At 69.2% G+C, this 40,816-nt stretch carries 36 protein-coding genes and 1 pseudogene; 22 read left to right on the forward strand and 15 right to left on the reverse strand.

Features of this window, described 5'->3' with window-relative positions:
* Window positions 1–190 (reverse strand): hypothetical protein (locus G5C51_RS13330; protein WP_206313781.1); only part of this gene is annotated, 190 nt, incomplete at its 3' end.
* Window positions 187–1,170 carry an aldo/keto reductase gene (locus G5C51_RS13335; RefSeq protein ID WP_165236784.1) on the reverse strand — a complete coding sequence of 328 codons (984 nt, stop codon included), beginning with the start codon at window positions 1,168–1,170 and terminating at the stop codon, window positions 187–189. The genes G5C51_RS13330 and G5C51_RS13335, both read right to left, overlap by 4 nt.
* Window positions 1,171–1,324: 154 nt before the next feature.
* Between G5C51_RS13335 and G5C51_RS13340 the strand changes: the two genes are divergently transcribed.
* Together G5C51_RS13340 and G5C51_RS13345 are read left to right on the forward strand one after the other, a co-directional pair.
* Entirely contained in the window at window positions 1,325–2,383 is a 1,059-nt protein-coding gene (locus tag G5C51_RS13340; protein WP_165236786.1) for an LLM class F420-dependent oxidoreductase, read from the forward strand.
* Window positions 2,384–2,600: 217 nt separating this feature from the next.
* Complete coding sequence (locus tag G5C51_RS13345; protein ID WP_165236788.1) at window positions 2,601–3,392, forward strand: ferritin-like domain-containing protein; 792 nt, start codon at window positions 2,601–2,603, stop codon at window positions 3,390–3,392.
* Window positions 3,393–3,424: 32 nt separating this feature from the next.
* Here G5C51_RS13345 and corA read toward each other — a convergent pair whose 3' ends face one another.
* Window positions 3,425–4,441, reverse strand: a complete 1,017-nt coding sequence (gene corA / locus G5C51_RS13350) for a magnesium/cobalt transporter CorA (protein WP_165236790.1) — start codon at window positions 4,439–4,441, stop codon at window positions 3,425–3,427.
* Between the two features lie 47 nt (window positions 4,442–4,488).
* On the opposite strand from corA, the gene G5C51_RS13355 reads away from it, so the two are divergent.
* The 4 genes from G5C51_RS13355 (at window position 4,489) to mshC (ending at window position 7,957) form a co-directional block, all read left to right on the forward strand.
* The gene (locus G5C51_RS13355) at window positions 4,489–5,187 is read left to right on the forward strand and encodes a histidine phosphatase family protein (protein WP_165236792.1); all 699 of its coding nucleotides are present in this window, start codon (window positions 4,489–4,491) and stop codon (window positions 5,185–5,187) included.
* An 84-nt stretch (window positions 5,188–5,271) separates the two neighbouring features.
* Window positions 5,272–5,862 carry a DUF3090 family protein gene (locus G5C51_RS13360; RefSeq protein ID WP_165236794.1) on the forward strand — a complete coding sequence of 197 codons (591 nt, stop codon included), beginning with the start codon at window positions 5,272–5,274 and terminating at the stop codon, window positions 5,860–5,862.
* Window positions 5,826–6,674: an SCO1664 family protein gene (locus G5C51_RS13365; RefSeq protein ID WP_165236796.1), complete on the forward strand. Its 849-nt coding sequence runs from the start codon at window positions 5,826–5,828 to the stop codon at window positions 6,672–6,674. The genes G5C51_RS13360 and G5C51_RS13365 overlap by 37 nt, the downstream gene beginning before the upstream one ends.
* A 50-nt stretch (window positions 6,675–6,724) precedes the next feature.
* Window positions 6,725–7,957 (forward strand): cysteine--1-D-myo-inosityl 2-amino-2-deoxy-alpha-D-glucopyranoside ligase, encoded by a 1,233-nt coding sequence (gene mshC / locus G5C51_RS13370; protein ID WP_165236798.1) that lies wholly within the window; start codon window positions 6,725–6,727, stop codon window positions 7,955–7,957.
* A gap of 78 nt (window positions 7,958–8,035) precedes the next feature.
* On the opposite strand, the gene G5C51_RS13375 is transcribed toward mshC, so the two are convergent.
* Window positions 8,036–8,977, reverse strand: a complete 942-nt coding sequence (locus tag G5C51_RS13375; protein WP_165236800.1) for a PAC2 family protein — start codon at window positions 8,975–8,977, stop codon at window positions 8,036–8,038.
* A 208-nt stretch (window positions 8,978–9,185) separates the two neighbouring features.
* Between G5C51_RS13375 and G5C51_RS13380 the strand changes: the two genes are divergently transcribed.
* From G5C51_RS13380 to G5C51_RS13390, 3 genes are read left to right on the forward strand one after another with little or no spacing between them, the layout of a single operon-like run.
* Window positions 9,186–10,229: a sugar ABC transporter substrate-binding protein gene (locus G5C51_RS13380; protein WP_165236802.1), complete on the forward strand. Its 1,044-nt coding sequence runs from the start codon at window positions 9,186–9,188 to the stop codon at window positions 10,227–10,229.
* Window positions 10,230–10,243: 14 nt separating this feature from the next.
* Complete coding sequence (locus G5C51_RS13385; RefSeq protein ID WP_165236804.1) at window positions 10,244–11,788, forward strand: sugar ABC transporter ATP-binding protein; 1,545 nt, start codon at window positions 10,244–10,246, stop codon at window positions 11,786–11,788.
* Window positions 11,785–12,828: an ABC transporter permease gene (locus G5C51_RS13390; protein WP_206313782.1), complete on the forward strand. Its 1,044-nt coding sequence runs from the start codon at window positions 11,785–11,787 to the stop codon at window positions 12,826–12,828. Before G5C51_RS13385 ends, G5C51_RS13390 begins: the two co-directional genes overlap by 4 nt.
* A 366-nt stretch (window positions 12,829–13,194) precedes the next feature.
* Here the strand turns inward: G5C51_RS13390 and G5C51_RS13395 are convergent, their stop codons facing one another.
* The 8 genes from G5C51_RS13395 to G5C51_RS13430 all read right to left on the reverse strand — a co-directional run bounded on the left by G5C51_RS13395 (window position 13,195) and on the right by G5C51_RS13430 (window position 21,219).
* Entirely contained in the window at window positions 13,195–14,013 is an 819-nt protein-coding gene (locus G5C51_RS13395; protein ID WP_165236806.1) for a transporter substrate-binding domain-containing protein, read from the reverse strand.
* 72 nt (window positions 14,014–14,085) lie between these two features.
* Complete coding sequence (locus G5C51_RS13400; protein ID WP_165236808.1) at window positions 14,086–14,655, reverse strand: hypothetical protein; 570 nt, start codon at window positions 14,653–14,655, stop codon at window positions 14,086–14,088.
* 245 nt (window positions 14,656–14,900) lie between these two features.
* Window positions 14,901–15,356 carry a hypothetical protein gene (locus tag G5C51_RS13405; RefSeq protein WP_165236810.1) on the reverse strand — a complete coding sequence of 152 codons (456 nt, stop codon included), beginning with the start codon at window positions 15,354–15,356 and terminating at the stop codon, window positions 14,901–14,903.
* Between the two features lie 121 nt (window positions 15,357–15,477).
* Entirely contained in the window at window positions 15,478–16,149 is a 672-nt protein-coding gene (locus G5C51_RS13410; RefSeq protein ID WP_165236812.1) for a FadR/GntR family transcriptional regulator, read from the reverse strand.
* A gap of 132 nt (window positions 16,150–16,281) precedes the next feature.
* Window positions 16,282–17,895: a glycerol-3-phosphate dehydrogenase/oxidase gene (locus tag G5C51_RS13415; protein ID WP_165236814.1), complete on the reverse strand. Its 1,614-nt coding sequence runs from the start codon at window positions 17,893–17,895 to the stop codon at window positions 16,282–16,284.
* Between the two features lie 6 nt (window positions 17,896–17,901).
* On the reverse strand, window positions 17,902–19,434 hold the full coding sequence (gene glpK, locus G5C51_RS13420) for a glycerol kinase GlpK (protein WP_165236816.1): 1,533 nt from the start codon (window positions 19,432–19,434) through the stop codon (window positions 17,902–17,904).
* A gap of 50 nt (window positions 19,435–19,484) precedes the next feature.
* Window positions 19,485–20,273, reverse strand: a complete 789-nt coding sequence (locus G5C51_RS13425) for an MIP family channel protein (RefSeq protein ID WP_165236818.1) — start codon at window positions 20,271–20,273, stop codon at window positions 19,485–19,487.
* Between the two features lie 172 nt (window positions 20,274–20,445).
* The gene (locus G5C51_RS13430; RefSeq protein ID WP_165236820.1) at window positions 20,446–21,219 is read right to left on the reverse strand and encodes an IclR family transcriptional regulator; all 774 of its coding nucleotides are present in this window, start codon (window positions 21,217–21,219) and stop codon (window positions 20,446–20,448) included.
* A gap of 220 nt (window positions 21,220–21,439) precedes the next feature.
* On the opposite strand from G5C51_RS13430, the gene metH reads away from it, so the two are divergent.
* The 4 genes from metH (at window position 21,440) to G5C51_RS13450 (ending at window position 29,433) form a co-directional block, all read left to right on the forward strand.
* Window positions 21,440–24,979: a methionine synthase gene (metH, locus tag G5C51_RS13435; RefSeq protein ID WP_165236822.1), complete on the forward strand. Its 3,540-nt coding sequence runs from the start codon at window positions 21,440–21,442 to the stop codon at window positions 24,977–24,979.
* Between the two features lie 128 nt (window positions 24,980–25,107).
* On the forward strand, window positions 25,108–25,815 hold the full coding sequence (locus G5C51_RS13440; protein WP_165236824.1) for an HAD family hydrolase: 708 nt from the start codon (window positions 25,108–25,110) through the stop codon (window positions 25,813–25,815).
* A gap of 338 nt (window positions 25,816–26,153) precedes the next feature.
* Window positions 26,154–27,764, forward strand: coding sequence for an ABC transporter substrate-binding protein (locus tag G5C51_RS13445; protein ID WP_206313783.1), 1,611 nt, complete (start codon window positions 26,154–26,156; stop codon window positions 27,762–27,764).
* A 55-nt stretch (window positions 27,765–27,819) separates the two neighbouring features.
* Complete coding sequence (locus G5C51_RS13450) at window positions 27,820–29,433, forward strand: ABC transporter substrate-binding protein (RefSeq protein ID WP_165236826.1); 1,614 nt, start codon at window positions 27,820–27,822, stop codon at window positions 29,431–29,433.
* An 18-nt stretch (window positions 29,434–29,451) separates the two neighbouring features.
* Here the strand turns inward: G5C51_RS13450 and G5C51_RS13455 are convergent, their stop codons facing one another.
* Entirely contained in the window at window positions 29,452–30,123 is a 672-nt protein-coding gene (locus G5C51_RS13455) for a response regulator (RefSeq protein ID WP_165236828.1), read from the reverse strand.
* Window positions 30,124–30,141: 18 nt separating this feature from the next.
* A complete protein-coding gene (locus G5C51_RS13460; protein WP_165236830.1) occupies window positions 30,142–31,053 on the reverse strand; it encodes a RecB family exonuclease in 912 nt (303 codons plus the stop codon).
* A gap of 170 nt (window positions 31,054–31,223) precedes the next feature.
* Here G5C51_RS13460 and G5C51_RS13465 point away from each other — a divergent pair, with 170 nt between their 5' ends.
* The 9 genes and pseudogenes from G5C51_RS13465 to prcA all read left to right on the forward strand — a co-directional run bounded on the left by G5C51_RS13465 (window position 31,224) and on the right by prcA (window position 40,028).
* The gene (locus G5C51_RS13465) at window positions 31,224–32,345 is read left to right on the forward strand and encodes a site-2 protease family protein (protein ID WP_206313784.1); all 1,122 of its coding nucleotides are present in this window, start codon (window positions 31,224–31,226) and stop codon (window positions 32,343–32,345) included.
* Window positions 32,346–32,387: 42 nt separating this feature from the next.
* Window positions 32,388–33,281: a tRNA (adenine-N1)-methyltransferase gene (locus G5C51_RS13470; RefSeq protein WP_165236834.1), complete on the forward strand. Its 894-nt coding sequence runs from the start codon at window positions 32,388–32,390 to the stop codon at window positions 33,279–33,281.
* Window positions 33,282–33,424: 143 nt separating this feature from the next.
* Window positions 33,425–34,003, forward strand: a complete 579-nt coding sequence (locus G5C51_RS13475; RefSeq protein WP_165236836.1) for a hypothetical protein — start codon at window positions 33,425–33,427, stop codon at window positions 34,001–34,003.
* 271 nt (window positions 34,004–34,274) lie between these two features.
* A complete protein-coding gene (gene arc, locus G5C51_RS13480; protein WP_165236838.1) occupies window positions 34,275–36,038 on the forward strand; it encodes a proteasome ATPase in 1,764 nt (587 codons plus the stop codon).
* Window positions 36,039–36,296: 258 nt separating this feature from the next.
* Window positions 36,297–37,808 (forward strand): depupylase/deamidase Dop, encoded by a 1,512-nt coding sequence (dop, locus tag G5C51_RS13485; RefSeq protein WP_338118125.1) that lies wholly within the window; start codon window positions 36,297–36,299, stop codon window positions 37,806–37,808.
* Between the two features lie 147 nt (window positions 37,809–37,955).
* On the forward strand, window positions 37,956–38,171 hold the full coding sequence (locus tag G5C51_RS13490; protein ID WP_165236840.1) for a ubiquitin-like protein Pup: 216 nt from the start codon (window positions 37,956–37,958) through the stop codon (window positions 38,169–38,171).
* Between the two features lie 59 nt (window positions 38,172–38,230).
* A pseudogene (locus G5C51_RS43005) lies at window positions 38,231–38,373 on the forward strand (endonuclease VII domain-containing protein); the annotation flags it as partial.
* Entirely contained in the window at window positions 38,325–39,170 is an 846-nt protein-coding gene (gene prcB / locus G5C51_RS13495) for a proteasome subunit beta (RefSeq protein WP_165236842.1), read from the forward strand. The pseudogene G5C51_RS43005 and the gene prcB, both read left to right, overlap by 49 nt.
* Before the next feature lie 66 nt (window positions 39,171–39,236).
* Window positions 39,237–40,028, forward strand: a complete 792-nt coding sequence (prcA, locus tag G5C51_RS13500) for a proteasome subunit alpha (protein WP_165236844.1) — start codon at window positions 39,237–39,239, stop codon at window positions 40,026–40,028.
* A gap of 79 nt (window positions 40,029–40,107) precedes the next feature.
* On the opposite strand, the gene G5C51_RS13505 is transcribed toward prcA, so the two are convergent.
* Window positions 40,108–40,816 (reverse strand): LacI family DNA-binding transcriptional regulator (locus G5C51_RS13505; RefSeq protein WP_165236846.1); only part of this gene is annotated, 709 nt, incomplete at its 5' end.

Here is a 40,816-nt window from a genome sequence, read left to right on the forward strand (position 1 = left end):
CCCCGTGGGACGCCCGCCCACCGCCTAGCGGCTCCTCGCCGTCGACCGGCGCAGCCTCGCCCTGCGCCTCCTCCTCCGCCACGACCCCACCCCGCGCCCCCGCGTCAGCGCTCTCCGCGCCCGGCTCCCGCGTGTCGTCCGGGGTGGCAGCCGGGGCCGCTTCCTCGGGCGGCTCGGTCGGTTCGGTCACAGCGTGCTCCAGTCCTGGTCCGGATAGCGGTGCAGCGGCGCTGATACGTCGTCCAGCGCCTGGCAGATCTCGACTGGAAGCGTAAGGCCCTCCACTGACAACGCCGCGGAGAGCTGCTCGGCGTTGCGCGCGCCGATTACCGGGGCGGTGACACCGGGGCGGTCGCGGATCCAGGCCAGCGCCACCTCCAGCGGGGAGACCGCGAGGCCGTCCGCCGCCGTGGCCACCGCGTCCACGATGCGGCTCGCGTCCTCGTCGAGATACGGGGCGACGAACGGCGCCATGTGCTCGGAGGCGCCGCGGGAGTCGGGCGGGAGCTCGTCGTGGCGGTACTTGCCGGTGAGGACGCCGCGGCCCAGCGGGGACGACGGCAGCAGGCCGACGCCCAGGTCGAGGGCCGCCGGCAGCACCTCGCGCTCGATGCCGCGCTGCAGCAGCGAATACTCCATCTGCGTCGACGCCAGCTTCGTCCGGCCCGCGGCCGCCTGCTGCCAGGTGGCCGCCTTCGCCAGCTGCCAGCCGCAGAAGTTGCTCACCCCTACATACCGCGCGCGCCCGCTCGCCACCGCGATGTCCAGCGCCTGCAGCGTCTCGTCCAGCGGCGTGGCGGAGTCGAAGGCGTGGACCTGCCACAGATCCACGTGGTCCGTGCCCAGCCGCTCCAGCGACGCGTCCAGCGCCGCCAGCAGATGGCCGCGCGAGCCGTCGAAGCGCCGGTGCGGGTCGGGCACGCTGCCCGCCTTCGTGGCGATGACGAGGTCGCGGCGCGGGACCAGATCGCCGATCAGCCGGCCGAGCAGATACTCCGCGCCGCCGTCGGAATACACGTCCGCCGTGTCGACGAGCGTGCCGCCCGCCTGCCAGAACGTCTTCAGCTGTGCCGCCGCGTCGCCCTCGCCCGTGTCCCGCCCCCACGTGAGGGTGCCGAGTCCTATCCGGGACACGCGAAGGCCCGTACGGCCGAGATGCCTGAGCTCCATGTCCGCTGAGATTACTGGCCCGGGGCCCCGCCCCGCGCCGCCCTGTGGACAACTCCCTCTCCGATGACCCCTGACGCGGCCCCGCCGGGCGCGCTAGAGTCCGCCGGAGGAAACGTTACTCACTGGTAAGCAATGGCAAGGAACAGGGGTGCGCATGCGGCTCGGCATCAATCTCGGCTACTGGGGCGCCGGCATGGACGCGGACAATCTCGCGGTCGCCAAGGAGGCCGACCGCCTCGGCTACGACGTCTGCTGGGCCGCCGAGGCCTACGGCTCCGACGCCGCCACCGTGCTCTCCTGGGTGGCCGCCCAGACCGAGCGCATCGACGTCGGCTCCGCCATCTTCCAGATCCCGGCCCGCACCCCGGCGATGACCGCGATGACCGCGGCCACCCTCGACAGCCTCTCCGGCGGCCGCTTCCGCCTCGGCCTCGGCGTGTCCGGGCCGCAGGTCTCCGAGGGCTGGTACGGGCAGAAGTTCGACAAGCCGCTCGCCCGCACCCGCGAGTACGTGGAGATCGTCCGTAAGGCCATGAGCCGCGAGCGCCTCACCCACGAGGGCGAGCACTGGACGCTGCCGCTGCCCGGCGGCCCGGGCAAGCCGATCAAGCTCATCGTGCACCCGGTGCGCGAGCAGATCCCGCTCTACATCGCCGCCATCGGCCCGAAGAACCTCGAGCAGACCGCCGAGATCGCCGACGGCGTGCTGCTGATCTTCTACGCCCCCGAGCACGCGGAGGAGACCACCCTCACCCACCTGCGGGCGGGCCGCGCCAAGGCCGGCAAGGACAGCGAGGGTCTTCAAGGCTTCGACGTCGTGCCCACCGTCCCGCTCGCCGTCGGCGACGACCCGCGCGCGCTCGGCGACCAGTTCCGCCCGTACACGGCGCTCTACGTCGGCGGCATGGGCAGCAAGAAGCAGAACTTCTACAACCAGCTGGCGCAGCGCATGGGTTACGAGAAGGAGGCCGCCGAGATCCAGGAGAAGTACCTGGCCGGCGACAAGGAGGGCGCGGCGGCCGCAGTGCCGCACCAGCTGATCGACTCCACCACCCTGCTCGGCCCGGTCGAGCGCATCGCCGAGCGGATGCAGGCCTACGCGGCCGCCGGCGTCACCACGCTGTCGCTGGCCCCGGCCGGATTCTCGCTGGAGGAGCGGCTCGCCGGGCTGCGCGCGGGGGTGGAGGCGCTGGAGCGCGCCGGAGTGGCGTAAAGCCGGCGAAGGAGCCTGGGGGAGGAAGTCTGCGGCCGTGGTGGGGGCTCGGGGGGTCTTCCCCGCCACGGCCGTCACCCAGCTCAACGCGCCATCGCCGGATCGGTTACGGCTTCGTCCTTTTGGCGGAGTACGCTTCCCGGCCTGTTGCGCCTTGCGGCACACCGTATTTGACTCGACATTCGGGTAGATGTTGTGCACCGCAAGGAGGCAGCGCATGCTCTCGGCCAAGGCGATCTACCAGGAGATCCTCGACGACGACGAAGCCTTCCGGCTCTTCTGCTCGATCGCCGCCGCAGGCGAGGCGCAGGGGGGCTGGGAGAACGCCCGCATCGCCACCCTGGTCCCGGACTCGTACCGCGAGCTGGCCCCCAAGGTGGTCCGCCACGGGGCCGACGAGGACAAGCACGGCCGCATCTTCAACGCCCTGATGAAGAAGCGCGGCCTGGAGCCCGTCACGGTCCCCGGCGAGACCGACTACACGATGCTCCTGGAAGGCATCGGCATCGGCCTGGCCCACGACCAGCTGCGCCGCGACGACCAGCTGAGCGAGCGCGACATCATCGTCTACCTGGCGCACAGCCGGGTCACCGAGCAGCGCGCCAGCGAGCAGATGCAGCTGCTGCTGAAGCTCTTCGGCGACCACCCGGACGTCGGCCGCGCGGTGCGCATGATCTCCCACGACGAGGACAACCACCTCGCGTACTGCAACGAGGAGCTGCTGAACCTCTCCAAGGCCGGGCACGCCCGCCTCATCCAGCGCACGCTGCGCGAGTCCGCGCTCGCCGAGATCCGCATCTACCGCGACGTCAGCCATGCGGTGATGCAGCACATGGCGGGCATCCTGAAGTGGCCGGGCGCGAAGCGCGCCGCCGTCAGCGCGGGCATCGCCGGCGTCTACGGCTACGAGCGGTCCGGCGGCTGGCGGCGGATGGTGAAGCTGAAGATGCCCGAGCACCGCAACGCCCTCGGCGGACCGCCCCCGGCGGCCGAGCAGGTGCCCGCATAAGGCCCGCTGCAGCCGGTCCCGCTTAAGGCCCGCTACAGCCAGCCCCGCTTCTTGAAGAAGCGGTACAGCAGCCCGACCACCACGACCATCAGCGTCAGCACCGCCGGATAGCCCCACACCCACTTCAGCTCCGGCATGTGCACGAAGTTCATGCCGTACACGGATCCGATCACCGTGGGCGCGGCGGCCATCGCGGCGTATGCCGAGATGCGCCGCATGTCGTCGTTCTGGCGCACCCCGGTCTGCGCCAGATGCGCCTGCAGGACGTCCGTGACCAGCCGGTCGATGGACTCCACATGGTCGGTGACGCGGGTCAGATGGTCGCCGACATCGCGGAAGAACGGCCGCGCGCCCTCGGGCACATGCGGCACGCCCGCGCCCGCGAGCCGCTGCATCGGTTCGGCCAGGCCGGCGGTGACGCGGCGGAACTCCAGGGCCTGGCGCTTGAAGTTGTAGATCAGGGCGGCGGTGTTCTGGCTGTGGTTACGGCCGTTGTTGCCGGTCCCGCCGCCAGGCTCGAAGACCTGCTCTTCCACGTGCTCCAGGTCGTTGTGCAGGTCGTCCGCCACGTCCAGGTAGTTGTCGACGACGGCGTCGCTGACCGCGTACATCACCGCCGTCGGGCCGTGCACGAGCACGTGCGGATCCTGCTCGAGGCGGGCGCGCACCGTGCCCAGCGGGTTGGCCGTGCCGTGCCGGACGGTGATCACGAAGGAGTCGCCGATGAAGACGCTGATCTCGCAGACCTCCACCGTGTCGGTCCGCTCGTGGTACAGCACCGGCTTCAGCACCAGGTAGAGCGTGTCGTCGTAGACCTCGAGCTTGGGCCGCTGGTGGGCGGAGAGGGCGTCCTCGACGGCGAGCGGGTGCAGCCGCACCTGCCGCGTCACCGTGTCGAACTCCTCGCCGGTCGGCTCGTACAGCCCGAGCCACACGAACGCGTCCGGGTCCGTGAGCGCCGCGGCGTAAGCGGTGGCGAAGTCGGCCTTGCCGCCGCCTGTGCGGCGGCCCTCCCGGTACAGCGCGCAGTCAACGATCACACTGCTCATCTTTCCGCTTTCCCGGCCGCCACGCCCGCCGTCGTACGCTGGCTGCCATGCCCACCCTGCTCCTTCTCCGGCACGGCCGGTCCACCGCCAATACCCGGGGCGTGCTCGCCGGGCGCACCCCCGGGGTGCCCCTGGACGAGCGCGGCACCGAGCAGGCCGCCGCGCTGCCCGTACGGCTCGGCGGCATTCCGCTCTCCGCGATCGTCTCCAGCCCGCTCGAGCGCTGCCAGGAGACGCTGCGGCCGCTGCGCGCCGCGCTCCCCGGCACCCCCGTGCACACCGACGAGCGGATCAGCGAATGCGACTACGGCGAATGGTCGGGCCGCAAGCTCGCCGAGCTCGCCGAGGAGCCGCTGATGCGCACCGTCCAGGTGCACCCCTCGGCCGCGGCATTCCCGGGCGGCGAGTCGATGCGCGCGATGCAGGCGCGGGCGGTCGAGGCGGTACGGGACTGGAACGAGCGGATCGAGGCGGAGCACGGCGCCGACGCCGTCTACCTGATGTGCTCGCACGGCGACATCATCAAGTCCGTGCTCGCCGACGCCCTCGGCCTGCACCTGGACCTCTTCCAGCGGATCTCCGTCGAGCCCTGCTCGGTCTCCGCCGTGCGCTACACGCCGATACGTCCGTTCGTGGTCCGCGTCGGCGATACGGGCGAACTGGCGGGCCTGGCACCCGCGGACGAGGGCCCCAAGGAGGGCGGCGAGTCGGATGCGGCCGTCGGCGGCGGGGCCGGCACATCGTGATCGACGGGCGCAGTAGGGTGGCTGAGCCAGTAAGCCGAGTGACAACGACACGTAGACGAGTACGACGAGCAATCGGAGCAGGACGTGCCTCGTGAGGTGTACCTCTTTGACCCGCCGGACCGCTTCGTCGCGGGCACGGTAGGTCTCCCCGGTCGCCGCACCTTCTATCTGCAGGCGTCGAGCGGCACCCGGGTGACCAGCGTCGCGCTGGAGAAGGCCCAGGTGCAGGCGCTCGCCGAGCGCATCGATGAGCTGCTGGACGAGGTGGTACGGCGCACCGGCGGCTCCACCGCCGTCCCCGCCGTGGCGCCCTCGGAGCTGAGTGACAGCGCGCCGCTGGACAATCCCGTGGAGGAGGAGTTCCGGGTCGGCACCATGGCGCTGGCCTGGGACGGCGACGCGGAGCGGATGATCGTCGAAGCGCAGGCTCTGGTCGAGCTGGACGCCGACTCCGACGAGGACCTGGCGGCCGCCGAGGAGGCGCTGCTGCAGGACGACGAGAACGGCCCGCCGATGCTGCGGGTGCACCTCACCGGCCAGATGGCCCGGGCCTTCGCCAAGCGCGCCCACGAGGTGGTCAACGCCGGCCGCCCGCCCTGCCCGCTGTGCAGCCTGCCGCTCGACCCGGAGGGACACGTATGTCCGCGCCAGAACGGATACCGCCGGGGGGAGTGAGCCCCGACCCGGCGGCACCCGAGACGACCGAGCTGCTGCGGCGCGGCGAGCTCACCGTCGTCGGCCGCATCCGCGAGTCGTCGAACTCGGCGCTGCTGTGCACGGTCGCGGACGGCGAGACCAAGGCCGAGTGCGTCTACAAGCCGGTGGCGGGCGAGCGCCCGCTCTGGGATTTCCCCGACGGCACGCTCGCGCAGCGCGAGGTGGCGGCGTACGAGATGTCGCGGGCGACCGGCTGGAACCTGGTCCCGCCGACGCTGCTGCGGGACGGGCCGTACGGCGAGGGCATGTGCCAGCTGTGGATCGACACCGCCGAGGAGGGCCCGGGCAGTGAGCTGCTCGCCCTGGTCGAGGGCGAGGAGCCGGGCGAGGGCTGGAAGGCGGTCGGCTTCGCCGAAGTGGGGCCCGGTCGTACGGCGCTGCTGGTGCACGCCGACGACATGCGGCTGCGGCGGCTGGCCGTACTGGACGCGGTGATCAACAACGCCGACCGCAAGGGCGGCCATCTGCTGCCGACCGCGGACGGCCGGCTGTACGCGATCGACCACGGGGTGACCTTCAACGCCGAGGACAAGCTGCGCACGCTGCTGTGGGGCTGGGCGGGGGAGCCGCTGCCGGAGGAGATCACGGTGGTGCTGCGCGCTTTGGCGGGCGAGCTGGACGACGGCGCCGCGCTCGCCACCCGGCTGGCCGAGCTGATCACGGCGGCCGAGCTGGTGGCCGTACGGGAGCGGCTGGCGGCGCTGCTCGCGACGGGGCGGCACCCGGAGCCGAGCGGAAACTGGCCGGCCATCCCCTGGCCGCCGATCTAGGCCGAGGTCCGACGTGTAAGCCCCACTACCTGGCGGTTAGGCTCATAAGCATGTATGCCTGGCCCGCTTCCGAGGTCCCCGCGCTCCCTGGCGCCGGCAAGGACCTGAGGATCCACGACACCGCGACCGGCGAGCTCACGACGCTTGAGCCCGGCCCCGTCGCCCGCCTGTACGTCTGCGGCATCACGCCGTACGACGCGACCCACATCGGGCACGCGGCGACGTACAACGCCTTCGACCTCGTCCAGCGGGTCTGGCTGGACAACAAGCGGCACCAGGTCGATTACGTGCAGAACGTCACCGACGTCGACGACCCGCTGCTGGAGCGGGCGATCCGCGACGGCGAGGACTGGACCGAGCTGGCGGAGCGGGAGACCGCGCTCTTCCGCGAGGACATGACGGCGCTGCGGATGCTGCCGCCGAAGCACTACGTGGGCGCCGTCGAGGCCATACCGCGGATCGTGCCGCTGGTGGAGCGGCTGCGGGCGGCCGGTGCCGCGTACGACCTCGAAGGGGATGTCTACTTCTCGGTCGAGGCGGACCCGCACTTCGGTGCGGTGTCGGGCCTTGATGCGGCCGCGATGCGGATGCTGTCGGCGGAGCGGGGCGGCGACCCGGACCGGGCCGGGAAGAAGAACCCGCTGGACCCGCTGCTGTGGCAGGCCGCGCGCGAGAACGAGCCCTCGTGGGACGGCGCCTCGCTGGGGGAGGGCCGGCCGGGGTGGCACATCGAGTGTGTGGCCATCGCGCTCGAGCACCTCGGGATGGGCTTCGACGTCCAGGGCGGCGGGTCCGATCTCGCCTTCCCGCACCACGAGATGGGGGCGTCGCACGCGCAGGCGCTGACGGGGGAGTTCCCGTACGCGAAGTCGTATGTGCACGCCGGGATGGTCGCCCTTGACGGCGAGAAGATGTCGAAGTCCAAGGGGAACCTGGTCTTCGTATCCCAACTGCGGCGGGACGGCGTGGACTCGGCGGCGGTCCGGCTGGCGCTGCTGGCGCATCACTACCGGGCGGACTGGGAGTGGACGGCGTCTGTGCTGTCGGACGCCGAGAAGCGACTCGCACACTGGCGCGCGGCGGTGTCCCGGCCGGACGGGGCCGCTGCGGAGGGCTGCGTGGAGGAGATGCGGGCGGCCCTGGCCGACGATCTGAACGCGCCGGCGGCGCTGGCGGCGGTGGATCGCTGGGCGGCGCTGCAGATCGAGTCGGGCGGCACGGATGCGGGAGCGCCCGGTCTGGTGTCGCGTGCGGTGGACGCGCTGCTGGGGGTCGCGCTGTAGCGGTTCTTACCCACCCGCCCGCCCACTGCTGTGTGCAGCGGGCGGGCGGTGGCGTTCTGTGTGAGAGACGGGCGGGGGCTACTCGTCCTCGTCCGACTCCCGGCCCTCGTCCTTCTCCGACGTGCTCGGCCCCGGATCCCGGAAGTACGGGCCCGCCTGCCCAGGCCCGCCGTCCCGCCGGCGCAGATACCGCTCGAATTCGCGGGCGATCGCCTCGCCCGACGCCTCCGGCAGCTCCGCCGTGTCCCGCGCCTCCTCCAGCGACTGCACGTACTCCTGGACCTCGCTGTCCTCCGCCGCCAGCTGGTCCACCCCCAGCTGCCACGCCCGCGCGTCCTCCGGGAGTTCGCCCAGCGGGATGCGGACGTCGATCAGGTCCTCGAGGCGGTTCAGCAGCGCCAGCGTGGCCTTCGGATTCGGAGGCTGCGATACGTAATGGGGGACCGCCGCCCACAGCGACACCGTCGGCACCCCGGCATGTGTGCACGCCTCCTGCAGGACGCCGACGATGCCCGTCGGGCCTTCGTAGCGGGTCTCCTCCAGGTCCATCGTCTCCGCGAGATCCGCGTCCGATGTCACGCCGCTCACCGGCACCGGCCGGGTGTGCGGCGTATCGCCGAGCAGCGCGCCCAGCAGCACCACCATCTCGACGCCCAACTCGTGGGCGAAGCCCAGGAGCTCATTGCAGTACGAGCGCCACCGCATGCTCGGCTCGATGCCGCGGACGAGCACCAAGTCGCGGGCCTTGCCCTTGCCGTTCGAGTCCTGGATGCGCGCGTACGACAGTCGCGTGGTCGGCCAAGTGATCTTCCGGACGCCGTCCTCGAGGAACACCGTCGGACGATTCACCTGGAAGTCGTAGTAGTCCTCCGCGTCGAGCGCGGCGAACACCTCTCCCTTGAACTCCCGGTCGAGGTGGCCAACGGCCGCCGACGCGGAGTCGCCCGCGTCGTTCCAGCCTTCGAAGGCGCAGATCATGACCGGGTCGACCAGCTCGGGAACCCCCTCCAGCTCGATCACCCAGTGCCTCCCTTTCCGTGCCGTCGCGTGCGGCCCCAGCCTAGAGCCTTCCCCACCCGGGGCCGCATCCCCCGTGCACGCCTCTGGACGTTGACCCGGGACCGCGGATATACATCGGATGAATGTCAGGCCTCCGATGAATCCCCGGCCGTCGCAATCCGGCCGGTCCGGCGGAACACCCGACCACCAAGGGGAAGTGAGCCACCCGATGAGAACCCTCCGAAGCACCGCCGCGGCGGGCTGCGCCGTGCTGCTGGCAGTGACGGCGCTGGCGGGCTGCAACCGCGGCAGCGACGACGGCAAGGGCGGCGGCGCGTCCGGCAAGGTCGGCATCGACATGCCGCGTACGGACAGCGACTTCTGGAACTCCTACCGGCAGTACATCGACAAGGGCGTCAAGGACGGCGTCGTCTCCGCGCTGCCCGTGACCAACTCCCAGAACGACATCGGCAAGCTGGTCGCCAACGTCCAGACCTTCACGGATCAGGGCGCGAAAGCTGTTGTCATGGCCCCGCAGGACACCGGCGCCATCGCCTCCACCCTCGACCGGCTCGCGGACAAGGACATCCCGGTCGTCAGCGTCGACACCCGCCCCGACAAGGGCGACGTCTACATGGTCGTACGCGCCGACAACAAGGCGTACGGCACCAAGGCCTGCGAATACCTCGGCAAGCAGCTGAAGGGGAAGGGCAAGGTGGTCGAGTTCCAGGGCGACCTCGCTTCCATCAACGGGCGTGAGCGGTCGCAGGCGTTCAAGAGCTGCATGGACGACAAGTTCCCTGACATCAAGGTCTTCGAGCTGGCCACCGAGTGGAAGGGCGATGTCGCCTCCGCCAAGCTGCAGAGCGTCCTCGCCAAGGAAAAGACCATCGACGGCATCTACATGCAGGCCGGTGGCGTCTATCTGCAGCCGACCCTCTCGCTGCTGAAGCAGAAGAAGCTGCTGAAGCCGGCGGGCGAGGACGGCCACATCACGATCGTGTCGAACGACGGCATCCCGCAGGAGTTCGACGCCATCAAGAAGGGCCAGATCGACGCCACGGTCTCGCAGCCGGCCGACCTCTACGCCAAGTACGCGCTCTTCTACGCCCAGCAGGCCCTCAAGGGCAAGAAGTTCAAGCCCGGCAAGACCGACCACGGCTCGACGATCGTGAAGATCCCGAACGGCCTCGAGGACCAGCTGCCCGCGCCGCTCGTCACCAAGGACAACGTCGACGACCCGAAGCTCTGGGCCAATCAGCTCGAGAAGTGACAGTTAGGCGGACCATGCACGCAGCAGTACGGGCCGAAGGCGTCGTCAAACGCTTCGGCCCGACCACCGCACTCGACGGCGTGGACCTGACCGTGCGCCCCGGCGAGGCCCACGCCCTCGTCGGCCGCAACGGCGCGGGAAAGTCCACGCTCGTGTCCGTACTGACGGGAATGGCGCGACCTGATGCCGGGTCCGTCACCTTCGGCGGGGAGCCGGCACCTCCGTACGGGGACACTTCCGCCTGGCGCGCCAAGGCCGCCTGCGTCTACCAGAAGTCGATGATCGTGCCGGATCTGACCGTGGCCGAGAATCTGTATCTGGGGCGCTTCCCCGGTACGGGGCCCATCCGCTGGCGCGAGCTGCGCGCACGGGCGCGGGAGCTGCTCGCCGAGTACGGCGTGGACGTCGAGCCGGGGGAGCGGGCGAAGGATCTCGGCGTCGAGCAGCGGCAGTTCGTGGAGATCGCGCGGGCGCTGTCCTTCGGGGCGCGGCTGATCATCCTCGACGAGCCGACGGCGCGGCTGGACGCGGGCGGCATCGAGCGGCTCTTCGCGAAGCTGCGCGAACTGCAGGAGCAGGGGGTGGCGTTCCTGTTCATCTCGCATCACCTGCAGGAGGTCTACGAGCTCTGCGACACCGTCACCGTCTACCGCGACGCCCGGCACATCGTCACCGCGCCGGTCGCCGAGCTGCCGAAGGCGGAGCTGGTGGCGGCGATGACGGGGGAGGGGGCGGTGGCCGACGGTGCCTCGGCGGCGCTCGTATCGCAGGCGGGCGAGCCGGTGGAGGAGCGGGAGCCGGTGCTGCGGACGGAGGGGCTCGCGCTGGCGGGCGCGTACGAGCCGGTGGACCTGGCGGTCAGGCCGGGCGAGGTGCTCGGCCTCGCGGGCGCGGCGGCGAGCGGCAACACGGCCATCGGCGAGACCCTCGTCGGCATGCGCGCGCCGGACGGCGGCCGGATCAGCGTGGGCGGGCGCGCGGTGCGCACCGGGAGCGTCCCGGACGCGCTGGAGGCCGGCATCGGTTACGTACCGGAGGACCGGCACCGGCAGGGGCTCGTGCTCACCCGGAGCGTGGCCGAGAACGCGACCCTGACGGTGGCCGACCAGCTCGGCCCGTACGGGACCGTACTCCCGTCCCGTACCCGGGAATTCGCGCAGGGAATGATCGACTCGCTGGACATCAAGACGTCGGGCCCGGGACAGGAGGTCACCGGTCTGTCGGGCGGCAATCAGCAGAAGGTCGTGATCGCGCGGGCGCTGGCGCGGGATCCGGGCGTGCTGGTGGCGATCCGGCCGACGGCGGGGGTGGACGTGAAGTCCAAGGACGCGCTGCTGGGGGTCGTACGGCGAGTGGCGGACGGAGGTGCCGCGGCCGTCATCGTCTCCGACGAACTGGACGACCTGCGGGTGTGCGACCGGGTGCTGGTGCTGTTCCACGGGCGGACGGTGGCGGAGTTCGGGAGCGGTTGGAGCGACCGGGAGCTGGTCGCGGCGATGGAAGGCTTTGTGCCCGGCGCCGGAGACGGCGTTGCGGCCGGAAAGACGGAGGAGTCATGACCGATACGGCGGATCGCGTGGAGAAGGAGACGCCGCCGACCGGGCCGCAACTGCGCGTCGCGGGAATGGAATTCGACCTGGACTTCGCGCGGTGGCGGGATTTCTCGCTGGTGCCGGTCATCTTCGTGCTCGGCGTCATCGGCTTCATCGTGTCACCGGCCTTTCTCACGTCCGACAACTTGATCGGTGTCGTGCAGCAGTCCACCGAGCTGGGCCTGCTGGTGCTCGGCGAGGCACTGATCCTGATCAGCGGCCGGATGGACCTGTCACTGGAGTCGACGATCGGCGTGGCGCCGGTCATCGCGCTGTGGCTGGTACTGCCGGCGAGCGGCCGCTTCACGGGACTCGAACTGCTGCCGTCGTGGATGTCGGTGCCGGTGTGCCTGGCGGTGGGCGGCTTGATCGGCCTGCTCAACGGCTTCCTGATATTGAAGCTACGGGTGAACGGCTTCATCGCGACGCTGGGCATGCTGACGATGCTGCGCGGCTTGCATGTCGGCATCTCGGAGGGCCAGTCGATCGTGACGGTCCCGGACTCGTTCGCGTATCTGGGACGGGCGGATTGGGTGGGGGTGCCGGCGGCTGTATGGCTGTGCCTGGGGCTCTTCGCGATCGGTGGTGTGGTGCTGGGGTACTTCCGGCACGGGCGGGCGCTGTACGCGATCGGCGGCAATCCGGAGGCAGCACGGGCCGCGGGAATCCGGGTGGACCGGATCACGTGGGTGGTGCTGTGCGTGGGCGGCATGCTGGCCGCCTTTGCGGGTGTCCTGTACACGGGGCATTACGGGTCGGTCTCCGCGAATCAGGGAAATGGGTGGATCTTCCAGGTCTTCGCGGCTGCGGTGATCGGCGGGATCAGCTTGCGGGGTGGTCGGGGGACGTTGTTCGGGGCGCTTACCGGCGTGCTGACGCTGCAGTTGGTCATCAACGTGATGACGCTGGGTGGGGTGCCTGCGCTGTGGACGCAGTTCATCAATGGGGCGATCATCATCGTCGCGCTGGTCATCTCGCGATTCGCGAGCGGGGAGAAGCAGGACTGAGGGCGGTGGACGGCGGGCGGCGGGCGGCTTGGCATCGGATGGTGACGGCCGCGCTGCCGTCCCACCATTGGGCCCGGCGCCAGAAACGGATGGCCTCCTACGGGAGGAGTGGGGGAGGGGGTTGGCTTAGGCGGCCGGGTGGCGTTCGCCCTGCCTGCCTGCCTGCCTGCCTGCCTGCCTGCCTGCCGTCCTCCGCAGCTCCGTCACCCGGCAGCGCTACGTGCCCAGCCGCCCCCACTCCTCCCGTAGGAGGCCCCCCGTTTCCTGCACCGGGACTAGTCGCACGACGGCAGCGCAGCCGTCACCATCCGATGCCAAGCCCCCGCCACCAGGCCAGCGGGTTGAGACCACAACGCGGTAGCGCAGCTAGGGATTGGGCGCATCCCTGCATGACCTGGCGTCGATCGCTGCGTTAGTCGGCTTGAGGTGGTTCTGCCAGTCCGGCAATGTCTGAACAACCTTGGGGAGGTTCGCTTGGATGTCCGTGATCCATTCGGTGCCGTTCACGTACCGCTTCAGGTAATCACGTATCAGTTTGCAGCGCGCGCGGTCCTTCTTCGGCAATCCGATCCCATAATGCTGTGGAGCGCCGACCGTCAGTTTCGGCACGACTTTCAGCCCTTTCGAGGCGTACCGATCGGCGAACCCGTAAAGGAGTAGCTGGTCGGTGGAGAATGCGTCGACTTCATTCTTGGTAACTGCCGTTATGCAATCCGTCGCATCCTCCTTCTGTACCACTTCGACGTCAAGGCCCCTAAGCGGGGTGAGATTGGTGGTGTCGGCCCAAGCGCATATCCGTCGACCCTTGAGGTCATGGGCGGATCTAATGTTGGGGCTCTGTTTGCCAGTGAGGAATCCCTGGTATGTGGTTATGTACGGTCCGGCGAAGTCTATCTTTTTCATTCGGTCAGCAGTGATCGAGAAGGCCGCGATCGCCAGATCGGCATCACTTTCTGTGAGCACCGTTACCCGATCGCCTATGGGGATGTCGAGCGGATTCACTTTGGCGCCTAACTCTTCTCCGATGCGCTGCGATAACTGATGATCAAATCCGGACCGCTTGTAGCTGTTCGGCGGAACCCAGGCGATCCCAGGCAGGTTCTTTTGGGTTGCAACCGTCAGGCGCTCCTTTGTCTCGTCGGCCTCGTCTCCGCCGCAACTTACGATGATCAGGGCAATGGTCAAAGCCAGGATCATCGCTGTCGCCGCGAGCGAAAAGGGGCCGGGCCGATGTCTCATCACAATCCCTTTCGCCTCTCAGTCATGCAGTACGGCTTTCAGCACGGACACTTCCATGTGACACCCGAGGTCCGTATGCACGGTGATCTGCGCGCGGACCTTGGTTGAACCGCCGAGGCGCAGGTCTACATGTTCACCGGAATCGACTCGCTCCGCTTGAGCCTTGCCATTTCCTCCCAGAAGTGCAACGCCCAATTGGGTTTCAGGTACGCAGAATTGCGACCCTGACCAGTCGCCTGGCGCATCCGCGGCCCGTAGGGTCAGCCGGAGTCGGTGGCGATTAGGTTGGCCTTCCAGGGTTACCGTCAGCGTGTCGCCGTTCTGCACGACCTTCGGGGAAATGTGGGTCCGGCCCGTGACATCCACTTCGCCTGTGTCCCGCACGAGCTCAGTCCAGATCACTCCGGCGATGAGTAGTGGGAAGGGGAGAGCGAAGGCGAAACTGCGAAATGTCTTGAATGCTTTGCCTGCTCGTAACCCAGTGGCCGGGGCGTCATTCTCGCTGCTCTGCCGAACCCAGATAAGTTGCCAGGTGGCGGCGGCAAATGAGACCACCAGTAAGGTGATTGCGCCGGCCAGGTCAAGCATGGGGACATCGGGTTTATTCACTCCGACGTAAACGGCTGCTGCGGCAGCCAGGATTACCGGTATGGAGCTGCCGACCCTTGCCCACTGCTCCGCTGTGGGCAAGGGTAATTCGACGTGCCACCAGCTATTTGTGACCCGTACGGAAGGCGTCTCCCCGACTGCGACTGCTCCGGCGCCCAACGCGTGGACACGTGCCAGAAGCCGTCGACCACGGCTCGACCCATCAGGCCTCGGGGCTGCATCGTTCACTGCTCATCGTCCGAATGCGAGGTGCCGTGGCGCTCACTTTTCGACGGCCAGTTGTAGACATTTGCTTGCCCGGCAACGCCGATGGCCACTGCGCCGGGCCCCTCCGCACTGACCTCACCGCCCGACATGCTGGGACCATGGCCCCTGCGGTCACCGCTGTCCGTGCGCTCGATCTCACGTCGTAGCGCCTCAGCAGTCAGGTCGCCTGCCAGTAGCCAGCTGCAGATCGCCTCCGCCAGGGCGCGACGCGCTTCATCGGACAGATTGCGGATCTGCTCGGCGGCATCCCGGTCGCGTCGCCGGCCGCTGGAGCCGAGCCGGTCCGAGAGATAGGCCTCACCGGCGTTGACCACATGTTCGGCGATTCGCGTCTGGGCCACCGTGGTTACGGTGGCTGCACCCGCAGCCAGATACGGAACGATCTCGTTCGCAACAGCCAACAGCTCGGACATCGGCAGCACTCCAACCGGTCTGGCCCCCGTGTAGCCGTCAACTTCCAGCAGCGGTGGGGAGTTACTGGGTCTGGTTGTCGCGCAAGCATATGGTTCCGGCGCGTCGCAGGGAACACAAACGCTAGAGGGTCCGCTTAAGCCAAAGCTCAACCCCCGCAATATGCACCGTCGACCACGACCGCGCAGCCTCCGCATCCCTCGCCCGCAGCGCCGCCAGGATCGCCCGGTGCTCCGTCAGGGTCCGGCTCACCGCATCCTCCTGCGTCAGCCCCCGCCAGATCCGCGCCCGCGCCGTAGGCCCCGACAATCCATCCAGCAGCGACGACAGCACCGAATTCCCCGAAGCCCGCACAATCCGCCGGTGGAACTCCAAGTCGCACGCGACCAGATCCTCCACCGAAGGCGCCGGACCCAGCTCCTCCAGCTCGGCCTCCAGCGCATCCAGCTCCGCCTCATCCACCGCCGCAGCAGCCAGCGCCGTAGCCGCCGGCTCCAGGATCCGACGCACGGCCAGCAGCTCCAGCACCGTGTCATCCCGATGGAAGTCGACCACGAAACCCAGCGCCTCCAGCAGCAGCTGGGAGTCCAGGCTGGTGACATACGTGCCGTCACCCTGTCGCACGTCAAGGATCCGCATCAGGGCCAGGGCCCGCACCGCCTCACGCAGCGAATTGCGCGAAAGCCCCAGGTCGGCGGCGAGCTCGGCCTCCTTGGGAAGCCGGTCGCCAGGCCGCAGCGCGCCGGTGACGATCATCCCCTTGATCTTCTCGATCGCCTCGTCGGTGACCGCCATGTGCACCCTCCCAGTCCAGTCCCCTTGGACGTCCTCAGACATCCGAGGTCTGCGCACATTATGGGGTAAGACTGAGGGGAGAGGCGCCCCCGTGGCGCCTCTCCCCTCAGTCTGTCTTCCAGCGGTCAGGCCTCAGGACCGGCGAGCTGCCAGCACCTTCTCCACGCCGTCCCGCACGGCATCCGTGTCCAGGCCGCGGATCGTCAGCGTCGTACGGCGACGCAGCACGTCGTCGACCGTCTCCGCCCACTCGTGGTCGCGGGCGTACACCACCTGCGCCCAGATCTCCGGGCCGTCCGGGTGGATGCGCTCGCCGAGGTCCGGGTTCTCGTTCACCAGGCGGGCGATGTCGAAGGACAGCGAGCCGTAGTGGGTGGCCAGGTGGCGGGCCGTCAGCGGGTCCATCCGTGCGCCCGGGTCGCGGTCGACCAGCAGCCGGTGCGCGACCGCGTTCGGGTTCGCGATACCGGGCAGCGGGGTGCGGCGGACCAGGGACTTCACCGGCTCCATGTCCTCGGCGAGGAGGCTGCCGGGGAGCTGCGCCAGCTTGTTCATCACCACGCGGCCGATGTGCCGGTACGTGGTCCACTTGCCGCCCGCGACCGAGAGCATGCCGCCGGCGCCCTCCGTCACGACCGTCTCGCGCTTGGCCTTCTCGACACCCCCGGGGCCGCCAGGCAACACCCGCAGGCCCGCGAAGGCGTACGTCATCAGCGAGCGGTCCAGGTCCTCGTCCCGTACCGAGAAGGCGGCCTCGTCCAGGATCTGCTGGATGTCCTTCTCCTCGGCGCGGACATCCGCCGGGTCGCCCTCGTAGACCTCGTCCGTCGTCCCCAGCAGCAGCTGGTCCTCCCACGGCAGCGCGAAGGTGATGCGGAACTTGTCGATCGGGGTGGCCATCGCGGCCTTCCACGGCGACTTCCGCTTGAGGACGATGTGCGCGCCCTTCGACAGCCGGATCGACGGGGCGGCCTTCGCCGACTCCATCTTCCGCAGGTGGTCCACCCACGGGCCGGTCGCGTTCAGCACCACCCGCGCGTTCACGCCGAACTCGGTGCCGTCCGTGCGGTCCTTCAGCTCCGCGCCGGAGACCTTCCCGCCGCTGAAGCGCAGGCCGGTCACCTCCGCGTGGTTCAGCACCACCGCACCCGACTCGACCGCCGCCCGGACCGTCATCACGGCCATCCGCGAGTCGTTCATCTGGTGGTCGTGGTAGACCGCGACGGCCTTCAAATTATCCGTACGCAGCGCCGGGTTCGCCGCCTGCGCCTTCGCCGGCGACAGCACATGCCCGACGCCATCCCCGAAGGCGGACAGCGCCGAGTACGCGAACACGCCCGCGCCCAGCTTGGCGGCGCCGACCGGGCCGCCCTTGTACACGGGCAGGTAGAAGGTGAGGGGGTTGACCAGGTGCGGGGCCACGTCCTTGGCCAGCACCCGGCGCTCGTGGTGGTTCTCCGCCACCAGCTTCACCGCGCCGGTCTGCAGGTAGCGCAGACCGCCGTGGACGAGCTTGGAGGAGGCGGAGGAGGTGGCGCCGGCGAAGTCGCCGGCGTCCACCATGGCCACCCGCAGACCCGACTGCGCGGCATGCCAGGCAACAGAGGTGCCCAGGATCCCGCCGCCGATGACCAGGAGGTCGTACGTCGCACGCGACAGGAGCTCTCTGGTCTCGGCGCGGCTCGGGTTGGTGCCGGCAGCCGGGTGCGTCCCAAGGGCAGGGACTGCGCTCTGCGGGGTGCTCATCTCGTACTACTCCTTGCTGTCTTCTTCGATCCAGCCCATGGTCCGCTCGACGGCCTTGAGCCAGCTCTTGTATTCGCGCTTGCGGGTGTCGTCGTCCATCTGGGGAGTCCACTCCGCGGCACGGCGCCAGTTGGCCCGCAGCGCGTCGGTGTCCGGCCAGAAGCCGACCGCGAGGCCGGCGGCGTAGGCCGCGCCGAGGCAGGTGGTCTCGGCGACCAGGGGGCGCACCACGGGTGCGTCGAGGAAGTCCGAGAGGTTCTGCATCAGCAGGTTGTTGGAGGTCATGCCGCCGTCGACCTTGAGGGCCGTCAGCTCCACGCCCGAGTCCTTCGTCATGGCGTCGACGATCTCGCGGGTCTGCCAGGCCGTGGCCTCCAGCACCGCGCGGGCCAGGTGCGCCTTGGTGACGTACCGGGTCAGGCCCGCGATCACGCCGCGGGCGTCGTCGCGCCAGTACGGGGCGAAGAGGCCGGAGAACGCCGGGACGAAGTACGCGCCACCGTTGTCCTCCACCGAAAGCGCCAGGGTCTCGATCTCGGCAGCCGTCGAGATCAGGCCCATCTGGTCGCGCATCCACTGCACCAGCGAGCCGGTGACGGCGATGGCGCCCTCGAGCGCGTAGACCGGCTTGTTGTCGCCGATCTGGTAACCGACCGTGGTGAGCAGGCCGTTGTAGGAGTTCACCGGCTCGTCGCCGGTGTTCATCAGCAGGAAGGTGCCGGTGCCGTACGTCGACTTGGCCTCGCCCTCCGCGTAGCAGGTCTGGCCGAAGAGGGCCGCCTGCTGGTCGCCGAGCGCCGAGGCGACCGGGACGCCCTGCAGCGCGCCGGAGGCGGCCTCGCCGTAGACCTCGGCGGAGGAGCGGATCTCCGGGAGCACCGCGGCCGGCACGTCCATGGAGGAGAGGATCTTGTCGTCCCAGGCCATGGTGTGCAGGTTCATCAGCAGGGTGCGGGAGGCGTTGGTGACGTCGGTGACGTGCACGCCGCCGTTGACGCCGCCGGTCAGGTTCCAGATGACCCAGGAGTCCATGGTGCCGAAGAGGATGTCGCCGGCCTCGGCGCGCTCGCGCAGCCCGTCGACGTTGTCCAGCAGCCAGCGGATCTTCGGGCCGGCGAAGTACGAGGCCAGCGGCAGCCCGGTCTCGCGGCGGAAGCGGTCCTGGCCGACGTTGCGGCCCAGCTCGCGGCAGAGCTCGGCGGTGCGGGTGTCCTGCCAGACGATGGCGTTGTGCACCGGCTCGCCGGTGTTCTTGTCCCAGAGCAGAGTGGTCTCGCGCTGGTTGGTGATGCCGATGGCCTTCACGTCGGCGGACGTGATGCCCGCCTTGCTGACGGCGCCGTCGACGACCTCCTGGACGTTGGTCCAGATCTCCTTGGCGTCGTGCTCGACCCATCCCGGCTTCGGGAAGATCTGCTCGTGCTCCTTCTGGTCGACGGCGACGATACGGCCGTCCTTGTCGAAGACGATGCAGCGGGAAGAGGTGGTGCCCTGGTCGATCGCGGCGATGAACGGGCCTGCGGTGTGTGCGTCGGTCACGGTTTCTCCGAAACGTCGTTGTGTCGGTTGCTTGACGTATCTGCGATCGGTCAGGCGAAGGCGAGCTGGTAGATGCCGCCCGCGATCGCGCCGCCGATCAGCGGACCCGCGACCGGGATCCAGGCGTACGACCAGTCCGAGCCGCCCTTGTTCGGCAGCGGCAGCAGCGCGTGCACGATGCGCGGGCCGAGGTCGCGGACCGGGTTGATGGCGTAACCGGTCGGGCCGCCGAGCGAGAGGCCGATGGAGACCACGACGAAGGCGGTGATCAGGGCGCCGATGACGCCGAGGCCCTTGCCGTTGTCGCTCAGGCCCTGGGTGAGGATCGCGAGCACCAGGACGATGGTGGCGATGATCTCGGTGGCCAGGTTCTGCCAGGTGTTACGGATCTCCGGACCCGTGGAGAAGACGCCGAGCACCGGGCCCGCGCCCTTCTCCTGGGCCTCGACGGCCTTGAGGTCCTGGGCGCCCGGGCCGCCGACGACCTCGCGGTCGGTGAGGTGGGCGAGGAACTGGCCGTAGTAGGCGATCCAGACCAGGACCGCGCCGATCATGGCGCCGAGGATCTGGCCGAGGAAGTAGAGCGGGACGTCGCTCCAGTCGTCGTCCTTGATGGCGATGCCGACGGTGACCGCCGGGTTCAGGTGCGCGCCGGAGACCGGGCCGGAGATGTACGCGGCGGTCATGACCGCGAAACCCCAGCCGAGCGCGATGGCGACCCAGCCCGCTTCAAAGGCCTTGGACTTTTTGAACGTAACCGCGGCACACACGCCGCCGCCGAGGAGGATCAGCACGGCAGTGCCGATCACCTCGCCGATGAAGATGTCGGAGCTGGACACCCGCGACTCCTTTGTCTGTCAGATCCAGATGAGTGATATCCGGTCCGCGGACGTCCATCCTACGACTAATGTCGTCAGGTGTTCGACAATGCCGACCGTCGAACGGCAGTTTTCCCCGCTGTAACCGGTGCGTCAAGAGGTGTGTGAGAGGTAACTCACTCGTGAAGATCCACTAGAACCGGTCGGCGCCGAGATCGCGAGCAACGGCACGCGCACAGTCCCGTACGGCGGCCACCAGATCGGCCCTGAGCTCGGCGTTACCGGCGTCCGAACACACCCGCTCCACCGCCCCGGTGAGCGCGACGGCCCCCACCGGCATCCGCCGGCGGTCATGGATCGGCGCCGCGATCGACGCCACCCCGTCCCAGGTCTCCTCGACATCGCCGGCCCAGCCGCGGGCCCGGGTCAGATCGAGCTCCTTCTCGAATTCCGCGGCGTCGGTCAGCGTGCGCGATGTCAGCTGCTCCATGCCGGCGTCGAGCGCCTCGGAGTGCGCCACCGGGTCGTACGCGGAGAGCACCTTGCCGAGCGCCGTGGAGTGCAGCGGCCGCATCGCGCCTATCTCCAGCACCTGCCGGCTGTCATCGGGGCGGAAGACGTGGTGCACGATCAGCACGCCCTGCTGGTGCAGCACCCCGAGGAAGACCGCCTCGCCGCTGGAGCGGGCCAGATCGTCGGTCCAGGGCAGCGCGCGGGCGCGCAGCTCGTGCACGTCGAGGTAGCTGTTGCCGAGGCGGAGCAGCTCGGCGCCGAGCTGATAGCGCCCGGAGACCGGCTCCTGCTCCACGAAGCCCTCCTGCTGCAGCGTGCGCAGCAGGCCGTGGGCGGTGCCCTTGGCGAGGTCGAGCGCGGAGGCGATCTCGGACAGGCCGAGTCGCCGCTCGCCCCCCGCGAGCAGACGCAGCACCGCAGCCGCCCGCTCGAGCGACTGGATGGAACGTGCCATCGGTGGAAGCCTCCCGTCACGGATGGCGGATGCGGATGATCATGCAAGGACAGTCATACCGGTCGGCAATGCCAAACACTAGCGGGCATTGCCGCCCGTGGCTCGCCCGGGCGGAAAACCGGCGCGCTCCCTGTGACAGGGGCCGAGTAGGCTGGCCCGCGTGCGCCGCCCCATGCGGCCGCGCATAGCCGACAGCCGTCGCACTCCAGGGAGACTCTCCATGGCTTCGCAGCCGACCGTGCCCACCTCCAGCCCCAGCGCCGCCGCCGCCCAGCAGGCCCGCGCCAACGCCCTCCGCGAGGCTCTGGCCTCCCGGGTCGTCGTCGCCGACGGCGCGATGGGCACGATGCTCCAGGCGCAGGACCCCACCATGGAGGACTTCCAGCAGCTGGAGGGGTGCAACGAGGTCCTGAACGCCACCCGCCCCGACATCGTCCGCTCGGTGCACGAGGAGTACTTCGCCGCCGGCGTCGACTGCGTCGGCACCAACACCTTCGGCGCCAACTACGCCGCCCTCGCCGAGTACGACATCGAGGACCGCATCTTCGAGCTGTCGGAATCCGGCGTGCGGATCGCCCGCGAAGCCGCCGACGGCTTTACGGCCAAGGACGGCCGGCTGCGCTGGGTGCTCGGCTCGATGGGCCCCGGCACCAAGCTGCCGACCCTGGGCCACGCCCCGTACACCACCCTCAGGGACGCCTACCAGCAGAACGCCGAGGGCATGATCGCCGGCGGCACCGACGCGCTGCTGGTGGAGACCACCCAGGACCTGCTGCAGACCAAGGCCGCCGTGCTCGGCGCCCGGCGCGCGCTCGACGCCACCGGCGCCGACCTGCCGCTGATCGTCTCCGTCACCGTGGAGACCACCGGCACGATGCTGCTCGGCTCCGAGATCGGCGCCGCGCTCACCGCGCTGGAGCCGCTGGGTATCGACCTGATCGGCATGAACTGCGCCACCGGGCCTGCCGAGATGAGCGAGCACCTGCGCTATCTCGCCCGGCACTCCCGTATTCCGCTGACCTGCATGCCCAACGCCGGTCTCCCGGTGCTCGGCAAGAACGGCGCGCACTACCCGCTGACCGCGCCGGAGCTGGCCGACGCGCACGAGTCGTTCGTCAACGAGTACGGGCTGTCGCTGATCGGCGGCTGCTGCGGTACGACGCCTGAGCACCTGCGCCAGGTCGTCGAGCGGGTCCGCGACCTGACCCCGGCGGAGCGCGAGCCGCGCCCCGAGCCCGGCGCCGCCTCGCTCTACCAGACCGTCCCGTTCCGACAGGACACGTCGTATCTGGCGATCGGGGAGCGGACGAACGCCAACGGGTCGAAGAAGTTCCGCGAGGCCATGCTGGAGGGCCGCTGGGACGACTGTGTGGAGATGGCCCGCGACCAGATCCGCGAGGGCGCGCACATGCTCGACCTGTGTGTGGACTACGTGGGCCGGGACGGCGTCGCCGACATGCAGGAGCTGGCCGGGCGCTTCGCCACCGCCTCCACGCTGCCGATCGTGCTGGACTCCACCGAGGTCCCCGTGATCCAGGCCGGCCTGGAGAAGCTCGGCGGTCGCGCGGTAATCAACTCCGTGAATTACGAGGACGGCGACGGCCCCGAGTCGCGGTTCGCCAAGGTCACCCGCCTCGCCCAGGAGCACGGCGCCGCGCTGATCGCGCTGACCATCGACGAGGAGGGCCAGGCCCGTACGGTCGAGAACAAGGTCGCCATCGCCGAGCGGCTGATCGAGGATCTGACCGGGAACTGGGGCATCCAGGAATCCGACATCCTCATCGACTGCCTGACCTTCACGATCTGCACCGGTCAGGAGGAGTCCCGTAAGGACGGGATCGCGACGATCGAGGCGATCCGGGAGCTGAAGCGCCGGCGCCCGGACGTGCAGACGACGCTGGGGCTGTCGAATATCTCCTTCGGGCTGAATCCGGCCGCGCGGATCGTGCTCAACTCCGTCTTCCTGGATGAGTGCGTGAAGGCGGGCCTGGACTCGGCGATCGTGCACGCGTCGAAGATCCTGCCGATCGCGCGGCTGGAGGAGGAGCAGGTCAAGGCTGCGCTCGACCTCGTCTACGACCGTCGCGCGGAGGGCTACGACCCGCTGCAGAAGCTGATGGAGCTGTTCGAGGGCGCCACCGCCAAGTCGCTGCGTGCGTCGAAGGCCGAGGAGCTGGCCGAACTGCCGCTGGACGAGCGGCTGCAGCGCAGGATCATCGACGGCGAGAAGAACGGCCTGGAGGCCGACCTCGACGAGGCGCTCGCCGAGCGCCCGGCGCTCGACATCGTCAACGACACGCTGCTGGCCGGCATGAAGGTGGTCGGCGAGCTCTTCGGCTCCGGGCAGATGCAGCTGCCGTTCGTGCTGCAGTCCGCCGAGGTGATGAAGACCGCGGTCGCCTACCTCGAGCCGCACATGGAGAAGGTCGAGGGCGACGAGGGCAAGGGCACCATCGTGCTCGCCACCGTGCGCGGCGATGTGCACGACATCGGCAAGAACCTCGTCGACATCATCCTGTCCAACAACGGCTACAACGTCGTCAACCTCGGCATCAAGCAGCCGGTTTCGGCGATCCTGGACGCCGCCGCGGAGCACCGGGCCGATGTGATCGGCATGTCCGGGCTGCTGGTGAAGTCCACGGTGATCATGAAGGAGAACCTGGAGGAGCTCAACCAGCGCAAGCTGGCCGCCGACTTCCCGGTCATCCTCGGCGGTGCCGCGCTGACCCGCGCGTACGTGGAGCAGGACCTGCACGAGGTCTACGAGGGCGAGGTCCGCTACGCCCGCGACGCCTTCGAGGGCCTGCGCCTGATGGACGCCCTGATCGCCGTCAAGCGCGGCGTGCCGGGCGCTTCGCTGCCCGAGCTCAAGCAGCGCCGGGTGCCGAAGCGGGACACCGCCGCCGTGCTGCAGGTCAGCGAGGACGAGGGCCCGGTCCGCTCGGACGTCGCCGTCGACAACCCCGTTCCCACGCCGCCGTTCTGGGGCACCCGGGTCTCCAAGGGCATCCAGCTCAAGGAGTACGCCTCGTGGCTGGACGAGGGCGCCCTGTTCAAGGGCCAGTGGGGGCTGAAGGAGAGCCGCAAGGGCGACGGCCCCTCGTACCAGGAGCTGGTCGAGACCGAGGGCCGGCCGCGGCTGCGCGCCCTGCTGGACGAGCTGCACACCAAGAACCTGCTCGAGGCCGGCGTCGTGCACGGCTACTTCCCCTGCGTCTCCAAGGGCGAGGACCTGATCGTGCTGCACGAGGACGGCTCGGAGCGCACCCGCTTCACCTTCCCGCGCCAGCGCCGCGGCCGCCGGCTGTGCCTCGCGGACTTCTTCCGGCCGGAGGAGTCGGGCGAGGTGGACGTCGTCGGCTTCCAGGTCGTCACCGTCGGCTCGCGGATCGGCGAGGAGACCGCGAAGCTCTTCGAGTCCGACTCCTACCGTGACTACCTGGAGCTGCACGGCCTGTCCGTCCAGCTCGCCGAGGCCCTCGCCGAGTACTGGCACGCGCGGGTCCGCGCCGAGCTCGGCTACGCGGGGGAGGACCCGGAGGAGATGGCGGGCATGTTCGACCTGAAGTACCGCGGCGCCCGCTTCTCCCTCGGCTACGGCGCCTGCCCCGACCTCGAGGACCGCGCCAAGATCGCGGCGCTGCTGGAGCCGGAGCGGATCGGCGTGAAGCTCTCGGAGGAGTTCCAGCTGCACCCGGAGCAGTCCACGGACGCGATCGTCATCCACCACCCGGAAGCGAAGTACTTCAACGCCCGCTGAGGCCTTGGAACGGTCCGCGAAAAAACTCACACCGCGCAATCCGGACACTCGGCTTACACTGGTCCGTCCGGAACAGGCCGGTCGCCCCGCGGCGACCGGCCTTCGCGCCCCTTGTGGGAGGTGTACGGATGACAAGCAGCATCCCGGCCGTCGACCCCCGTTCGGCGGCAGGCGCAGGACTTGAAGCTGTCCTGCTGGACATGGACGGCACCCTCGTCGACACCGAGGGCTTCTGGTGGGACGCCGAGTCCGAGGTCTTCGCCGACCTCGGTCACGTGCTCGGCGACGAGCACCGCGAGGTCGTCGTCGGCGGCCCCATGTCGCGCAGCGCCACGTACCTCATCGAGGCCACCGGCGCCGACATCACCCTGCCCGAGCTGACCGTCCTGCTCAACGACCGCTTCGAGGCCCGCATCACCCGCGGCGTCGAGCTGATGCCCGGCGCCCGCCGGCTGCTGAAGGAGCTCACCGCGCACGGCATCCCCACCGCGCTGGTCTCCGCCTCGCACCGCCGCATCATCGACCGGATGCTGCACTCGCTCGGCGCCGAGCACTTCCGCCTCACCGTCGCCGGTGACGACGCCGGGCTGACCCGTACGAAGCCGCACCCCGACCCGTATCTGATGGCCGCCGCCGGGCTCGGCGTGGACCCGGCCCGGTGCGCCGTGGTCGAGGACACCGCCACCGGCGTCGCGGCCGCCGAGGCCGCCGGCTGCCGGGTGGTGGCGGTGCCGTCCGTGGTGCCGATCGAGCCGGCCGCCGGCCGCCGCATCGTGGGTTCCCTCGAAGAAGTCGATCTGCCTTTTCTGCGCTCCGTGATCACGCACATGCACTGAGAATTCATCGGCACCACAGGCATCGCTTCAACAATTCGTCGGAAGCCTCCGGATGGCCGAATTCCGGCCCCAGAGGCGGCTGTTGACAAAGTGAGCTTTGTCACTTGCGGAGAGGTCGACAGCCGTGGTCGGCTATGGTCCTGCGCCGCATGCGAGGGTGCTGGGGCCTGCCATGTGTCCCGTTTGGTCACCATCCGCGAGGATGATTCCCCGGACGGGATTTCGCAGCGCTATCGCGTGTATTCGGGGAGTGATTTCCTCCAAGTTCACTGCGGCGTATTGCGCCTTCAGGGGCGCACTAAGGTCTGCGGGGAACTTGATGAGGGAGAAAGTCGACGATGATCCGTAAGACGCTGGTGGTGCCCGCTGCCCTGATCGGACTTCTTGCCCCGGTGCTCGCCGCCTGCGGCGACGACAGCGGCTCCGACAGCGAAGGCGAAGCCATCCGCGTCGGCACCACCGACGGCCTGATGGTGTCGAAGGACAACCCCGCGCCGCTCGACCCGGTGGCCGCGTACGACATCAACACGTGGAACGTGCTGCAGAGCACCTTCCAGACGCTGATGCGGATGCCCCGCACCGGCACGGAGCCGGAGCCGGACGCGGCGAAGAGCTGCGAGTTCACCGACCGGCAGGGCGAGCAGTACCGCTGCGACCTGCGCTCCGGGATGAAGTTCTCCAACGGGCACGAGCTCACCTCCCAGGACGTGAAGTTCTCCTTCGACCGGATGCTCGGCATCCGGTACGAGAACGGCCCGTACTCGCTCCTCACCAACGTCGACAAGGTCGAGACCCCCGACGACAAGTCGGTCGTCTTCCACCTGAAGTCCCCGGACGCCACCTTCCCGTCGAAGCTCGCCACCCCCGCGGCCGCGATCGTCGACCAGGAGGTGTACCCGGCCAAGGGCTTCTACAAGGGCCTGAAGATCGTCGGATCCGGCCCGTACGCCCTGGATGTGCAGACCAAGGGCGGCAAGGCCGTGAAGTCGGTCTACTCCCGTAACAAGCACTACAAGGGCGCCCTGCAGGTCCAGAACGACCAGGTCGAGGTCAGCTACTACAAGACCGGCGTCGCGATGGAGAAGGCGCTCAAGGGCGACCGCATCGACCTGATGAGCCGCAGCCTGAACCCCTCCCAGGTCACCCGGCTGCGGGTGCGCGCCCCGAAGGACATCAAGTTCGTCGAGCAGGGCGGCCAGGAGATCCGCTACCTCACCTTCAACACCGACGACCCCTCGGTGAAGAACAAGGCGGTCCGCCGCGCCATGGCGCAGGTCATCGACCGCGACCAGCTCACCCGCGAGGTCTACCAGCGCACCGCCGAGTCGCTCTACTCCCTCATCCCGCGCGGCATGGGCGGACACAGCACCGCCTTCTACGACGTCTACGGCGACCCGGACCCGAAGAAGGCCGGCGACATCCTCCGCGGCGCCGGCATCGACAAGCCCGTCAAGGTCACCCTGAGCTACACCACCGACCACTACGGCACGGTGACCAAGCAGGAGTTCGAGCTGCTGCAGAAGCAGCTCAACGACTCGGGGCTGTTCGACGCCAAGGTCAAGGGCGTGCCGTGGGAGCAGTACAACCCGGCGTCCAAGCGCGGCGACTACGCCGTCTACGGCATGGGCTGGTTCCCCGACTTCGCCGACCCGGACAACTACTCCGCGCCGTTCTTCGGCAAGGACAACTTCATGGGCAAGGGCAGCCCGTACCGGAACTCCACCATCGACGGGCTGATCACCAAGACCCGCAAGCAGGTCCAGCGGGAGCGCACCACCAAGGACTTCGAGAAGGTCCAGGAAATCATGGCCGCCGACGTGCCGATCCTGCCGCTGTGGCAGGGCAAGCAGTATGTCGCCGCCCGCGACAACATCACGGGCGTCGAATGGGCACTGAACGCGTCGTCGACGCTGCAGATGTGGGAACTCCGCCGCGGCATCGGTGAGTGACGCCGGCCCCGACCGGGCCGGTAGCAACAGGACAACACGCAAGGGAAACACGTACGTGATCAATCGTTTGCCGCGTCTGGCCGCCCCGGCCGGCGTGACACTCGCGATAGCCCTGCTCGCCACCGGCTGCGGCTCCGACTCCGGTGAGGCCGCCGGCAGCGGCGACGAGGTCGTCATGGGGATGACCGACGAGGTCACCGCCATCGACCCGGCCTCCGGCTATGACGTGGGCTCCTGGCTGGTGTTCAACAACGTCTTCCAGTCGCTGCTCAGCTTCCCCAACGGCGGCACCGAGCCGGAGCCCGAGGCCGCCCAGTCCTGCAACTTCGAGGGCACCGGCAGCAAGGTCTTCACCTGCAAGCTCAGGGACGGCCTGAAGTTCTCCAACGGCAACAAGCTGACCTCGAAGGACGTCAAGTACTCCTTCGACCGCACCGTGCGGATCGCGGACGAGGGCGGCCCCGCGTCGGCCATGCTCGCCTCCATCGGCACGGTGGAGACGCCGGACGCCAAGACCGTCACCTTCAAGCTGAAGTACGCCGACGCCACCTTCCCCATGAAGATCGCGTCCGGCGCCGGCTCGATCGTCGACCACACCGAATACCCGGCCGACAAGCTCCGCAAGGACGGCAAGGCGGTCGGCTCCGGCGTCTACAAGCTCGACAAGTACGGCAAGAACGAGGCCGTCTTCTCGGTCAACCCGGACTACAAGGGCACGGCCGAGGCCCGTAACTCCGGCATGACGCTGAAGCTCTTCCACGGCGACACCGGCAAGCTCAAGTCCGCCCTGGAGAGCGGCGACGTCGACCTCGCCTACCGCGGTCTGGCCATGAAGGACATCGCCGACCTGCAGGCCAAGCAGCTCGGCGGCGACGAGGGCGCCCAGAAGATCAACGTCGTCGAGGGCACCGGCGCCGAGGTCCAGCACCTGGTCTTCAACATGGACGACCCGGTCGGCGGCGACGCGTCCGTCCGCAAGGCGATGGCGTACCTCATCGACCGCAGCGCCCTGGTCCGCGACGTATACGAGCGCACGGCCGAGCCGCTCTACTCGATCGTCCCGGCGGGCATCGCGGGCCACAACACCGCCTTCTACGACACGTACGGCGGCCGCCCCGACGTCGCCAAGGCCCGGCAGGCGCTGCGCGGCGGCGGGCACAGCGGCAAGGTCAAGGTCACCCTGTACGCGCCGCCGGAGCGCTTCGGGCCCGGCACCGTGCCGTCGTTCAAGAAGATCGCCAAGCAGCTCAACGCCAGCGGCCTCTTCGACGCCGACATGAAGTCCGTGCCGCTGGAGCAGTGGGACAAGTCCGTGAAGGACGGCAAGTTCGGCGTGTACGTGCGCGGCTGGGTGCCGGACTACCCGGATCCGGACAACTTCACCTCGCCGTTCTTCGGCAAGGACAACGTCCTGGGCAACAACTACGACCCGGGCGAGATCACCGACAGCCTGATCCCGGAGACCGCGGCCCAGCCCGACCGCGGCAGCACCGTCGGCGACTTCGGCAAGGTCCAGGACAAGGTGGCCGCCGACGTGCCGGTCATCCCGCTGTGGCAGGGCAAGCAGTACGCGGTGGCCAAGGAGAACATCCTCGGCCTGGAGAACACCATCGACGCCTCGACCGTCTTCCGCTTCTGGGAGATCGAGAAGGGCGAGGACGACGAGTAGGCGCGGAGCGCCCGGACGCTACTGAGCGCCCGGGCGCACCAGCCCGCTTTCGTACGCATACACCGCCGCCTGCACCCGGTCGCGCAGGCCCAGCTTGGTCAGCACATGGCCGACATGCGTCTTCACCGTCGTCTCGCTGACGAACAGATCCGCCGCGATCTCCGCATTCGACAGGCCGCGCGCCACCAGCTTCAGCACCTCGACCTCGCGCTCGGTGAGGGTGTGCAGCGTGTCCGGGACCTGCTCCTCGCCGGAGGGCAGCTTCCCCGCGTACTTGTCGAGCAGCCGCCGCGTGATCGACGGCGCCAGCATCGCCTCGCCGGCCGCCACCACCCGGATGGCCTGCACCAGCTCCGCCGCCGGCGCGTCCTTCAGCAGGAAGCCACTGGCGCCCGCGCGCAGCGCCTCGACCACATACTCGTCCAGGTCGAAGGTGGTCAGCACCAGCACCTTCGCCGGGCCGTCCTTCGCCGGGCCGGTGATCTGCCGGGTCGCCTCCACGCCGTCCATCCGCGGCATCCGGATGTCCATCAGCACCACATCAGGCTGCAGCGCCCGCACCTGGTCGAGCGCCTGCAGCCCGTCGCCGGCCTCGCCCACGACGGCGATGTCCTGCTCGGCTTCGAGGATCATGCGGAAACCGGTGCGCAGCAGCGGCTGGTCGTCGACGAGCAGTACGCGAATGGCCACGAGAAGCTCCTTATTGCCTTAAGTCCCGCCCATTCTGCCCTGGCCATCCCCGCCGTCCTCGGCCGGGCGCGGCTGCGGCACCTGAGCACCGGGATACGGCGGCGGCGTGCCCCCGTACTCCGGGCAGAACTCCTGGAAGTCGCACCAGTCGCACAGCTTGGACTTCCGCGGCCGCCACTCACCGGCCGCCATGGCCTGCTCGATCGCCTTCCACAGCGCGAGCACCTTGCGCTCCACGCCGAGCAGATCGCGTTCATCCGGGTCGTACGTCAGCACATCGCCGCTGCCCAGATAGACCAGCTGCAGCCGCCGCGGCACCACGCCCTTCAGCCGCCACAGCACCAGTGCGTAGAACTTCATCTGGAACAGCGCACCCGACGCGTACTGCTCCGGCGGGGCCTTGCCCGTCTTGTAGTCGACGACGCGGATCTCGCCCGTCGGCGCCACGTCGATCCGGTCGATCACCCCGCGCAGCCGCAGCCCCGACTCCAGCTCCGTCTCCACCCACAGCTCGCGCTCGGCCGGCTCGAGCCGCGCCGGGTCCTCCAGCGTGAACCACCGCTCGACCAGCGCCTCGGCCTCGGCCAGCCACGCCGCCATCTGCTCGGCCTCGCCGGCACCGGCGAACAGCTCCTTCAGCTCCGGCTTGGCGGCCAGCATCCGCTCCCACTCGGGCCGCACCAGACCTCGCGCCCGCGGCGCCGTCCGCTCGTCCGCCGGGGCATCGAAGAGCCGCTCCAGCACGGAGTGCACCAGCGTCCCCTTGGTGGCGGCCGGGCGCGGCTTCTCCGGCAGCCGGTCGATCACGCGGAAGCGATACAGCAGCGGACACGTCATGAAATCGCTCGCCCGGGAGGGCGACAGCGACGGCGCGGCCGGGTCCGGCGCGGGACGTTCCGGGTGATCCTCGGTGCCGGTGCGGGTACTCATGGTGTACGACCCTACGGCCCGCCACCGACAGCCGCGGCATACCATCGACGGCAGGTGCCGGACCGCGGGTCGGCGCCGTACGGGGCTTGCTGCTTGAACAGCACGAGGGGAGACCAGTGGCCGAGGACCGCAAGGAGAGCCGCCCGGCAGAGCGCGGGGGCGGTATCCTCATGGGACGGCCCTTCGGGGTGCCGGTCTACGTGGCGCCCAGCTGGTTCCTCGTGGCGGCCCTCATCACCTGGGTCTTCGGCGGCCAGCTGGAGCGCGTGCTGCCGGGCATCGGCGGCGAGCGCTACCTCGTCGCGCTGTTCTTCGCGGTCGCCTTCTACGCCTCCGTGCTGGTGCACGAACTCGCCCACACCATCGTCGCGCTGCACTACAAGCTCCCGGTCCGCCGCATCCAGCTGCAGTTCTTCGGTGGCGTATCGGAGATCGAGAAGGAATCCGAGACCCCGGGCCGCGAGTTCTGGCTCGCCTTCGCCGGGCCGCTGCTCTCTCTGGTCCTCTCCGGTGTCTTCTACGGCGCCCTGCAACTGGTCGAGCCGCGCACCATCCCGGCCGTGCTGCTCGCGGGCCTGATGGTCTCCAACCTGATCGTCGCCGTCTTCAACCTGCTGCCGGGCCTGCCCCTGGACGGCGGGCGGATGCTCCGCGCCGTCATCTGGAAGGTCAGCGGCAAGCCGATGACCGGCACCGTCGCCGCCGCCTGGGTCGGCCGCGCGCTCGCCCTCGCCGTACTGGTCGGCCTGCCGATGCTCACCCGCTCCCGCGGTGGCGACGACATCTCCAGCGCCGACTCCATCATGGACGCGCTCCTGGGCGCGATCCTGGCCGCGATCATCTGGACCGGCGCCGGCAACAGCCTCCGCATGGCCCGCCTCCGCGAACGCCTCCCCGACCTCCGCGCCCGCGTCCTCACCCGCCGCGCCGCCCCGGTCACCTCCGACACGCCGCTGTCCGAGGCCCTGCGCCGCGCGAACGACGCCGGCGCCCGGGCCCTCGTCGTCGTCGACGGCCAGGGCACCCCGACCGGCGTCGTCCGCGAGGCTGCGATCGCCGAGATCCCCGCGCACCGCCGCCCCTGGGTGGCCGTCTCCGGCCTCACCCAGGACCTCAAGGACGGCATGCGGGTCTCGGCGGAGCTGACCGGCGAGGAACTCCTGGAACACATGCGCGCATCGCCCGCGACGGAATACCTGGTGGTGGAGGAGACGGGCGAGATCTACGGGGTGCTGTCGACCGCCGACGTGGAGAAGGCCTTCGTCCAGGCAATGGCGCGGCAGCCGCAGTAGCCCGTGGCGTCCGGCCCGTCCCCAGGCCTGTACGCTGGGACTATGTCCGAACCGACCGGTGCCGCCCGCCGACGTGGGCTCTTCCAGGTCGGGGACCAGGTGCAGCTGACCGACCCCAAGGGCCGCCACTACACGTTCACGCTCGAGGCCGGGAAGGCCTTTCACACCCACAAGGGTTCCTTCCCCCATGACGAGCTGATCGGCGCCCCCGAGGGCACCGTCGTGCGCACCACCGGGAACGTCGCCTATCTCGCGCTGCGCCCCCTGCTCCCCGACTACGTCCTGTCCATGCCCCGCGGCGCTGCCGTTGTCTATCCCAAGGACGCCGGGCAGATCCTCGCCTTCGCCGACATCTTCGCCGGCGCCCGCGTCGTCGAGGCCGGCGTCGGCTCCGGATCGCTGTCGATGTTCCTGCTGCGCGCCATCGGCGACCAGGGCATGCTGCACAGCTACGAGCGCCGCGAGGACTTCGCGAAAATCGCGAAGGAGAACGTGGAGCGCTACTTCGGCGCCCCGCACCCCGCCTGGCAGCTCACCGTCGGCGATCTCCAGGACAATCTCAGCGACACCGAGGTCGACCGCGTCATCCTCGACATGCTCGCCCCCTGGGAGTGCATCGACGCGGTCTCGAAGGCGCTCGTCCCCGGCGGCCTGCTGTGCGCGTACGTCGCCACCACCACGCAGCTCGCCCGCACCGTGGAGACGATCCGCGAATACGGCTCCTTCAACGAGCCCGCGGCGTGGGAGACGATGGTCCGCAACTGGCACATCGAAGGCCTCGCGGTCCGCCCCGACCACCGCATGATCGGGCACACCGGCTTCCTGCTCACCGCCCGCCGCCTCGCGGACGGCGTCGAGCCGCCGATGCGCCGCCGCCGCCCCGCCCCGGGCGCGTACGGCGAGGACTACAGCGGTCCCAACAGCGGTAGAGGGTAACGGGGTCCGAGGGCGAAGCCCCCGGATTTCTTCTCCCGGCGCCACAGCGGAGCTGAACGGGTGGCGGTCCTTCCTTGGGCCGCCCCGTTCTGGCAACATGCTGGCCACCCCCACGGCCGCAGCTATCCCAGGAGACCCTCCGCGTGCAGCACCTGGAAGGCGCAGAACTCCCGCACACCCGCTTCCGCCCGGCCCACTGGATCGCGACCGCCGCTGCCCTGGCGGCCGTCGTCGCCGGCTCCGCGCTGATCCAGCCCGACGATGCCGGCGCCACCCAGGCCGCCGACGGCAAGCAACTACGCGGGCCCGACCCGAGTACCGCCTTCTACCCCGGATTGCGCTGCGGCGGCGAGCACCGCCCCCAGGTCCAGGCCCAGGGCTCCGCCGACCTCGACCACGACGGCCGGCCCGAGACCGCCGCCGTGGTCCGCTGCCCCGCCGGCATCGGCACGCCGCCCAGCGGCGCGTACATCCTCGGCGAGCCGGCCGCGAAGGACGCGCCGCCGCGCGTGCTCGCCACACTGGTCGATCCCAAGGACGGCATGACCGTGAGTCACTTCTCGGTCCGTGATGGTGAGATTTCGGCCACAATCCTCGGCTACTCCTCGAAGGACGTGCCGCGCTGCTGTCCCGATCAGCAGGCCAAGGTCAAGTGGGACTGGAACAACGGCAAGTTCGTCCGCCACGTCCTGCCCGCGCCAGGTGATACGGCCTCCGTCTGAGACCCGTGGAGGGCCGCCGCGGCGCCGATCCGGCAGCTCGGCAAGCCCTCGGCGCGCCCGCTCCGAATCACGCCAGGAAGGGCACCGACCCGCCCGGCAACACATCCGTTCGCTTTCCGATGTTGCTGAGTGGGTATTCCCGTAGCGTGAGGACGTGCGCAAGGGTGATGATCAGAAACACCCCGACGTCTTTTTGATCTAGGGGTTTCAACTGGGACGTCTCCAGGTAGGGTCAGGAAGCGTCCAGCTCCCCTTGGAGGAGGTGAGGACCGTGGCAGCCCACGACGACGACATCAACCGCGGCAACCGGAGCGGCCGGGGCGAGGACCCGACCGGTCAGATTGCCTACCTCGAGCAGGAGATCGCCGTCCTGCGACGCAAGCTCGCCGACTCTCCGCGTCACACGAGAATTCTCGAAGAGCGGATCGTCGAGTTGCAGACCAATCTGGCCGGAGTCTCCGCCCAGAACGAACGGCTTGCGAACACCCTCCGCGAGGCCCGCGACCAAATCGTGGCCCTCAAGGAAGAGGTCGACCGGCTAGCGCAGCCGCCGGCCGGCTTCGGGGTGTTCCTCCAGGCCAACGAGGATGGCACCGCCGACATCTTCACCGGAGGCCGGAAGCTCCGCGTGAACGTCAGCCCCAGCGTGGAACTCGACGAACTCCGGCGCGGACAAGAGCTCATGCTCAATGAAGCGCTGAACGTTGTCGAGGCCATGGAGTTCGAGAAGTCCGGGGACATCGTCACCCTCAAGGAGATCCTTGAGGACGGCGAGCGCGCCCTGGTGGTCGGGCACACCGACGAGGAGCGGGTGGTGCGGCTCGCAGAGCCGCTGCTGGACATCACCATCCGCCCCGGCGACGCCCTGCTGCTCGACTCCCGCTCCGGCTACGTTTACGAAATCATTCCCAAGAGCGAGGTCGAAGAGCTGGTCCTCGAAGAGGTCCCGGACATCGACTACACAAAGATCGGCGGCCTCGGCGGCCAGATCGAGATGATCCGCGACGCCGTCGAGCTCCCGTATCTCTACCCCGATCTCTTCAAGGAGCACGAACTGCGGCCGCCCAAGGGCGTGCTGCTGTACGGGCCCCCCGGCTGCGGCAAGACCCTCATCGCCAAGGCCGTCGCCAACTCGCTGGCCAAGAAGGTCGCCGAGGTGACCGGACAGCCCGCGGGGAAGAGCTTCTTCCTCAACATCAAGGGTCCCGAGCTGCTGAACAAGTACGTCGGTGAGACCGAGCGGCACATCCGCCTGGTCTTCCAGCGTGCCCGGGAGAAGGCGAGCGAGGGCACCCCCGTCATCGTCTTCTTCGACGAGATGGACTCCCTCTTCCGCACCCGCGGCTCCGGAGTCAGCTCGGACGTGGAGAACACCATCGTCCCGCAGCTGCTCTCCGAGATCGACGGTGTGGAGGGCCTGGAGAACGTCATCGTCATCGGCGCCTCGAACCGCGAGGACATGATCGACCCGGCGATCCTCCGCCCGGGCCGGCTGGACGTGAAGATCAAGATCGAGCGTCCGGACGCCGAGGCGGCCAAGGACATCTTCTCCAAGTACCTCAAGAAGACCCTGCCGCTGCATGCCGACGATGTCGCCGAGCACGGCGACAACAGGGAAGCGGCCGTGGCCGGCATGATCCAGTCGGTCGTCGAGCAGATGTACGCCGAGTCCGAGGAGAACCGCTTCCTCGAGGTCACGTACGCCAACGGCGACAAGGAAGTCCTGTACTTCAAGGACTTCAACTCCGGCGCAATGATCGAGAACATCGTCGGCCGCGCCAAGAAGATGGCCATCAAAGCCTTCCTCGAGCACAACCAGAAGGGTCTGCGCGTCTCCCACCTGCTCGCCGCTTGCATCGACGAGTTCAAGGAGAACGAGGACCTCCCCAACACCACCAACCCCGACGACTGGGCCCGTATCTCCGGCAAGAAGGGCGAGCGGATCGTCTACATCCGCACGCTCGTCACCGGAAAACAGGGCGCCGACACCGGCCGGTCCATCGACACGGTGGCCAACACCGGCCAGTATCTGTAATCCCCGCCGTCCGGCTGCGGACCCCCTGTGCGGGGGGCTCCGCAGCCGGACGCTGCATAACGGGGGTAACCGCTACTGGACACCGTCATGGACCGGCACCGAAAGCCATACCAAAGCAATGACCGTAATGATCTCCCCACCGCCGCAAAGGCGTTCTAGGCTCTTCGGTACCGGTGCGCGAACCGCCAACGTGCCGGACACGCAGCGGTACTTGAGCACCGTCCCGGGCAGAGGGCGGTGCCGGGCAAGGAGGGCCGCATGACCGTACGGCGAGTAATGGGCATCGAGACCGAGTACGGAATCTCCGTCCCGGGCCATCCGAACGCCAATGCCATGCTCACCTCGTCCCAGGTCGTCAACGCCTATGCGGCGGCGATGCACCGGGCGCGCCGCGCCCGCTGGGACTTCGAGGAGGAGAACCCGCTGCGGGACGCCCGCGGCTTCGACCTCGCCAGGGAGGCGGCGGACTCCAGCCAGCTCACGGACGAGGACATCGGCCTGGCGAATGTGATCCTCACCAATGGCGCGCGGCTGTACGTCGACCACGCCCACCCCGAGTACAGCTCACCCGAAGTCACCAACCCCCGCGACGCCGTCCTGTGGGACAAGGCCGGCGAGCGCATCATGGCCGAGGCGGCGGAGCGGGCCGCCAACCTGCCCGGCGCCCAGCCGATCCACCTCTACAAGAACAACACCGACAACAAGGGCGCGTCCTACGGCACGCACGAGAACTATCTGATGAAGCGGGAGACCCCCTTCTCGGACATCGTGCGACACCTGACGCCGTTCTTCGTCTCCCGCCAGGTCGTCACCGGCGCCGGCCGCGTCGGCATCGGCCAGGACGGCCACGAGCACGGCTTCCAGCTGAGCCAGCGGGCCGACTACTTCGAGGTCGAGGTGGGCCTCGAGACCACCCTCAAGCGTCCGATCATCAACACCCGGGACGAGCCGCACGCCGACGCGGAGAAGTACCGCAGGCTGCACGTCATCATCGGCGACGCGAACCTGTCGGAGATCTCGACGTACCTGAAGCTGGGGACTACTGCCCTGGTCCTGTCGATGATCGAGGACAACTTCATCGCCGTGGACCTGGCGGTGGACCAGCCCGTACGGACGCTGCACCGGGTCTCGCACGACCCGTCGCTCGAGCACCTGATCGAGCTGCGGAGCGGGCGGACGCTGACGGCCGTGCAGCTCCAGATGGAGTACTGCGAGCTGGCCAGGAAATACGTCGAGGACCGCTTCGGCGCGGACGCCGACGAGCAGACCAAGGACGTACTCAACCGCTGGGAGGACACCCTCAACCGGCTCGAGTCCGACCCGATGAGCCTGGCCGGCGAGCTGGACTGGGTCGCCAAGAAGAAGCTCCTCGAGGGCTACCGGCGCCGTGACAGCCTCGACTGGGACGCGGCGCGGCTGCACCTGGTGGACCTGCAGTACGCGGACGTACGGCCCGACAAGGGGCTCTACAACCGCCTGGTGGCGCGCGGCTCCATCAAGCGGATGCTCGAGGAGCCGGACGTGGAGCGCGCGAAGGGCGCGCCGCCCGAGGACACCCGGGCGTACTTCCGCGGCCGCTGCCTCGAGCAGTACGCGGACGACGTCGCCGCGGCCTCGTGGGATTCGGTCATCTTCGACCTGCCCGGCCGTGACTCTCTGCAACGGGTGCCTACGCTGGAGCCGCTGCGCGGGACCAGGAACCACGTCAAGGAGCTCCTGGACCGGTGCCGCACGGCCGAGGACCTGGTCCGGGTGCTTTCGGGCGGCTGAGCTGCGGCGAAGCAGGCCTGAAAAGGTGCCGGAACGGGAATCACAAGGGTGGTACTCGGACGTTGTAACAAGCGAGGGGCCTTTGTCGGACCCTCCTTGTAGGGTCTGATCTTGAGTACGTCGAACCGAGCGAGCGGGGTGAGGGAAATGGCGACTAAGGACACCGGCGGCGGCCAGCAGAAGGCGCAGCGCCCGACTGAGGAAGTCGAGGAGGCGCCGGAAGCGCAGGCCTCCGAGGATCTCAAGGAGCGGCAGGAAAAGCTGTCGGACGATGTCGATGACGTTCTGGACGAGATCGACGATGTTCTTGAGGCCAATGCCGAGGACTTCGTACGTTCGTTCGTTCAGAAGGGCGGGCAGTAATCCGCGGCTGCCACGGAGTTGTCCCCGCCGCCCCCGCATGGGGGCGGTCGGGGCACCCGCCGCAGATGCATGTGGATCACGACCACGGTCCGGGTAGGGTCCGTGGCGTACTGAGCTTCAGCCTCCGGGCTGCAACTACGTGGAAGGAAACGTGTGGAAGCCAACCCTCGTAGCACCGGGCGGCTGCCGGCTGCCTTCCTGACGCCGGGCTCGTCGTCCTTCATGGAGTTCCTCGGGGAGCACGCTCCCGAGCGGCTTCCCGGCAATCGCGAGCTGCCTCCGGTCAAGGGCAAGGTCGAGGCCCCGCACGGCACGACCATCGTCGCCGCCACCTTCCCCGGCGGCGTCGTGCTCGCCGGCGACCGCCGCGCCACCATGGGCAACATGATCGCCCAGCGGGACATCGAGAAGGTGTTCCCCGCCGACGAGTACTCCGCCATCGGCATCGCCGGCACCGCGGGCCTCGCCGTCGAGATGGTCAAGCTCTTCCAGCTGGAGCTGGAGCACTTCGAGAAGGTCGAGGGCACTGTCCTCTCCCTCGAGGGCAAGGCCAACCGCCTCACCACGATGATCCGCCAGAACCTCGGCATGGCCATGCAGGGCCTCGCCGTGGTGCCGGTCTTCGCCGGGTGGGACCTCACCCGCGAGCGCGGCCGGATCTTCACGTACGACGTCACCGGCGGCCGCTCGGAGGAGAAGGGCTTTGCCGCCGTGGGCTCCGGTTCCGTGTTCGCCCGGGGCTCGCTGAAGAAGCTGTACCGCGACGACCTCACCCAGGAGCAGGCCGCCACCGCCGTCGTCCAGGCGCTCTACGACGCCGCGGACGACGACTCCGCCACCGGCGGCCCCGACATGGCCCGCAAGATCTTCCCGATCGTCACCGTCATCACCGACGAGGGCTATCACCGGCTCACCGAGGCCGAGGTCACGGACATCGCCCGCTCCGTGGTGGACGGCCGGCTGGAGCTGCCGGACGGCCCGCGGGCCGAGGTCCTCTAGACGGACGATGGCGAAGGTCATTCGGTATTAGCAGCAGTCACCAGGACAGAAAGGGACGGATAGCCGGTGTCCACACCGTTCTATGTCTCACCGCAGCAGGCCATGGCGGACCGCGCCGAGTATGCCCGCAAGGGCATCGCGCGCGGCCGGAGCGTCGTGGTCCTGCAGTACGCCGACGGCATCCTTTTCGTGGCCGAGAATCCGTCCCGCGCGCTGCACAAGGTCAGCGAGATCTATGACCGGATCGCGTTCGCGGCGGTCGGCAAGTACAACGAGTTCGAGAACCTCCGTATCGGCGGCGTCCGTTACGCGGACCTGCGCGGCTATACCTATGACCGTGATGATGTCACCGCGCGCGGCCTCGCCAATGTCTACGCCCAGACCCTCGGCACCATCTTTTCCTCCGCCGCCGAGAAGCCTTATGAGGTCGAGCTGATCGTGGCGGAGGTGGGGGACGCCCCCGCCGATGACCAGATCTACCGGCTGACGCACGACGGTTCGATCGTCGACGAGCACGGCTCGGTGGCGGTCGGCGGCAATGCCGACCAGATCAGCAGCCATCTCGACCAGCGGCACCGGGACGAGATGACCCTCGCCGAGGCGCTGAAGCTGGCCGTCGAGGGCCTCGCCCGCGATGCCAACGGCTCGGACCGCACCCTCACCGCCGACCAGCTCGAGGTGGCGGTGCTGGACCGGACCCGGTCGCAGCAGCGGAAGTTCAAGCGGGTTCTTGGGCGGCAGCTTTCCCGGCTGCTGGAGGGTGAGCAGCCCGCGCCGGAGCCCACCTCTGACAAGTCCAGCGGCGGCGCGGCCACCGCGCCCGAGGAAGAGGACCTCGACCTGCCCGACGAGGATTAAGCCCTCAGTCATTTCCTTCGCTCGCTCATTCCGCCCCGGTCGGCCTTCCCGCCGCCGGGGCGGAGTCGTGCGCGGCCCCTCAGCGCCGCGGTGCGGCCGCCGTGGAGCCCCGTACGACGAGCGAGACCGGCACCGTCGTCCCGGGCGGCCGGTCGCCCTCCAGGACGGCACGCAGGGCGCGCATGCCCGCCGCGCCGACGGCCTCCGCGGGGAGCCGCACGGTGGTCAGCTCCGGCTCCACCGCCGTGGCGAGGGCCAGGTCGTCGAAGCCGGTGACCGACACGTCCTCGGGCACCCGCAGGCCCAGCCGCCGCACCGCCTTGCAGGCGCCCGCGGCGAGCACGTCGTCGTCGCACACCAGCGCCGTGGGCGCCCAGTCCCGCCCCTGCAGCGCGCGCTCGGCCGCCTCCCGGCCGCCGTCGACGCTGAGTTCTGCCGCCTCGGTGCGCACCATGGCGCCGTCCACGTGCCGCACCGCCTGCGACAGCGCCCGGGCGCGTACGGAGAAGGTCCAGGTCTCGACCGCCGCCGCGATGTGCGCGATACGGCGGTGGCCGCGGCGCAGCAGATGGGCCATCACCTGCTGCATGCCGTCGTCCAGGTCGAGGTTGACGGTGGCCGCGGCGGTGGGGTCGGCGGGATCGCTGTCGAGCATCACCAGGGGAAGGTCGCCGCCGCGGACGGTTTCCAGGGCGCTGGCGGCCATCGACGAGGCGATGATCCCGTCCAGCGCCGCCCGGCCCGGGTCGAAGGGGTCGGGGGCGGGCCCGGTGCTGTCTCTGATACAC

The sequence above is a fragment of the Streptomyces coryli genome, from assembly GCF_011044975.1.
In the GTDB taxonomy this organism is placed as follows: Bacteria; Actinomycetota; Actinomycetes; order Streptomycetales; family Streptomycetaceae; genus Streptomyces; species Streptomyces coryli.

Coding starts and splice junctions, on each gene's coding strand:
- G5C51_RS13380 (WP_165236802.1), top strand. CDS start 9,186: ATGAGAACCCTCCGAAGCACCGCCGCGGCGGGCTGCGCCGTGCTGCTG.
- G5C51_RS13440 (WP_165236824.1), top strand. CDS start 25,108: ATGACAAGCAGCATCCCGGCCGTCGACCCCCGTTCGGCGGCAGGCGCA.
- corA (WP_165236790.1), bottom strand. CDS start 4,441: ATGAGCAGTGTGATCGTTGACTGCGCGCTGTACCGGGAGGGCCGCCGC.
- G5C51_RS13490 (WP_165236840.1), top strand. CDS start 37,956: ATGGCGACTAAGGACACCGGCGGCGGCCAGCAGAAGGCGCAGCGCCCG.
- G5C51_RS13400 (WP_165236808.1), bottom strand. CDS start 14,655: ATGCTTGACCTGGCCGGCGCAATCACCTTACTGGTGGTCTCATTTGCC.
- G5C51_RS13390 (WP_206313782.1), top strand. CDS start 11,785: ATGACCGATACGGCGGATCGCGTGGAGAAGGAGACGCCGCCGACCGGG.
- G5C51_RS13430 (WP_165236820.1), bottom strand. CDS start 21,219: ATGGCACGTTCCATCCAGTCGCTCGAGCGGGCGGCTGCGGTGCTGCGT.
- mshC (WP_165236798.1), top strand. CDS start 6,725: ATGTATGCCTGGCCCGCTTCCGAGGTCCCCGCGCTCCCTGGCGCCGGC.
- G5C51_RS13340 (WP_165236786.1), top strand. CDS start 1,325: ATGCGGCTCGGCATCAATCTCGGCTACTGGGGCGCCGGCATGGACGCG.
- G5C51_RS13365 (WP_165236796.1), top strand. CDS start 5,826: ATGTCCGCGCCAGAACGGATACCGCCGGGGGGAGTGAGCCCCGACCCG.
- G5C51_RS13355 (WP_165236792.1), top strand. CDS start 4,489: ATGCCCACCCTGCTCCTTCTCCGGCACGGCCGGTCCACCGCCAATACC.
- dop (WP_338118125.1), top strand. CDS start 36,297: ATGACCGTACGGCGAGTAATGGGCATCGAGACCGAGTACGGAATCTCC.
- metH (WP_165236822.1), top strand. CDS start 21,440: ATGGCTTCGCAGCCGACCGTGCCCACCTCCAGCCCCAGCGCCGCCGCC.
- G5C51_RS13460 (WP_165236830.1), bottom strand. CDS start 31,053: ATGAGTACCCGCACCGGCACCGAGGATCACCCGGAACGTCCCGCGCCG.
- G5C51_RS13445 (WP_206313783.1), top strand. CDS start 26,154: ATGATCCGTAAGACGCTGGTGGTGCCCGCTGCCCTGATCGGACTTCTT.
- G5C51_RS13415 (WP_165236814.1), bottom strand. CDS start 17,895: ATGAGCACCCCGCAGAGCGCAGTCCCTGCCCTTGGGACGCACCCGGCT.
- G5C51_RS13345 (WP_165236788.1), top strand. CDS start 2,601: ATGCTCTCGGCCAAGGCGATCTACCAGGAGATCCTCGACGACGACGAA.
- G5C51_RS13405 (WP_165236810.1), bottom strand. CDS start 15,356: ATGTCCGAGCTGTTGGCTGTTGCGAACGAGATCGTTCCGTATCTGGCT.
- G5C51_RS13385 (WP_165236804.1), top strand. CDS start 10,244: ATGCACGCAGCAGTACGGGCCGAAGGCGTCGTCAAACGCTTCGGCCCG.
- G5C51_RS13410 (WP_165236812.1), bottom strand. CDS start 16,149: ATGGCGGTCACCGACGAGGCGATCGAGAAGATCAAGGGGATGATCGTC.
- G5C51_RS13470 (WP_165236834.1), top strand. CDS start 32,388: ATGTCCGAACCGACCGGTGCCGCCCGCCGACGTGGGCTCTTCCAGGTC.
- G5C51_RS13465 (WP_206313784.1), top strand. CDS start 31,224: ATGGGACGGCCCTTCGGGGTGCCGGTCTACGTGGCGCCCAGCTGGTTC.
- G5C51_RS13335 (WP_165236784.1), bottom strand. CDS start 1,170: ATGGAGCTCAGGCATCTCGGCCGTACGGGCCTTCGCGTGTCCCGGATA.